Here is a 54,284-nt window from a genome sequence, read left to right as displayed (position 1 = left end):
GGCGCAAGAGAGGCGGCCTGCCGCAACATAGTCGGCATTTCTGACGACCAGCGCCTCGGCGCGCGCCAGGCGGGCGATCGGTGGCCATGCCGTGAGCGAAATGGCGATGATTGCCGTCGTCAGCCCGGCCCCGAGTGCGGCGGCGAATGCCAGCGCCAGGATCAGCGAGGGAAAGGACAGGACGATATCCGTTGCCCGCATCAAGAGCGCGTCCGTGCGACCACCGAAGAAGCCGGCGACGACACCGATCAGCAGGCCAATCGGACCGACGATCAGGGAGATCGAAAGGACAGTCTGGACGGTGATCCGCGTTCCGTAGATCAAGCGGCTCAGAATATCCCGGCCGAACTCATCGGTGCCCGCCCAATGCGCGGCACTCGGCGGCTGCAGCGCATCGGACAGGACCTGGATGTTGGGATCATAGGGCGCGAGCAAAGGCGCAAGGATCGCGACGACGCAGAGGATAGCCAGGATAACAAAACCGGCCATGCCGAGCGGTTCCTGCCCCAGCCTTGAGACGATCCGCATCATCGAGCCTGAGATCCGTGCAGGCAGGCTCGGTGGGCGCACAGTGAGGTCGGTTTGGATTGCATCGCTCATTGCGCAGCCTCCCGCGTCCGCGGATCGAATATCGCATAGGCGATGTCCGCCAGGAAATTGAGGAACATGAAGATAAAGCCGATGATGATGGTGGCGGCAACGACGGCATTCATGTCGCCGATCATGAGTGCGTTCGTCATATATTGACCGATACCCGGCCAGGAAAAGACGATCTCTGTCACGACGGCGCCTTCCAGGAGGCCGCCATAGGAAATAGCCAGGATGGTGATCAACTGGACGGCGATATTCGGCAGGACGTGACCGATGACGGTACGGGCCGGGCCGACACCCTTTGCACGCGCGGCAATCACATAATCCTGGCTCAATTGCTCAAGAGTGAAGCTGCGGGTCATGCGGGTAATATAGGCCATGGCGGCATAGGCCAGGATGACAGCCGGCAGGATGATGTGACCAGCCGCATTCCAGAAGATCTCCGTCTCTCCCTGCAGCAGGCTGTCGACAAGCAGCAGTCCCGTTTGCGGTGTCACCATGCCCTCGTAGAAGACATCGACACGCCCGGGACCTCCTACCCAGTTCAGTCCGGCGTAGAAGATCACTAGGCCGACGATCCCGAACCAGAAGACCGGGATCGAATGACCGACAAGCGCCACGATCCGGGCGATCTTGTCGATAAAAGTGTCTCGAAAGAGCGCCGCCGTCAGCCCGAGCGGAACGCCGACGAAGGTCGAGATCAGGATCGCCAGGGTGGCGAGTTCGAAGGTTGCGGGAAATGCCTGGGCAAGATCCGAAGAGACCGGATTGCCAGTCAGCACCGCCGTTCCGAAATCGCCATGCGCCAGGCCATTCAGGTAGATCAGGAACTGCTGGTAGATCGGCAGGTCCAGACCAAGCTTCTGGCGCATGGCGGCATAGGCGGCCGGGTCTGCCAGCTCGCCGACGATCGCTCCGACAGGATCGGCAGGAAGAATACGGCCGATCACGAAAGTGACGCACAGCAGGATGAACAGGCTGACGGCCAGGTGTGCCACCCGACGCGCAAGTTCCTTGACGGAGAGTTCCTTCATGATCGGCGACCTTGCTTAATCGGTCTCGGCTTTCGTGACGCCCTCAAGGCGCGTCGTCTGGTTCGGATGGCCGACATAGCCATGGACGTCACTATTCAGCACGATGGGCTCGAAGCGCTCGAACATCGGCAGAACGGCCGGCTTCTGATCCACGAACATCTTCTGCATCTCGACGTAGAGTTCGCCGCGTTTCTTCGGGTCTGCCTCGAGCGAGGCTTTTGCCGTCAGAGCCGTCAGTTCGGGAATGTCCCATGCCGAGCGCCAAACGAAGTTACCTGCATTGTTTGCCTCGAGAGAATTGTCGGGATTGGAGGCGAACTGCTCCATCGCCCCGAGCACATTCGGCATGTAGGCGCCTGTCTGCGGAATGAGGAGATCGAAATTCCGGGCCCGGTGGGCCGCGATGATGTCGGATCCGTTGCCCTGCTGGATGTCGACCTTGATGCCGATCTGAGCGAGCGAAGCCTGGATTGCGGTGGCAAGATCGATGCGGGGCGTCTGTGCGATGGTTTTCAGACTGACCGAAAAGCCATCCTTGAAGCCGGCTTCGGCAAGAAGCTCCTTCGCCTTGGCGACATCGAGGTGCCAATCGGGGCTTGGGATTGCATATTCGAAGTTCTCGGGAACAGGCACGGTACGCGCACGCCCGTAAGGACCCATGATAGTCTTCTCGATCCCCTTGTAGTCGATACCGTAGGCGATCGCTTCGCGCACCTTCGGGTTCGACAGGTATTTGTTACCGGCATTCATCGACAGCACGTAGAAGCCACCTGTGGGCACACGCTGGATCTCGAAGCCCTTCTTGTTATCGAAGGTGGCGAGATCCGACGCGGTCATTGCACTTGCTATGTCGATATCGCCGCGTTCCAGCATCAGGCGTTCCACCTGGCTTTCGGGAACATGGCGGACGATGACGCGGCGCATCTTCGGAGCACCAGCAACATAGTTCTTGTTGGCGTCGAGAATGACGAGTTCATTGGGCGCCCAGCGGTTCAACGTGAACGGTCCTGAGCCGGCCGAATGCGTTCTCAGCCAAGCATTGCCATAGTCGTCGTTGGCGACATGCTTCTGGACCTCAACGCTGTCGACGACGCTCGCAATGACCATGGCCAGACGGTAAAGCAGAAGCTCCGATGTTACCTCGCCCGAAAGATCGATGCGCACCGTCTTGTCGTCGACGGCTTTGACCAGTTGATCGATATTGTCCTTCGTATAGCCGACACGCTTCAGGTTGGCGGCTGCGGCCTGATCAAGCTTCAGCAAACGGGCGAGCGAATAGACGACGTCCTTGGACGTCACCGGATTTCCGGAGGCGAAAGTCGCTTCGCGCAGCTTGAACGTGATCCCCTTGTCATCGACCTGCCAGCTTTCGGCAAGCTGCGGCACGATCTTGCCGTCAGGCGTCGAGGCAACCAAGCGATCGTAGAGGTTCGACATGATTTCGTTGGCCTTGGCCTCCGTCGCTTGCTGTGGGTCCAGCGAAAGAACCTGGGCAAGCGAGGTGCCGATCACCAGCTGATCGGCAGGCGTGGCCGCCTGAAGTGCCGGCGCCGCCAAGGTCAGCGCGCAGAATGCGACACCAACAAACAAGCTTCTGGAAAAATGCTTCATTGCAACTCCTCCCTGAGTTACTATACAAGACATAATATGTCGTCCGTATGTCGTATTATGATTTTTCAACGCGCTTTGCAAGCGTCATGCGGACAGAGGCGAATAAAATGGGGAACGACGAAATGGTGGCGGGCACGCGTGGCAGGCAGCGCTTGGCGCAGCAGGTGATCGACCAGTTGCGCATGCAGATCGAGACGGGAAAGCTTCGCGAGGGAGATCAGCTTCCAACCGAACCCCAGCTTGAGGCGGCCTTCGGTGTCAGCCGCACGGTCGTGCGGGAGGCGATCGCCGACCTGCGCGCGGCCGGATTCGTCCGGCCCGTTCAAGGCAAGGGCGTCTTCGTGTCCGATCCCAAGGCACATGGCGGGCTGATTCTGACGCCGGTCGAGGTAAAGAGCATTCCGGAAACACTGGAATTGCTGGAATTTCGTATGGCGGTCGAAGGAGAAGCTGCCGCTATTGCGGCCTATCGCAGAACAGCCGAACAGGAGGCGGCAATTCGGCTCGCCAACCGGAAAATGGCCCAACTCATCGAGAGCGGCGAGCCTACGGTGGAGGCCGATTATGAATTCCATACTGCCATAGCCAACGCCTCGAACAACAGATTCTACATCGACGCCCTGCGTCATTTCGGGCCGCGCGCGATCCCGCGCGGTCAATTCCCGACCTTGCCGGAAGCCAACGACCGCGCCTATCTCGAAAAAGTTCATGCAGAGCATGGTGAGATCCTGGCGGCTATCGCCGAGCAGGACCCTGACCGTGCGAGACAGGCCATGCGCGCGCATATGATGGCGAGCCAGCGACGATACCGGATGCTTGCAGAGCAGCAATGAGGCTCGACAACTTCCGAAATTCATATTATGTCATATGACATTGTTTGAATGATCGGGAGGTTAATCGTGTATTTGGGAACCCAGGTCGCCGCGCGGGACGACGATGATTTTCGCGTTTTTGCCCAGCTGGGCGTAAAGCATATTTCCGCTGACCCGCCGGGTGCGCCGTCGAGCTGGACGCTGGAGGATCTCGAGCGTCATCGCGATCACGTGGAGAGCTTCGGTCTCGTTCTGGACATGATCCAGCTTCCCCTGCCCTCCAAGCCGATCGAAAACGCATCCTATCCCGACATCCTGCTGGCTGGTCCGGAACGCGACCGGCAGATCGATGCTGTCTGCCGGATGATCGAGAATTGCGCGAAGGCTGGCATTCCTGCGACGAAATACAATCTCAACCTCATCGGCATTCCCCGGACGGAGCTTGAAAAAGGTCGTGGCGGTTCTCTGAACGAGGCCTTTCGCTGGGACCAGGCCGATCAGCGGGCTGCGCCCGGTCTTGCCGGCGTCCTCTCGGAAGATGAGAACTGGGAGCGTATCGACTATTTCCTGGAGCGCGTGGTTCCCGTTGCAGAGAGCAACAGGGTGCGCCTCGCCTGCCATCCGCATGATCCCTATACGCCGCCGGGCTATCGTGGCGTCACCCGGGTCCTCGGCACTGTCGATGGACTGAAGAAATTCGTGCAGATGCGCGAAAGCCCCTATCATGGCCTGAATTTCTGCCAGGGTTCGATCGGCGAGATGCTCGACAATCCGCGCGAGGAGATCGACGACATCATCCGCTGGTTCGGCGCGCGCGGAAAGATCTTCAACCTGCACTTCCGCAACATCAGCGGCGGCAAGCTCTCCTTCATGGAAACCTTTCCCGATGAAGGCGACATGGACATGGTGCGGTCGCTGAAGGTCTACCGCGAGGTCGGCTACAAATATATGGTCATGCCAGACCATGTGCCGCGCATCAGCGGTCGCGACGCGACGGGCGTCGCCTTCAGCTTCTGCTACGGTTACATCGCCGCGGTGCTCGAAGCGATGGAAGCCGGTCATATGTGAGCGACGCGCTCACCTTCAATCAGCAATTATTCAAGGAATTCAACATGGATCCCAACGCCATCAAGAAAGCCGTGGGCGACGGCCTCCTCTCCTTCCCGGTCACGCATTTCGACAGCGAGAACAAGTTCAACGAAGCCGCATACCGCGACCATGTGAACTGGCTTGCCGGTTTTGATGCCAGCGCACTTTTTGCCGCTGGGGGCACGGGTGAATTTTTCTCCCTCAATCCGGCCGAAATCCCCGCCGTCATTCGCGCCGCCAAGGCTGCGGCAGGCAAAACGCCGATCATCTCCGGCACTGGCTATGGCACGTCACTTGCCATCGATATTGCGCGCGCTGCGGAAAAGGCCGGTGCCGATGGCCTGCTCCTTCTTCCGCCCTATCTGATGTTTGCCGAGCAGGCCGGGCTTGTCGCCCATGTGAAGGCTGTCTGCCAGTCGGTCGGGATCGGCGTGATCGTCTATAACAGGGACAACGCGATCCTGTCGGCCGACAGCATCGCTCAGCTTTGCGATGAGTGCCCCAATCTCGTCGGGTTCAAGGACGGTGTCGGCGATGTCGATCGGGTCATCGAGATCACCACCAAGATTGGCGACCGGCTCGTCTATGTCGGCGGCATGCCGACCCACGAAGTCTACGCTCAGGCCTATTTCGCCGCCGGCGTTACCACCTACTCCTCGGCGGTCTTCAACTTCGTGCCGGCTCTTTCGCAACGCTTCTACAAGGCGCTCAGGGCAGGCGACCAGAAGACCGTCGACCAGATCTTGAAGGATTTCTTCTTCCCCTTCGTCGCGCTGCGCAACCGCAAGAAGGGCTATGCAGTCTCCATCATCAAGGCCGGGCTGAAAGTCATCGGCCGCGATCCGGGCGCCGTGCGCGCGCCGCTCACGGATCTGACGGCAGAGGAACTCTCCGTCCTGCAGTCGATTGTCGAGGCCAATGACCAGGCGAAACTGGCCGCGGAGTAAGACCGCGGCGATCGGCGCTGAAATTTATCGTCGCGCTGCAGCGACGATCGGCTTGACCGCCGCTCTCATGCTCTCCGGCGTTGTGCCGGTCACGATAACGCCAAGCAGAGGGGCCGCGATGCCCGCGTCCCTCAGCTTCGGCACATCATCAGGCACAAACTTCTTCTGGCTTGGCGCGATGACCGGAATACCCGCCTTGCTCGCGATGGTCCGGTAGCGATCAAGATCGGTCTCGTCGAGCGGCTTTCCATAGTCGGCAAAGGAAGCAACCGAGGCTTCCATCATCGCGCCGGGAATGTCGAGAATCCTCATCAAGTCCTCGTCCGTACTCGCCTCGCCAAGCGCAGGAATGGGCCGCAACTTCGATTGCAGCAGATGCGGCTGCATGTCGCTGACATAGATGTTGAAGCCCTCGAAGCCTAGATCGGCGAGCGCGTCCATCTCTTGTGGGCTAGGAACCCTTTCCTGCCCGGCCATGACAAGAAGCGGCACGCCGAGCGTTGCAAGATCCTCGAAAAACGGTCGCTCTTCGGCAAAGCTGCCGAAGGTCGTGCCGGTGGCGCGATGATAGGCGTTGAGATGGACCTTGATCGCAAAGGCACCAGCCTCGATGGCAGCCTTGGCGAAGTCGAGATCGTGACGCGCGAGCGAGACGATGACCGGGAAATCACCGTCGCGTAGTGCTTTTGTGAGCCTGGTTTCCGGATAGGTCGGCATGGGAACGGCCTCAGTTCAGACGCTGGCCGCCATCGGCCGCGAAGAGGTGGATATTGGAAAGCTCCGGCCGGACGCGGATCGTCACGCCCGGAGACATTAATACGCGCTCACGAAAGACGCCGGTGACCTGCGTCTCGCCGAGCTTCATCGTCACCTGGGTTTCCGAACCCATCGGCTCGACCAGGATGATCTCGGCCGGCACGCCAGCGTCGTTGAGCGAGAAATGTTCGGGCCGGATGCCGTAAACAGCCTCGCGGTCGCTCAATTCAGGTGCAGTTTGTGGCAGTGGCAAGACAATGCCGGGTGCTGCAAACCCCTTATCGGTGATTGTGCCGTTCAGGAAATTCATGGATGGCGATCCGATGAAACCGGCCACGAACTGGTTGGCCGGGCGGTCATAGAGGTCGAGCGGCGCGCCAATCTGCTCCACTCTGCCAGCGTTCAGCACGACGATCTTGTCGGCCATGGTCATGGCTTCCACCTGGTCATGGGTGACATAAATGGTCGTGGTCTTGAGCCTCTGGTGCAGGCTCTTGATTTCGCCACGCATGACAACGCGCAGCTTGGCGTCGAGGTTCGACAACGGCTCGTCGAACAGAAAGACCTGTGGATTGCGAACGATCGCCCGCCCCATGGCGACGCGCTGGCGCTGGCCGCCGGAGAGCTGGCGCGGATAACGATCGAGCAGGTGAGACAGGCCGAGGATATCGGCTGCCCATGTCACCCGCTCAGCGATCTGCACCTTGCTGCTACCGCGATGCTCCAACGAGAAGCCCATATTGGTCGCGACCGTCATATGCGGATAGAGCGCGTAGTTTTGGAAGACCATGGCGATGTCGCGATCCTTTGGGTCGAGATCGTTGACCACTCGTCCGCCGATCCTGATATCGCCGCCGGTAATCGTCTCAAGCCCGGCGATCATCCTGAGCAAAGTGGACTTGCCGCAGCCCGAAGGCCCGACCAGCACGACGAATTCGCCGTCTCGGATGCCGAGGTCAGCGCCATGAATGATGTCGAGAGCGCCATAGCTCTTGCGGACACGGGAAAGGGTAACGTCAGCCATGAGGAAAATCCGGTTCTTCAGCCCTTGAGGCCGGTATGCGCGAGGCCTTCGACGAATTGCTTCTGCGCGATGATGAAGACGATGAGGACGGGCAGCGCCGTGAGTGTTGCTGCGGCGAGCTGGATATTCCACATCGGCCCGCCATAGGCGTCGGTATATTGGGTGAGCGCCTGGGGCAGAGTGAATTTATCCGCGCTCGACAGGAACACGATCGGTTCGAGATAGAGATTCCAGGAGTGCAGGAAGGTGAAGATCGCAACGGAAGCCAGTGCCGGCCTGGCAAGCGGCAGGGCGATCTTGCGGAAGATCTTGAAACGCCCGAGACCATCGACGCGAGCTGCCTCTTCAAGCTCGACCGGCAGCGTCACGAAAAACTGCCGCATGACGAAGGTGGCAAAAACACTCGGCGCTCCGAAGATCGGCACAAGGATCAGCGGCCAATGGGTGTTGACCATGCCCGCCTTCAAAAACATCTGGAAGAGCGGCACGATCGTGACTTCCGACGGGATCAAAAGGCCGAGCAGCACGACCATGAAGATCGTATTGGCGAAGGGAAACCTGATACGTGCGAAAGCGTAGCCGGCCATCGACGAAACGACCATCGTGCCGATTGTCACCAGGGCGGCGATATAGGCCGAGTTCCAGTATTGTTTCACGAAAGGCTGCAGCTCGAAGACCTTGCCATAGGTCGTCCAGTCATAGCTCTGCGGGAGAAGTTGCGGCGGAAAGGCGAAGATATCGCTGATCGGCTTCACCGAAGAGGTGACCATCCACCAGGTCGGGAAGACGAAGGGGATGAGCAGCACGCACATCAGCCCGTAGAGAATAACCCTCATCCGCGGCGAGATCTCAGCTTTCATAGAATACGATCCTCTTGCGCAATTGCCACTGGGCGAAGGTCAGTATGGCGACGATTAGGAAGAGCAGGATCGACAGCGTGGAGCCGTAGCCGAAGAAATGGAACTGGAAGGCCTGCTGGTAGAGGTAGTAGACGAGCACCGTCGTCGAGAGGCCCGGCCCACCCTGTGTGAGCACCGCGATCTGCGCGAAGACCTGCAGCGATCCGACGATTGTAATGATCGAGGTGAGCAGGATAGTCGGGCTGATCAGCGGCAGGGTAATGCGGTGGAACTGCTTGAACCGCGGGGCGCCATCGATGCGGGCCGCCTCATAGAGCTCGTTCGGCACGCCGTGAAGGGCTGCAAGAAACAGGATCATATTGAGGCCGACATTCTTGAACACCTGCACGACGATGACCGAGATCATCGCGGTGGTTTCACCCCGCAGCCAGTTAGGACCCTCGATGCCAAACAGCAGCAGCATGCCGTTGATGCCGCCGTTCTTCTGCAACAGAAACCCCCAGACGATCGTCCAGGCCACCAGCGACACGACAACAGGCGAAAAGAACAACGTCCGGAAGATCGTGATGCCCGCGAGTTTCTGGTTCAACAGCACCGCCAGCAGCAAGGCCAGCGACAGGTTGAGAACCACAAGCCCGGCGGAGAAGATGGCGGTCGAACCGAGCACCTGCAGCAGGTTCGGATCCTCAATCAGCATCTGGTAGTTCTGCGTGCCCGTATAGGTGAAGGTATTAGCAAGCACGTTCCATTCGTGCAGCGAATACCAGAAGACCAGACCGAGCGGGATCAGCACGAAGATGGTGATGCCGATCAGCTGCGGAGCGATGAACAGAAAACCGGCGAGGCTGTCGCGCCGCGCAACCGTCCAGAACGGCGACGAGGAGCGGCCTTCCAGTGTTGCGTTATCCTGTGCGACAGCCATTTTAAATTCCTCAGCGCTTGAGCAGCGGGCCGATCTGGCCGCAGATCGTCTGGAGCGTGCCGGCGACATCCGCATCCGGACGCCAGACAGCGTCGAGGCCGGAGCGCACGGTCTGCTGGATCTGGGCAAAGCCCGTATGGCCGGGAATGACCTTGCCAGTCGCGATGCCGGCGATGACGACCTTGTCGATCTGTTCCTGGCTGAGCAGCGGATTGGTCTTCTTCAGCACCTCGGCGTTGAGCAGCGACTTGCGGGCCGAGGGGAAGAACTGGCTGAGCTTGGCCGAGTTTTCCGCGTTCGTCATATAGGCGATGAATTCGGCGGCCGTCTTGGCGTTCTTGCCCGACTGCATGACGCCGATGCCGGCCTGGCCGATCAGCGCGTAGTCTCCAGCCGGCCCCTTCGGCAGCGGCACGAGATCCCAGGAGAAGGGCTTGTCTTTCGGCAGCAGCGAGGCGCGGCTGATCTGGGTGATGGTCATCGCCGCATTGCCGGCGAAGAAGTCGACGTTTTCGCCGGGACCGGGGATCGCCTTCTGCTTGAAGATCGCGTCATGGACGAAGGTGAGCGCATCGACCATCGGCTTCTCGGCCATCGTGCAGGTCTTGCCATCGGCGCTCCAGGGGGCAGCACCAAAGCCGTTCCAGATCGAAGTGAGATTCTGCCAGATCTGATAGTTGAAATCGCGCACGATGAGGCCGCCCTTGCCCTTCTGGCCGACGGCCGAAGCCGTCGCGATCGCGTTCTCCCAGGTCCATTCGCCCGCGGCAATCAGCTCGGCAGGTGTCTTTGCCCCGGCCGCCTTGATCAGGTCGTTGTTGACGAATACTGCAAAGGGTGAGGTGGAGAAGGGATAGGCATAAAGCGTGCCGTCCTTCTGCCAGCGCTCGGTCGCCGTCGCGCTCACTTCGTCGAGATTGTAGCCCGGTGTTGCCTTCAGCGTATCGGTGAGCGGATAAAGCGCGCCGGAATTGACGAAGTCGTAAGCCGTCGTCTCGAAAATCCAAGCCATATCAGGCGCATTACCACCGGCGATCTGGGTGGTGAGCGCTGTCGTATAGCTGTCGAATGGCAGCGACTCGAAGGTCACGGTGACGTTGGGGTGATCTTTCTTGAAGCCGGCGGCGATCTCGTTGAAGAGCTTCAGATGCGCTTCTGCCGCGCTCCAAATGGTCATGCGCAGGTTGATGGCATCCTGCGCATTGGCGATGCCGCTCCAGGCAAGCGGCACGGTAAGTGCAAGCGCCGCTATTGCCGATTTCAGTGTCCTATTCTTGTTCATTCCCGTTCCTCCTCCAAAGATGGGTTGTCCGAATGGCTGCTCAGTAGGCCGCGATGACCGGCCAGCGAATTTCGATGCCCTCCCGGACGATTTCCCTCTGGAAGTCGCGGAGATGTGCGTCGTTTTCCTGGACCTGGTGAGGCTTCAGCCTCTTATCGAGGCAGTGGGCCGCGAGCATGCCGGCCGCTTCGCCGATATTCCATTCGACCGGGTGTAGGCGGTAGCAGCCATTGGTGATGTGGGTGGTGCCGATATTCTTGCCGGCTGCAATGAGGTTCGTCATGCGCTGCGGCAGAAGAGCGCCGAGCGGAATCTCGAAGGGGCAGGACGGCACGTCGATATAGTTGTCGCCGCCGGTCGAGGGGTGCAGGTCGATACGATACATGCCGATGCCGATGCTGTCGCGATAGGTGACCGCGCCCTTGTCGCCGCGCACCGCATAGGAGAGATCCTGCTCGGTAATGCGGGTGACCGGCTTGATGCGGCGGCTTTCACGGATATAGGGCGCCATGGCGAGGCCATGTTCGGTGCCGGTGATGTCGCCGCGAAGCCTCAAGCCCCGGTAACCCTGGCCGCCATCGATGCGTGGCGCCTCTGTCTGCAGCCAATAGAAGACCGAATAGGAGAGATCAGCGGCGGCCTTCAGATGTCGGGCCTTGTCCTCCTCGGACACGTCGATGATCGTTCCGTCCATGTAGTCGATCATCGGCCAGTTTACGAAGCAAATGTCCGACTGGTAGAAGCCGGGCTCAAAATTGCGCCGTGCCGCAATGCGGCGGAAGAGCCAGAGATTCTCGTCACCGCCACCCTTGCGCTGATCGGCATCGACGAGCAGAGGGTTGTCGTCGACATTGGGCGTGAAGGAGCGCGTGGTTGATTCCAGTGTACGCGGGTGCGGCGCGGTGAAGCCGAGCAGTGGGCCACCCCAGAAATGCGGCTGGTATTTGCGCCAGTAATCGTAACTGTCGGGCTTGTCGATCGTCTGATCGCCGTCGACGCAATCGACCGCAAAGCAGATCGAGACTGCCTGAACATTGTCGGGCTGCGCTTCGGAGGGCGCGCTCGGCTCTCCGGTATCGGACCGCGCCTCGAAGCCCTTCACATAATCCGTGCCGGTCATCGGCAGCAGATCGCCGAGTTCTGTAGCATCAAGGATGTAATCGGCCGAGATGACGACCTCACGGTTAGTATCGCGATGGCGGACTGTAATGGAGCGCACGGTGTCGCCGTCGACATCAGCAGCGACGGGACGATAGGGCTGCAGCACCCTAAGCCGGCCGGCGCCTCGATAGGGCATCAGCATTGCTTCCATGACCGCCAGGCTGACGCGCGGCTCGGCGCAGATGCGGCTCACCCAGCCGCCGCCGGGATTGAGATCGCCCCAGGCACGGGCGCCCTGGGTCAGCGGATAGTTGTCGCGATAATATTGCCGCACGCCATTGCGCAGCCTGCGATAGGAGCGTGTGATGCCAAACTGCTCGACCCAGCTATGTTCGTCGGAAGGCACACCCTGGCTGGTCGACTGGCCACCGATCCATTCGAATTCCTCGGTCATGATGACGCTCTTGCCGGCCCGGCAGGCGCCAAGCGCCGCCGCGACGCCGCCAAGGCCGCCGCCCACCACCAGAATATCCGCTCGCATCTCTTTTGCCGCCATGTCTGTCACGTTCTTAGGTCCGTTTCTTTGCTGGTCCGAGGGTTTGGCCCTCGACGGGTTCGCAGGTCAGAAGAATTTGTTCGACGGGCGCGGCATCCTCGATGCGGCGCACCAGCATCGCGGTCGCCTGCCGCCCCATTTCCTCGCGAGGAATATTGAAGGAGGTGAATTGCACATGGCTGCGCTCGGCCCGCACATGGCTGCCGAGCACCACGGCCGAAAAGTCGCCCGGAATGGACAGGCCGCGCTCGCGCGCGGCTGCTTCGACACGCACCGCATCGGCCAGTTCGACGAAGAAAACCGCCGTCGCGCTGCTTGCGACAATCGCATCGAGCGTATCGGCGGCGCTTCGCCCGACCTCATCCACATGCAAAACGAGTTCAGCACTTCCAATGATCGCGCCTGAAAATCCGCGCCAGCGGTCGACGACGGATTCAGCCGAGCCGCTTGGACCGATGAAGGCCAGCCGGTCATGACCGAGTGCCCGCGCCTTTTCGACAAGAGCGCGCGTGCCACTCGTGTAGTCACCACCAACGTAAGGGACGGGTCCGCCAGCGTCCTCACGTCGACCGATCGCCACGAACGGATAATCGCCGGTAACCAGCCGCTTGAGTTCGGCCCGATCGAATTCGCGGCCGAGGACGAGACAGCCATCGGCGATCCGCAGCCGGTTGCCGTCGGCAAAAATCTTGCGCTCCCGGCCGACGCCGGCGCCAGTCAGAAGCAAGAGGTCATAATTCTGCGCCTGCGCTTCCTCCTCGATGCCGAGCAGGAAGGGCGCAAAGAAATCCGCCTGCTCGCTTGGGAAAGCCGGCTCGTAGGTGAAAACGCCGAGAATGCGGTTGAGACCCTTGGCCATCCGTCGGGCGATCGGATCGGCCACATATCCCGTCGTGCGGATGACCTGTTGGACGCGCTCGCGGGTTTCCCGGGGAATACGCGCCAAGGCCGTCGGTGCACCGTTCAGCACAAGCGAGACGGTTGCCTGGCTGACGCCAGCCAGTTTCGCAATATCGTGCTGAGTCAAGCGCTTAGTGCCTGCCACGTCGCATCCTCCAGGCCTCCCCTTGACTGCTAATGCGTATTAGCAGCTAATACGTATAAACAAAATTTACCTGACTGCTGTCAAGCGCGAAAATGTGAGACGATCGATGATATTCGCAGAGCATTTGAAATCGCTGGGGATTTCCGGAATCCGCGTGTTCGGCGACAGCATCACCGCCGGGTTCAACGCCAGCCGGCCCCATCTGGCCTGGCCGGCGCTGTTTGCGGCAGAGGTCGGCGGATTGCCGATCCACAATCACGCAATCCCAGGGACGGTGCTGCAGGCCTCATTGCTTGCCGACGGCAAAGCGCGAGCGAACAACGGCGTCAGTCGGTTTGCCGGGGCGCTGCTCGACGCCCCGCATCGCGACGCGATCCTCATCCTCTACGGCTACAACGACGCCCGCTATACGGCCGCGCCGGACAGCATGAACGCGAAGAGCTTCCGTCGTGACTATGCGAATATGCTGGAGAAACTGATCGAGGCAGGCCATGCGGAAAGGCTTGCGATTGGCGGTCCGCCCTATATTCTCGATCGAGGTTTTTCAGTTGGAAGCACCGGCTTCACCGGGCAGACACGCCAGGGCTTTGAAGTCTATGTCCAAGCCGTACGAGAACTGGCGCAACATTTTCGCATCTTCTACGCGCCTGTCTACGAGCGGATGAAAGCATATGACGACGGCGCACTGGCTTCGCCTGATTTCACGCACCCCAATGATGCCGGTCATCGTGTCATCTCCGAGGCGTTTAGAGATGCCGTCGTTCACGAGAAATTGGCCTAGGACGGATTGTGAAATGACCGCGCAGTGATCGCACCCCATCGCCTGAAGCTCACAGGTTGATGGTGATGACGACGCTCGTGCGCTTGCAGCGGCCGGCGGACAGCCGGCCGCTTGCGTGACGCTCTCAACGCGCGCTGTATTTTGCGTCGAGCTCATCGATCGCGGAGACATTACCGGCCGAACGGCCGTTTTCGTCGAATGTCTGAGCGAGGAATGCGTCGGCGATCGACTTCGCAAGCTCAGTTCCGATGACGCGAGCGCCCATCGTGATGATCTGCGCGTTATTGGAAAGAGCGGCACGCTCGGCCGAATAGGTGTCATGCGTCAGGGCCGCGCGAATGCCGGGCACTTTATTGGCCGAGATGCAGACGCCGATGCCGGTGCCGCAGACCAGGATTGCCTTGTCATAGGTGCCATCGATCACGCCCGAGGCAACGCGATCCGAAAGGTTGGCATAGAACGGGTCGAGCCCGTCGTTGATGCGTGACACCTCATGAACGTCGAACCGATCCTTGAGGTGTTCGGCAAGCACCTTGGCGAGACCTTCGCCGGCGCTGTCTCCAGCAATTGCAAGCTTCATCATCTTTCTCCTTGGAGTTTGGCGGCGCATTTCGAAAGGATGTCGAGATAGCCCTCGACGTTCCAGGCGGAACGGCCGATGAAGAGCCCGTCGATATGCGGGCTCGAAATCAGTTCCTCGCAGTTCTGCGGATTGACCGACCCGCCGTAAAGGCAGGGGATTTTCCGCCCGAGCGCCGCTTCGGCGACCGCAATGATCTCGGCCTGGCGTGCATCCGCATAATCCGCCGTCGCCGGGATGCCTTTTTCGCCGATCGCCCATACGGGCTCATAGGCAAGGAGGATTTCCGCCGATTTCTGCTCGTCGGAAAGCTTCGAAAGCGCCCCATGCACCTGGACTGCAAGGATTTCAGCGGCTTTTCCGCTCTCGCGGTCAGCAAGGGTTTCGCCGATACAGATGAGCGGGATCAGGCCATGGCGAACCGCCGCCTCCGTCTTCAGCCCGACAGTCTCGTCCGTTTCGCCGAAAAACTCGCGCCGCTCGGAGTGACCGAGTTCGACGATGTCGAGATCGCAATCCTTCAGCATCAGGGGGGAGACCTCGCCTGTCCAGGCGCCCTGATCCGCCCAATGCATGTTCTGCGCTCCGACCTTGACGGAGGTCTTTGCAAGCATGCGCTTGACCTCCCGCACGGCGGTAAACGGCGGGATCACGAAGCGCTGGATGATGGGATCGCGCGCAGCGTCAGCCGCCTCGAGGCCGCGGGCGAATTGCTCGGCCTCCGCGAGCGTCTTGTTCATCTTCCAGCTGGTGCCAATCCAGAAGCGCGGTTTCTCCGTCATGCCTGATCCTGTGCTGGAGCGATGGTGAGCTTGATGCCCACCCGATCGAATTCGTTGAGAACAGCGGCCGTTGGCGCGCTATCGGTGATAATAGTGTCGAAATCAGCCAGATCCGCCATGACATGCAACGCCGTGTGGCCGATGCGCTGGTGGTTGACCAGGAGGCAGCTTCTGGCCGAAGACGAGATCATCGCCCGCTTGGCGCGCACGACATTGTCGTCCATGTGATAGGCGAGCCTGCCGCTGACCGCCGGCGTCGAAATGAACGCGATATCCGCCCTCAGGCGTGACAGCGCTTCTTCTGTCACGACGCCGAGATAAGCGTTGAATTTCGCGGAATAGATGCCTCCGAGCGCAATCAGGGTTATGCCATTCTCCCCCTTCAACCGCTCCATGATCGCTGCGTTGTTGGTAATCACCGTCAGCGGTCGCTTACGCAGCAGCATCTCGCCGAGTACCGCGGCCATCGAGCCGTCATTGACCATGACCGTCATGCCAGGTTCGACCAGGGCCAGCGCTTCCTGCGCCATCGCAACCTTGGCTTCGCCGCCCTGACGTTCACGAATGCGAAAATCGCTCTCGAATTGCGTTCCGGCATCGATCGTCGCGCCACCGCGTACCTTGCGCAAGACACCTGCCTGTTCGAGGTCATCGAGATCGCGGTGAATAGTCATCTTGGAGACGGAAAACCGTTCGGCAAGATCGTCCACTTCGACCGTCTTGTCCTCAACGAGCAGATTGACGATCAGCTGCTGGCGCTCTTCTCGCTTCATACGTTTCAATCCCGGTTCGATAACAATATAACATCTAAAATGTGAATTTCAACATTAACCGGTGTGATTATGCGCCAAAACATGGGGCAGAAATCATCAATCCAGGAGCGCACGCGCGGTCCGTTCATCAGTAATGAGCCCGTGAAGACGGCGGCTGCGCAGGATGGCCCTTATCGCGGCCACCTTGGCCTGTCCGCCCGCCAGGGCCACGAGGCGCTCCTTCTTCGTCGTCGGAAAGGACGCCGAAAGCGTGCGGCCGGTCAGAGCTGTATCGAGGATCTGGCCATCCGCATTGAAAAAGTGGCCGAGGATTTCGCCGACGCCACCAGCGGCGGCGATGTCCTCGATCTCGCCCGGCTCGACCAGGCCGGAGAGCACCAGCTGGGCCTCGGCGTCCACCGTCCCCAAGCCAACGAGCTTCAGGTCGGCGTCATTGGCGAGATCGAACACTTCCTTGACGCCGCGTTGCGCCCTGAGCACCTCCCGATCCTCGGCAGTGTTGGCGAAGAAGGGAACCGGCATGACATAGGCATGTGTGCCGGTCTTTTCCGCGATACGGTGCATGACGTCATAGGGATTGGCGCCGTAGTTTCGCGTGAGGCCGCCAAGCAGGGAAACGAAGCGCATATCCTTGGCATTCGTCCGCGGCATATATTGAACGGCAGCCGAAAGCGTGCGGCCGTGACCAAGACCAATGACTGCGTGCTCACCGTGTTCGATCTCGCGCTTCAGATAACCAGCTCCCGCATGACCGAGCGCGCGCAGCGGCAGTCCCTCTTCGCCAAGATCGGGCGCGACCTCGCAATATTGCAATCCGAAACGCTCGGCGAGCCGCGTCTCCAGTTCGACGCATTCGACGATATCGCCGTCGATCGTGACCTTGACGACGCCATCGGCGACGGCCCGCGCGATGAGCCGATGCGCCTTGACCGAGGGGATGCCGAGGCGCCGGGCAACGTCGGACTGTGTCAGCCCACCGGCGTAGTGAAGCCAGGCGGCCCGCACGGCAAGCGTATCATCGGCATCCGTCATCGCCGCACCCTTCCCATTTCTTCGACGGCTATACCGCCTGACAACAAGCCTTTGTAAATCGCCGGCTCATATCTTCAAGTCCGCGGCGCCGGTGTCGATATGCGGCGCCCAGAAGGCGACGCTCTCGGCAATCTGCGCGATAACCTCGCGATCATTCGGCTCGCGTTCCTTGAAGGAAAGTTCGAGGCAGATCTCATTGTCATCGGCGCCGCCTGCCGCGAAAGCTTCCAGCAGCGGCGCGGGTTGGATCCGGCCCTTGGCATTGAATTCCGCCGTGAACGGCCGGTGGCCGCCCTTGTCCATCAGGCTCTGCTTGATATGGATGATTGGCGACAGCTTCGGTACGGCCCGCGCCCAGGCATAGGGATCGTAGTCGTCGGGATTGTCGGAGGTGACGTCGCCATGGTCGATATCGGCCATCATCCACATCGGCACCGCCATATGGGCGGTAGTCAGTCGTGCCTGCAACGCAAGGCAGGATTCGATCGTGTCGCCGAATTCGCGGCCGATGCTCATCGGCTCCCAGAAGACATAGGAAAGACCGGCGGCCCTGGCATGCTCTGCGACTTCGCACCAGCAGTCGATAGCGATCTTGATCAGTTCCTCGCGGCGGCTTGCATCGTCGAAGTCCTTGTAGGTGAAGATCGCAAATTGCGTGCCTACGGAATGTCCGCCGAGGTCGGCGGTAATGTCTGCGAAGGTCTTGAACCAATCCACGTAATAGCGGCGGACCTCCGCATCCGGATGCCCAAAGTGGTTCAGCCGTCCATAAGGCCCGGTCATGCCCGAGGTAACGCGAACGCCGGTACGCTCCAACGCTGTTTTCATCTGGCGGGTCAGGCGGCGGATAACCGGAGCCTGCCAGCTCGGATTGATGAATTCATGCGTCAGCTGAAGATCGCGGATGCGCAGGTCCCGCGCCACCGTCTCGATCAGGTCGCCCGGGTCGGCAAAACGGTTCACCAGCGGATTGGTATTCAGCGAAAGCGAAAGCGGCATCAAGACCTCCTCAGGCAGCGGCAAGATGGGATGAAGCAAACCAGTCGGCAAAGGCTGCCCGCTCGGCCTCGCTCAGATGCAGGTAGTGCTTGGTGCGGCGATAGAGGATGTCCTCGGCCGTCTCCGCCCATTCGCTGGCGGCGAGATAACGGGCTTCCGCCTCGTAAAGCTGCCCGCCGAAATAGCGCCCGAGACCTTGCAGGTCCGTTGCCCCGGCAACCAGGTTCTTCGTGCGTGTGCCATAGAGACGGCCATAGTGATGGACGAGTTTTCGCGGCATCCAGGGATAGGTGTCACGCAGGCTGTTGGCGAAGGTCTCGTAGTCGGCATTGGGCATCTCTCCACCCGGCAGCGGCGCTTTTTCCGTCCAGTCGCCGCCCATATTCGGGAAGACGTGTTTGAGGCGCTGCATGCCACGTTCGGCAAGCTCTCTGAATGTCGTGATCTTGCCGCCGAAGACATTGAGAAGCGGCGCTCCGCCGGTCTCGTCAAGATCGAACACGTAGTCGCGGGTCACCGCCGAAGGATTGCCCTTGCCGTCGTCAAACAGCGGGCGCACGCCGGAGAAGCTGTGCAGCACATCCTGACGGCGCAGCTTCTCCTTGAAATAGCGGTTCACCGCCTTCAGCAGATAGTCGATTTCCGCCTCATCGGCCGCCACGTCTTCGGCCCGGCCCTCATAGGCGATGTCGGTCGTGCCGATCAGCGCCTTGTCGCCCTCATAAGGGTTGATGAAGATGACGCGTTTGTCGTGGTTTTGAACCAGGTAAGCGTTGGAGCCGGCCCAGAATTTCGGCACGATGATGTGGCTGCCCTTGACGAGACGCACATTGCGGCTGGAATTAGAGCCGGCGACGCGGTTGATGATGTCGGTGACCCACGGGCCGGCGCAATTGACGAGACATTTGGCACGGAAGGTCCGCGTCTCGCCGCTCGTGCTGCTTTTCGTCGTGATCGTCCATTGGCCGTTTTCCCGGCGCGCCGACACCGCCGGCGAGCGGGTGAGCACCAGGGCACCCTTCTCAGCCGCGCTCACCGCATTCAAGGTGACGAGGCGGGCATCATCCACCCAGCAATCCGAATATTCGAAACCGCGGGTATATTGATCGAGTATGGGCGTACCTTCGGGATCACGCAGCAGATTGAGCGTGCGGGTGCCAGGCAACTTCTTGCGACCTCCGAGATGATCGTAAAGGAAGAGGCCGAGCCGGACGAGCCAGGCGGGGCGATCCTCGGGACTGTGCGGCAGCACGAAACGCATCGGCCAGATGATATGCGGGGCCGCGTTGAGCAGCACCTCGCGTTCGATCAGCGCCTCCCGCACCAGGCGGAATTCGTAATACTCCAGATAGCGAAGGCCGCCATGCACGAGCTTGCCCGAGCGGGAGGAGGTGCCCTGCGCCAGGTCGTCCTTTTCGCATAAGGCGACTTTCAAGCCGCGCCCGGCGGCGTCGCGCGCAATTCCCGCGCCGTTGATGCCACCGCCGATGACGAAAAGATCCAGGATTTCGGGTTCGGTCATGTCATGCTCCCTCGGATGCCTGTTGCATCAGCGATTCATTTTGCGGGCGGCGTCGCCGCAGCTCTGGCCAGTGTTTCCCAGGTGGGGGGCATGGCCCTCCGGATATCGGCATAAGCGGAAAAAAGCAGATTGAAGCGGGCGGCTTCCTCGCCGATCGGCTCCTCGGCTTCGCCGAGCAGCGGCGTGACCCAGTCGGCGATGCACTCGTCCATTGTCCTATAGGCACCGATCGCCACAGCAGCCATCATCGCGGCGCCAGCCGCTCCGGTTTCTTCACGGCGGGACAGGCGGATCGGCGCCTTGAGGGAGGCGGTCAGGGAGCGGCGCAACGCACTCGAGCGCACGGCGCCGCCGGTGACGCGCAGCTCCTCCGGCATATCACCCATGGCGGCGTAACAATCGCGTGTTGCGAGCGCCAGACCTTCGACAACCGCGCGCACGAGATCCGGAAACCCGTGGCGGACCGAAAGACCGGAAAAGCCCGCCCGGGCCTGGGCATTGACGAAGGGTCCACGCTCTCCGGCCTCGGAAATATAGGGATGATAGACGACCGACCCCGGCTGGCTTTCGAAAAACCAGCGGTCGATCCTGGCGACGAGCTCGGCGTGGGTGACAGGCTTTCCCGCCTCCGCCATCAGATAGGCGGCCATCTCCAGCAGCCAGTCGATGTTGATCGTCGCACCCATATTTGTCTGCACCTGGGTAACAGTACCCGGGATCGGCAGGGCAATGACGTAGCCCGTGCCCTCACGGTTGAGATGGACGTCGGCCACTGACTTTGCACGCAGATGCACGCCGGTCGAACCGATCGTCGAACAGGCCGCGTTGCGCCCACCGCTGCGAACACCGGCGCCGAGCGCCGTCATCACCATGTCGACATAACCGAGACTGACCGGCGTGCCGGCCAGCAGGCCGCAGGCCTGCGCCGCTTCCGCCGTCAGCGGATGGCTGATTTCTGTTCCATCGACAATATCGGGCAGAAGCGCGCGGCGATGCGTCAACCCGAGCGCGTCGATGGCAACAGGCGAATATCGCCGCGTCCTGAAATCACCAAAGGTGAAGCTTGCCTCCGAAGGGTCGGTCGCCCGCACACCGGTAAAATTGAGGTAGAGCCAGTCCTTGCAGTGCAGCGCCGTTTCCGCCCGGTCCAGAAGCTCCGGCGCCACCCGATCCATGTGAGCGAGCTGCGCGCCCTGCTGGCAGGTATTCAGTCCCGTGCCCGTCTGCTCGAAACGTGCCCTGTCTGTTTCCTGGCCCGCAAGTGACACCACGGTCGGCGCGGCACGCGCGTCGAGCCAGAGCCAGGCATCGGCGACAGGCTGATTTCCGGAACCCACCAACCATGTTCCGTCCCCCTGCCCCGTCACCGCGATCGCTGCGGTGCGCGATGCAAGATCCGCGACCTTCCCGCCAAGGCCGCGAAGCGCACCGACACAATCCTCCCAGGTCTGCGCGAGCGATTGCGTGGCCGAACCATCGCTGCCGCTTGAATATTTGTTGCGAACGGATGCGGCCGCGATCTGACGGCCGGAAAGGTCGAAGGCAACCGCCTTGATGACCGATGTTCCCGCATCGATACCGATAATGACCTGTTGGCTGACATCCATCGCGGATTATCCGGCAATCACGTCGAGCGTCACGAGGGGCAAAACGCGCGTCGATTTCATGTCTCATATCCTCCCGGTCGGCACCGCCAGCAAAGGGCGCAGGCGACCACACTTCGAATTCACGGGCAAGTCAGCTGGTGCACAGATCGCGCTCCGAGAGCTTGAGACCCGATCTTTTCAAAACCTCCCATAAGCCTCATCAAAAAGATAACACAAAGATATCATTGTTCCAGTAAGATTTTTCTCGCAATGAAATTTTTTTCAGATAAAATAGAGCCAACCAACGCGACGAGCATTGGCGACAGCCTCAGCGATTTGCGGCGGCGGCTGCATGCCATGAGAGCTTGCTCCTGGTTAATTTACCCTTTTAAATCAATTATATATTTCCGTGCACCCCGGCGAATGGACACCTTCCCAACCGGCGCGCACGTTTAAGACCAGGCCTCTTCTCGTCGCGTCATGCACACTTAGAATGTTATGTTTTGAGCGAAAATTAACAAAACGCCTGTTGACAGACGGACTATTTGATAACATGATTTTTGGCATAAACACCATTTATCTATCACGCAGGCATCGCTGCTGAGAGGAATTGCGGTCCAGGCGGTTGGAGGAGACAAGCGCCGGTCCGACATGGAGGAGGTTCAGATGTGCATTTTTCCCGCTCATCATCACGCTGCCAGGCTAGGCAGGTTTCCGCATCTCAATGCGGTTTTCGAAGCGCCCCGTCTTCGATGACGCAGCCGCAAGGCTTTCGCCAGATTCATCCTCTTCCGACATAGATCCGACCAGCCGCAAAGGTCGTCAGCAATGAATACTCAGCCCGCTCATGCAGCATCCGCGCCAGGCAAAGGCAACTTGAAGATCATCGTCAGTGCCATTGCGGCAATCGTGGTCATCGGCGCAATCGCGCTCGACACCAAGGTCGTCAAGATCGGCTCGGAGAGCGATGTGCGGCAGCAGGCCTTTTCTCCGGAAACCTTCGGCGCCGAGCAGTTTCCGAAGATCCAGGCGGATGTCGAAAAGAGGGCCGTGGCTGCGTCTGAGCTGGCGACGGCGATCGTGGCGGACAAGAAGGCTGCCGGCGAGAAATACGGCGTTGCTACGAGCACCGGTCCGGTCATCCCGGTGACGCTGAACGGCACCTTCGGCGCGCGCAAATCCAATACCAATGAAATGAAGATCGACGGCTTACCTCCCGAGACGGTGGTCCGTGTCCAGACCGGCCCTGCGGTCAATGGCACGGACCTCCGCGATGCCACAGGCACGATCGAATTCGGTCAGTTCACCAATCAGATCCAGTATCAGGATGCCGGCTCGGCCATCAATAACGAGATGAAGAAAGCCGTATTCGCCGGCCTTGATCCGGACCAGATCGATGGCAAGACGGCAACCGTCGTCGGCGTCTTCAAACTCATCAACCCGAAAAGCTGGCTCGTAACCCCGGTCAAGGTCGACGTCAAATGAGCGAGCCGATTTCCACACCCGAAGTCCTTGGCGAGGTCGTCCTGGCTGCCCGCAATATCGCCAAATCCTATGGCAGCGTGCATGCCCTCAAGGGCGTCAATTTCGATATCCATCGCGGCCAGATCACCACGTTGTTCGGTGAGAATGGGGCGGGCAAATCGACGCTGATGAAGATCCTTTCGGGCGTCGTCCAGCCGACGTCGGGCGAAATCATTCTCGACGGCGCGCCGATCAGCTTCAGCTCTTCGACCCATGCCCGCGAATGCGGCATCTCGATCATTCACCAGGAGCTCAGCCTCGCGCCTAATCTCAGCGTGCGGGACAATATCTTCATGGGCCGCGAGATCATCAAGGGCGGCGTGGTCGATTTCGCGGAAGAAGAGCGCCAGACGCGCATTTTGATGGAAGAACTGGAAGAGGAGATCGATCCACTGACCAAGGTGGAAGATCTGCGTCTCGGCCAGCAACAGATTGTCGAAATTGCCCGGGCGCTATCCGTCAATTCGCGTATCCTGATCATGGATGAGCCGACCTCGGCGCTCAGCGCCGCCGAAGTCGAAGTGCTTTTCAAGGTCATCCACGATCTGACGAATCGCGGCGTGTCGATCGTCTACATCTCACATCACCTTGAGGAAGCGCTGCAGATTACCAATCACGCCGTCGTCTTGCGTGATGGCACCATGACGGCCTATGCGCAACGCAAGGACATCGATCTCGAATGGATCGTCCGCAACATGGTGGGCGACAATTTCGATCTCGGCAATCCGCCCGAAGGCTATGAATTCGGCAAGGCTGCGCTGTCGATCGATAATCTGACGGTTCCAGGCCCCTCCGGATCGGCCTTCAATTCCGTCGACCGTCTCTCGCTGGACGTGCGCGCCGGGGAGGTCGTCTGCATCTACGGCCTGATGGGCGCCGGACGCACCGAGCTTCTGGAATGCGTGGCCGGACGGTTGCGCGCAAGCAGCGGCGCCATTCGGCTTGAGGGCCACGATGTCGGGCATTTGAGCATCGCCGGACGCATCGCAAGCGGCCTCGTGCTGGTGCCCGAGGATCGCCAGCGCGACGGCCTCGTCCAGACGATGACGGTCGGTTCCAACCTGTCGCTTGCCAGCATCGGCGCCTTTACCAGGGGACTGTTCACATCCAGCCGTCGCGAGCGCGAGCTTGTCGATGCCTCCATTCGCAAAGTCCGCGTCAAGACCGATGGAGGAGAGGCCGCCATCGGCTCGCTGTCGGGCGGCAACCAGCAGAAGGTGGTTATCGGCAAGATGCTGGCGACCGACCCGAAGGTCATTCTTCTCGACGAGCCGAGCCGCGGCATCGACATCGGCGCCAAGGCGGAAGTCTTCAAGCTGCTGGCCGAACGTGCCCGGCAGGGTCTCGCTGTCATCTACTCGACTTCCGAGGTCAACGAATGCCTGAGCATCGCGCACCGCATCATCGTCATGCATCGCGGCCGGATCTCGGCTGAATTCGGCGCTGACGTCACCAAGGAAAAGATCATGGCCGCCTCAGGCGAAGCTGTGGTCGCGCACTAGCCCGGAATTATGGAGCACTGATTATGTCAGTCACTGATATCACCGAAAAGAAAACAGTTTCCAACGGGCAGAAGCGCAACACCAATCTCGTGCGGCTGATTCTGGAAGGCCGCGCGTTCTTCGCGCTCATCGTCATCATCGCGGTCTTCTCGTTCCTGTCACCCTATTACTTCAGCCTCAGTAACTTCCTGACCATGGCCTCGCATGTTGCCATCTTCGGCATCCTGGCGATCGGCATGCTGCTGGTGATCCTGAATGGTGGCATCGATCTTTCGGTCGGCTCGACGCTCGGGCTTGCCGGCTGCATTGCCGGCTTCCTCATGCAGGGCGTGACGCTGAGTTCGTTTGGCGTCATTCTTTATCCGCCGGTCTGGGCCGTGGTAGTCATTACCTGCGCCCTCGGCGCTGTCGTCGGCGCGGTCAATGGCGTGCTGGTCGCCTACTTGAAGGTTCCGGCCTTCGTCGCCTCGCTTGGCGTACTCTACGTCGCCCGTGGTATCGCGCTGCTGATGACCAATGGCCTGACCTACAACAATCTCGGCGGCCGTCCGGAGCTTGGCAATACCGGCTTCGACTGGCTCGGCTTCAACCGTCTCGCGGGCATTCCGATCGGCGTCATCGTGCTCGCCGTGCTCGCGATCATCTGCGGCATCGTCCTTAGCCGCACGGCCTTTGGTCGCTGGCTTTATGCCTCCGGCGGCAACGAGCGTGCGGCCGATCTCTCGGGCGTGCCGGTCAAGCGCGTCAAGATTATCGTCTATGTCCTCTCGGGCGTCTGCGCGGCAATTGCTGGCCTGGTCCTGTCGTCGCAGCTGACCTCCGCCGGCCCAACGGCCGGCACGACCTACGAATTGACGGCAATCGCGGCAGTCGTCATCGGCGGTGCGGCGCTGACGGGCGGTCGCGGCACGGTGCGCGGCACGATGCTCGGCGCCTTTGTGATCGGCTTCCTGTCGGATGGCCTCGTCATCATCGGCGTCTCGGCCTACTGGCAGACCGTCTTCACCGGCGCAGTCATCGTCCTCGCTGTCCTCATGAACAGCATCCAATACGGGCGCCGGGCAAAATCGTCCTGACGTCCGCAGCAGAACTTATCCGCGAAGGCAACTGGATTTCCAGAAAGCCGATCGCGGAAAGCACCGCCGGTTTCCGGCAGCACCTGAACTCACAAATGGGAGAGAGACTATGTTTAAGAAAGGCATGCGCATTCTTCTGGCAGCCGCGGCTGTCGCCCCGATCCTCGTCAGCTCCGCCTGGGCGGCAGGCCAGATGACGATCATCGTCAATGATCCGTCCAACCCCTACTGGCTGACGGAGGGCAACGTCGCCAAGGCGACAGCCGAAAAGCTCGGCTATACCGCCTCGGTCAGTGCGCATAAGGGCGACACCAACACCGAAAGCAACATGATCGATACCGCCATCACCAACAAGTCGGTCGCGATCATTCTTGACCCGGCAAATGCCGACGGTTCCATCGGCGCGGTCAAGAAGGCAGTTGCCGCAGGTATCCCGGTCATCCTCGTCAATGCCGAGATCAACCAGGAAGGCCTCGCCAAGGCTCAGCTCGTTTCGAACAACGCCCAGGGTGCCGCAATCGGTGCGCAACAGTGGGTCGAAGCGGTCGGTGACAAGGGCAAGTATGCCGAGCTCCTCGGTGCCCCGTCGGACAACAATGCCGCCACGCGCTCGAACGGCTATGAGACCGTTCTGACCCAGTACCCCGATCTCCAGAAGGTCGCCAAGGAAGTTGCCAACTGGGACCGCACCCAGGGTCACAACAAGATGCAGTCCATGCTGCAGGCCAATCCCGACATTATCGGCGTAATCTCCGGCAACGACGAAATGGCGCTCGGCGCCATCGCGGCACTGAAGGAAGCCGGCAAGCTCGCCAACATCAAGGTCGGCGGCTTCGACGGTTCGCCGGATGCGGTCGCCGCGATCAAGGCGGGCGAACTGCAATATACCGTCCTGCAGCCCGTCGCCGTCTTCTCCGAGGAAGCCGTCAAACAGGCTGATAACGTCATCAAGACGGGCAGCACCGGCGCCAAGAGCGAAAAGCAGCTGTTTGATTGCCTCCTGATCACCAAGGACAATATCGACAAGTATACCGGCCCGTTCGTTCTGTCACATTAATCAGAAAGAGGGCGCTCGACCAGGCGCCCTCCTTGACCTTTTCGACCGCATCAAGCCGCTTTCGCCTTCTTTGCCTTGGCATGGCAATCACTATACGAAGCTGGGATATGGAATTCAGCGACAAGGGTGACCCGTGACACAGAAGACCAATCAGGGCGATGAGCTGTTGGATCAGCTGACCAGCGACAGCCGTCAGACACGCCAGGTCGCGCGCCGGCGGATGATTGCGGAGGCCGTCATGAGCGAAGGTTCGATGCGGATCGAGGATCTGACCGATCGTTTCGGCATCAGCCTCATGACGGCGCATCGCGATGTGGATGAGCTCGTGAGCCGCGGGATCTTCCGGAAGACACGCGGCATCGTTACGGCGGCTGCCACCAACCTTATCGAATCCAGCGATGTCTACCGCTCGAGCCGGCAGTCAGCGGAAAAGAAAGTGATCGCCGAGGCTGCCATGCAGTTCGTCGAACCGGGACAGGCCATCTTTTTCGACGATTCCACGACCGTCCTGCAGATGGCATCGCATCTCTCCTCGAAAGTGCCGATCACTGCCATCACCAATTCGCTGACGCTGATGAACGCGTTGACCGGCATGCACGACGTCACCCTGCTCGCGCTCGGCGGCCAGTATTACAACTGGTGCAATGCTTTCATGGGACGCATGACGATCAACGAGATCAGGGGATTGCGGGCGGATATCGCGTTTATTTCTATGTCGGCCATTAACGACGGCATCGTGCTGCATCAGTCGCCCGAGACTGTCGATACGAAGCGCGCCATGTTCGACTGTTCCGTCAAACGCATCCTGCTTGCCGACCACACCAAATTCGAACGGCGCGCGCTTCACAGCTTCGCGGCGCTCGATGAATTCGACGTCGTCATCGTCGACGACAAGACCCTGCCCGTGCACATCGACCGGATGCGCTCCAGGGATATCAACGTCGTCGTTGCCAGGACCGGCAACGGGCGCATGTGAGCGGCCCGTTCGGTCGCGATAGAAAGGTGATTGCGCATGCCGAGTCTGCTCGGGATTGATAGTGGCCTGACTGTCACGAAGGCCGTCATTTTCGACATCGACGGCACGCCGATCGCCGTCGCCCGGCGGCGCGTTAGCCAGCTCATCCCGAGGCCGCGTTTCGTGGAACGGGACATGCGCGAATTATGGACCGCGACGGCTGAGGCGATCCGCGAGGCGGTCGTCCTCAGTGGCCGGCCGGCAAGCGATATCCAGGCCGTGGCGGCAACGGCGCATGGCGATGGCATTTATGTGCTGGATCAGGCGCAGGAGCCGCTTGGCAATGGTATCGTATCCCTGGACAGCCGGGCGGGTGATATCGTCGATCAATGGACTGACAACAAGGTCGCCGACGAGGCGATCGCGCTCACAGGTCAGGTGCCCCATGTCTCCGCCCCGTCGGCGCTGCTGGCCTGGATCCGGGATCATGAGCCGGAACGGTTTAAACGTATCGGCCACATCATGAGCTGCAAGGACTGGCTGCGATTTTGCCTGACCGGCACCGTCGGTACCGATCGCACCGAAGCGAGCACCTCCTTCACCGATGTCAGAACACAAGACTATAGTGAGGACGCCCTGCGCCTGTTCGGCTTGCAGGCGCTTGCCAGAGCTCTGCCGCCGGCCTCGCGCTCGGACGAGATCGTTGGACGAATAACGGCCGATGCAGCGCGGTTGACGGGCCTCCTTGAGGGCACGCCCGTGGCTGCCGGATTGCATGACGTGACCGCTTCGGCGCTCGGCGCGGGTGGTTATGCCGACGGCATCGTCGCCGTCATCGCTGGAACTTATTCGATCAATGAGACGCTGTCTTTCGAACCGCGCGTCGATCGACGCTGGTTCTGCCGCAATGGAATTGCGCCAGGCGTCTGGAACAGCATGTCGATTTCGCCCGCATCGAGCGCGAACTACGAATGGTTCATCGAAAAACTATGTGGCCGCGAGTCGACGGACTGCGAAGCCAAGGGCACGTCCATTCACACTTTGCTGGCATCGGAGATCCACGCAGCTTTTGACCGCCCGTCATCGGTGCTTTTCCACCCCTATCTCTTCGGCTCTCCCTACGGCGCATCGGCAAGTGCAAGCTTCTTCGGGCTCGGAGGCTGGCATGACCGCGGCGACATGCTGAGGGCTGTCATGGAAGGCATCGCGTTCAACCATCGCATCCATGTCGATGCCCTGCGCGACGGCTTTGCCGTCAAGGAGGCGCGACTTGCCGGCGGCGTGTCACGCAATCCCGCAGTCGCGCAGCTATTTGCCGATGTGCTTGCAATGCCGGTGACGGTCACCGGTACCGATGAGGCGGCGGCTTGGGGGGCTGCCATTTGCGCTGGCGCAGGCGCTGGTCTTTACCCGGACCCGCAAAGCACTCCAACAAAGGACAAGCAGGGCAAGACCTGCAAGCCGGACGCTGCCCGTAGCGCCGATTACGAAAAGCGCTACCGGCTTTTCCTCGAAATTGCAGAAACAATGACGCCGCTTTGGCCGAAGATCGCCGGCCTTGCGCAGGACAGCGCGGCAGAGGCCGCAGTTTAGGACAACAGCACCATGACCCCCGACACGCTTGGGCGCAGCCCGGATATCCGCGAGCACGATGTCGACGTCGTGATCCTTGGAGCAGGCATCAATGGCGCCGGACTGTTTCGCGACCTCGCGGCTCAGGGCGTCAGCTGCATGATCGTCGACAAATCGGACTTTGGTTCCGGGACAAGTGCTGCGCCGTCTCGCCTCATTCACGGTGGATTGAAATATCTGGAAACCGGAGAATTCGGCCTGGTTGCCCAATCCACGCTGGAGCGTAATCTGCTCTTGAAAAACGCGCCGCATTGCGTCGAAGCGTTGCCGACATTCATTCCGATCTTTTCGTGGACACGCGGCATCTGGGCGGCACTGCAGACATTGTTCGGCTCCAAGACGGCGCCTCGCAGTCGCGGCGCCGTTCTCATCAAGATCGGTCTTTCCCTTTACGACTTCTTCGGTTCGCGCGACCGCGTAATGCCGCGCCACCGGCTGATCCTGAAAAAGAAGGCCAGGCGGGAAATGCCGCATGTGACTCAGGCGATTGTCGCCGGGGGCATCTACTACGACGCAAAAATCAGCCGGCCGGAACGCCTCGTCTATGAACTCGTCAAGGATGGGCTGGAGGCGAACCCGCATTGTGCCGCGGCAAATTTCGTCACGCTGACCGCCTGCTCGGAAGGCCGTCTGAACTTCCGACGGGAGGATGGCGGCGAATTCTCGGTGCGCCCGAGGCTCGTCGTGAACGCGGCAGGCCCGTGGATCGATCATGTCAACGAAGCGCTCGGCGCACCCTCGCACCTGATCGGCGGCACGAAGGGTTCGCATATCCTGATCGATCATCCCGAATTGGTGCGCAGCCTCAACGGCCACATGATCTATTTCGAAGCCGATGACGGCCGCATCTGTCTAGTCTACGGCTATCTCGGGCTTGCGCTCGTCGGCTCGACGGATATCCCGAGCCGGGATCCCGACACTGTGCGCTGCGAGGAACCCGAAATTGATTACTTCCTGCAGAGCCTCAGATCGCTGCTGCCGACATTGCGCTTCGATCACGACCAGATCGTCTACACCTATAGCGGCATCCGGCCGCTTCCCGCCTCCGACGGAACAGCGCCCGGCCTGATCAGTCGCGACCATTCAGCTCCGGTCACCGAAGCGGATGGCAAGCGGCCTTTTGCCATCATGTCGCTGGTCGGCGGCAAGTGGACGACGTTTCGCGGTTTTGCCGAGGAGGTTGCCGACAGTGTTCTTTCCCGGCTGGAGCGTTCGCGCAAGCAGTCGACCCGCTACCTTGCGATCGGTGGCGGAAAGGCATTTCCGACCGACGCGCAGGCAAGACGGGTCTTCGTTGACAGGATCGCGAAAGCTGCAGGTATGACGGCCGCCCGCGCAGAACAGCTTCTGAACCGCTACGGAACGACGGTCGAGGCGGTGGCGACATTCTCCTCCGAACATTCCGACGAGCAGCGCCTGTCTGGAGCCGCACATTACAGCTTTCGGGAAATAGACTGGATCGCGCGCAGTGAGCTTGTGGCCCATCTCTCGGATATCGTTTTGCGGCGTACGACGATCGCGATCGAGGGCCAGCTGACCTATGAAGGTTTGGTCGATATTGCAGGCATCGCTGCGAAAGCGCTCGGCTGGGATGCTCCGCGCGTCGAACACGAGATCAATGACGTCGTCTCCCTGCTCAAGGCGTTTCACGGCCAGACACTGGCAGCCGGTAAGCCGGATATCGAGCCGGGAAAGAGTGCACGTCCTGCCAGCAGATGAGATCTAGGAAAAGACCGGATCGAGCGCACCGGACGCATAGCGCTTTGCCATCGCCGAAACAGGAAGGGGCGTAATCCGCTCCGCCATGCCGGCAGTGCCGAACTGCTCGAAGCGCTCCTTGCAAAGCTTGGTGAGCGCGGCCATCGCCGGCTTCAGATATTTGCGGGGATCGAATTCGCTCGGATCTTCCTGCAGTATCCGGCGGATCTGCCCGGTCATCGCCATCCGGCCGTCGGTGTCGATATTCACCTTGCGCACGCCATTCTTGATGCCGCGCTGGATTTCTTCGACGGGCACGCCCCATGTCGGCTCCATCCGACCGCCATATTTGTTGATGATCTCCTGAAGCTCGATCGGAACCGACGACGAGCCGTGCATGACCAGATGCGTATTCGGCAGCTTACGGTGGATCTCTTCGATGACACTCATCGCCAGCACCGAACCATCAGGCTTGCGCGTGAATTTGTAGGCGCCGTGCGAGGTGCCCATGGCGATCGCCAGAGCATCGACCCGCGTCTCGCGCACGAATTTCACCGCCTCGTCCGGGTTCGTCAGCAGTTGATCGTGAGACAGTTTGCCTTCGGCGCCGTGCCCGTCTTCGGCCTCTCCCATGCCCGTCTCCAGAGAGCCAAGCACACCGAGCTCGCCTTCAACCGAAATACCGCCGAAATGCGCCATCTCGGTCACTCTTTTGGTCACGCCGACATTGTAGTCCCAGTCGGCGGGTGTCTTCGCATCCGCTTTCAGCGAGCCATCCATCATCACGGAGGTAAAGCCCGCCTGGATGGCCGTCATACAGCTGGCCGGATCGTTGCCGTGGTCGAGATGCACGCAAACCGGGATATGCGGGTAGATTTCGACGACCGCGTCCATCATGTGCTTGAGCATGATGTCATGAGCATAGGCGCGCGCGCCGCGCGATGCCTGCATGATGACGGGCGCATGGGCCGCATCCGCGGCTTCCATGATGGCGAGCGCCTGTTCCATGTTATTGATATTGAAGGCGGGAACGCCGTACCCCTCCTCCGCCGCGTGATCCAGCAACTGCCTGAGCGTGATGCGCGCCATTGAACACTCTCCCCTCACACGTGAGACACGTCGAAATCGTTGGCTTCGGTGCCAGAAAGGATCGCACAATCACAAAATTGGAACAAGTATAAATCACAATATCACAAATTTGGTGATGCTTTTCTTGTCACCTGAATGTTCAGCCGTGATGGGCGGAAAATCGGTCTTACGAGTTGGCGTCCTTGGAGACTTCAATCCATCCAGTCGCTGTAACCGGTTTCTAGCGCCCCTCGGGCAAGCGACAGAACCGGTTCGTAGTCGGCATCCGTAAGCATCGCAACATCGACGAGGCCGAGAATATCGCGCACGTGGGAAAGCGATGGTGCGGAGATCGCTGCGACCAGTGCCTCGCGCATCAATGCCACTTCCGCATCCGAAACCTCTCCTCCGGTAATGAAGGGCAGACCCGGCGTTGCGGGTGTCTCTGCAAGGATGCGGACGCCTTCCATGCGGGCGGGCGTGAAACGCAGGAGATTGGCAAAGGTGATGCAATCGATTGCGGCGCAATCCGCCTGCCCATTCGACACCGCATCGATGCTGCCGCCATGGCTGCCCGTCCTTACGATGCCACCGAAGAAGCGTCCGTTGCGGGCAAGCAGAGCGACCGTTGCTCGAAGCAGATTTGCCCCGGAATTGCTGTCGGGACTATTGATGGCAGCTGTCGCGCCGCGCAGGTCCTGCAGCGAAGCGAAGGTGGAAGCGCGGCGCACGACGATGAAGCTGCGCATCAGCGGTCCGTTGCAGCCAGGATGACCGTAGACAGGCGTGGCAACGAGGCGCACCTTGCCACGCAATCGCTTCACATAGGGATAGCCGCAGGTCTGAGAAAAGAGCAGGTCCTCACGTAGCCAGGCCTCGTCATAAGGGATCGTGGTGTCGAGGCTCTCCGGCAGATCCGAAAGCCCGGCCTGTGCAAGATAGTGCCGAAGGAACGACCAGAGTTCGGTGGTGGCGTCTGCAAGCGGTTGCGGCGTGACATACATTGCAAGACTGGCAAGATGCATGCTCTTCACTCGCCGTACTGTTCATCGAGCAGGCGCGAGGCAAGGACGGCCACGTCTTCACCGAGCGAACGATCCTCCGTCATGACCGGCGCAAGGCCTCGAACGAAGGCATGGGTCTTTCTCGTCGCCTGTCCGCATCGGTGTCCGGGACGCTGATCGACGGCCTGGGCAGCCGCCAGCATTTCGCAGGCGATGAGCACGCGCCACAGCTCCAGCATCTCGCCGAGCTTGCGCACGGCAAGGGACGATTGCGTTGCATGATCCTCGACACCTTCCGACACGGCAAGGAAGTCGAGCATGACAGGATTGGCCTTGTGCCTGATATCGGCCATCAGCGCCGCAACTGTCTTCTGCATCGGCACGAACCCCGCCGATGGACCGCCGACCGGGGAGAGATAGCGCGGCAGGCCGTTGCGACCCGAGCCAGTCAGCTGGATGAAGCGTGCGGCGGATGCCGCAGCTGCCTGAGCGGCCGCGAGCCCCAATGTCTCGAAGGCAAGCGAAAGCGCCGGCGTCTGGAAGTTGCCTGATGACAGCACCTGTTGCTCTTCCAGGAGAACAACGGGATTGTCGGCCGCGGCATTCAGTTCGATCTCGATGGCTTCGATCGCCTTCGACAGCGCATCGGCCAGTGCGCCATGGATGGGTGCAAGGCAGCGCAAGCTGAGCGGATCCTGGATAGCGGCGCTCGCGTCGAAAAGTGTCGAGCCCTCAAGCATCTGCAGCAGCCGGCTGGCTTCCTCTGCCTGGCCCGCGGCTGGCCGGGCGCGTTGGATCGCCGGCGAGAGGATGAGCGGATTGCCGGCAAGGCCTTCGAAGCTCAAGGCAGCCGCCCGGCGCTGGGCATCGAGCAGTCGTTTGGCGTCGTGCAATACGAGGGCGCCCCGACCTGCGGAGACGGCTGAAGCATTGAGAAGCGAAATCCCGTCCTTTGGCCGCAGGCCCGCCGGCGCAAGGCCCGCAAGCTCAAGGGCTTCATTCGCCGGATAGACGATGCCGCGATATTCGGCTTTTCCTTCGCCGACCAGGACGCGGGCCATGGCAGACAGCAGCACGAGGTCACCCGCACCGATCGAGCCGATTGACGGCATCACCGGATGAACGCCGGCGTTCAGCATGGCAAGCAGCGCCCCGAAGACGGACAGCGAAATGCCGGATCCGCCAACGGCCAGCATGCAGAGCCTGGCGGCGATGACCGCACGCGTCGCATCGCGCGGCAGCGCTTCACCCACCGCCATGCCACGGCCGCGGATCAGTTGCAGTTGAAAGGCTTCGAAATCGCCAGTCACCGCTGTCTTCAGATTGGCGCCGAGCCCGGTGTTCATGCCGTAGATCTGCTGACCAGCCGCTGCGGCACCTTCCAGGACACGCCGCGCGGCAATCAGCCGCTCACGGACCACATCGGAAGCCGCGACGGTGGCATCGCCACGGGCGATTGCCACGATGTCGGCAATGGTGATGCCGGAGCCGGTCAGCAGGATTTCCGTCATGCGAAGCGCAGCCTCTGGCCGATCCCGGCCGAGCGCGCCTTGGAAAGCAGCGCGTGGCCAAGCGCGATGTCGCTGAGCGACAAGCCACGGTGCCAGAGCAGGATGGTCTCGTCGTCACTCTCACGGCCGGGCCTCAGGCCGGCGACGACCTGTCCGAGTTCGGCATGCAGCGTCTCCTCGGAAAGCCTGCCGGTCTCGACATGGGCGCGCAGCGAGCCGAATTTGCCGGTCTTGCACTGACCCCAATCGTCGACGACGAGTTTGGCCATGATGTCGGTCAGCGACAGTTCGACGGCACTCATCGTGCCGTAGGGCACGACGAAGGCGCCCTTCTTGATCCACTCCGTCTTCAGAAGCGGCTCGGGTTGCGATAGCCGCGATGCCTCGACGACGATATCGGCGCCCTCCACGCAGTCGCGCCAGTTGTCGACCACGGTGATCTTCTTGCCGAGGTCGGCCTCGAGCCTGGCGCCGAAGGTATCACGGCTTTCCGGACGGCGCGAATGCACGCGAATCTCGTCGAAATCAAAGAGATGATCGAGCAGGCGGACGTTCCAATACGCCGTGCCGCGCGCGCCGATATGGCCGAGTACCTTCGAACCCTTGCGGGCGAGATGCCGAGCGCCAAGCGCGGTGACGGCGCCCGTGCGCATATCGGTGATAACGGTCGCATCAAGGATCGCCTTCGGCACGCCGGTGCGCGGATCGAAGAGGTTGAGCACGCCGAATTCGGAGGGATAGCCGAGCTTGTAGTTGTCGACATAGTCGCCGACGACCTTCACCCCGGCCAGGCCAAGCGGCGCCACATAACCGCGCAACACGTTGAAATGGCCATGAAAGCTCGCATCCGGCTCGAGATGAACACGCGGCTCGATCACGGTCTGGCCCCTGCCCTGGGCAGCTAGCGAGGTTTCAATCGCCGCCAGGATTTCATCGTTGCTCAGGTCGAGCGCCTCGATGTCGAAGGCATTCAGATAGTCGATATAGATCGGATCCATTGTCATCTCGTTTTATCTTTTGACGGGCGCACTGAGGCCGAGGTTCTGGCGAAGCGTGCGGCCCTCATAGTCTTGCCGGAAGAGGCCGCGGCGACGCAGTTCCGGCACGACATGGGTGACGAAATCCTCGAGCCCCGAGGGAAAGAGCGGCGCCATGACGTTAAAGCCGTCGGCAGCACCTTCGCTGAAGCGTTCTTCCATCGCATCGACGATCTGCGCCGGCGTGCCGGCAACCTGCCAGTGGCCGCGTGCGCCGGCAAAATGACGGGCAAGTTCGCGGATCGAAAGGTTCTCACGCTTGCCGAGATCGATGATCAGCTGCTGGCGGCTCTGGATGAGGTTGGTCTGCGGCATATCAGGCAGCGGCCCATCGAGCGGATAGGCCGAAAGGTCCTGGATGCTGAGATAGCTTGCAAGCAGAGCCACCCCGACGGCGTCGGGGATGAGTTCCTGCAGCGCCCGGTATTTCGCCTTCGCCTCGGCTTCCGTCGTGCCAACAATCGGCGACATGCCGGGCATGATCTTGATGTCGTCGGGCTTGCGCCCGTATTTGGTGAGGCGCGACTTCACATCGGCATAGTAGGACTGGGCTTCGGCAAGCGTCTGGGAGGCGGCAAAAACGACATCGGCCGTTCTAGCCGCAAGTTCTTTACCGACATCGGAGGCACCGGCCTGCACCATGATCGGCCGGCCCTGCGCTGAGCGTGGGCTTTCGAGCAGACCCTCGACTGTAAAATGCTTGCCGCGATGATGCACCGGATGGAGCCTGGTGCGATCGACAAATTGAGCCCCGCCCTCAGGAAGATGGGCCCCCTCCTCCACGCCGTCCCAGAGGGCGAGTGCTGCATCGGCAAATTCCTCGGCCCGTTCGTAGCGCTCGGAATGCGGGCGAAGGCCGCTGCTTGCGAAATTCTCCGCCTCGAGCTCGCTTGCCGACGTGACAAGGTTCCACCCTGCCCTGCCGCCGCTTAACTGATCGAGCGAGGCGAAGGTGCGGGCAAGGCCGTAGGGCTCGTTATAGGTCGTCGATGCGGTCGCCACGAGGCCGATATACGTAGTGTTGACGGCAAGGGCGGCAAGCAGGCTCAACGGTTCGAAAGCCGTCGAGCGCGCCGCCTGGCTTGCCATATCAGGATTGCGCTCGCGAATGGCGGCGGCGTCTTCCACGAAGAGCATGTCGAATTTGCCGCGCTCGGCGATACGGGCAAGCTCGATGAAATGGTCGATATCGACGCCGGCCGGGGCATGGGCATCCGGATGCCGCCAGGCCGCGATGTGATGCCCGCCCGCCATCAGGAAGGCGCCCAGTCTCATCTTGCGATCGCCGCTCATGATGCATGCTCCAACATTGCCGTCGGGTGAGCCGGACGGACAAGACCAAGACGATCGCGCAACGTTCTACCGGTATTCGCCTTGATCAATCCGAGGCGGCGCAATTCCGGAACCACCTCCGTCAAGAACAGGTCCCCGATCGCGACCGTCGGAGGTAGTATCGTGAAACCGTCGACATGGCCGAGGCCGAACCGTCGCTGCAGGGAATCGGCGATGTCAGCCGGCGTGCCGACGAGGCGTGACGCGGAAAGCGGTTGGCTCGCCCGGTCGGCCTCACCAAATCGGAGCGCATCGCTTGCCGCCTGCGCCGCTTCAGACGTCTCTGCGATGATTGGCACTATATTTGCCAGTATCCGCACGTCCTGCCGTCGGCGGCCAGCGGCTTCGAGCAGGCGCACGAAGTCGGCTGCCGTCTCGTTTGCACTTTCCGGTGTCCGATCTTGAAGCAGGACGACTTCAGCACGTTGCGCAGCCAACGCTTTGCTTTCACCGCTCATAAGCTGGGCGATGATCGGTTTGCCCTGCGGCGAGCGGTTGACGTTGAGCGGCCCGCGCACCGTAAAATGCGCGCCCCTGTGGTTGAGCACATGCATCTTGTCTGGCTCGAAGAAGCGGCCCTCAGTTTTGTCGTAGATGAAGGCATCGTCTTCCCAGCTATCCCAAAGCGCGCTCACAAGGCCGAGATATTCCTGGTCGCGTTCGAATTGGCCGGATGCGGGGATGGCTACCCAGCCTGTGCGGCCGCTGCTGATCTGATCCAGCGAGGCAAAGCGCCGGGCGAGATTATAGGGCTCGTGCTGACTGGTTGCAGCGGCTGCCAGGAAACCGATCCGGCGCGCCTTCGTCGCAAGAGCCGCGACCAGCGTCGTCGGCTCGAAGGGCGTAGCAATGGGCGAGAGATCATCGACCGGCCGGGCACCGAGCCGGTCCGAAAGCAGGACGAAATCGAAACCCGCCTCTTCCGCTTTCGCAACCTCGGAAAGCAGCGCTTCAAAACCGAGATGTTCAGGCCTTCCGGCGTCGCGCCAAGCAGATGGGTGATGGCCGAAAGGCGTGAGGGAAAAGCCGAGATGCATCAGAAACTCCTGCACTCAGATCGAGAAAATCGCGTCGCGCGTCAGCTGCCCGGTAACAATGCCACCGCCATCAACCACCGAAAGCACATCGCTGTTGGCGGCAACCATCAGCGACAGGGCATCGCGTAGATTGGCGTTTGCGGCGACGCTGGCGGCAGGTGACGAGGGGGCATCGGACCGCATCGCGTCGGCGACCGAAAACAGGCTGAGTCGCTTGATCGCCCGGTCTATGCCGACGAAGTTGGCGACGAAATCGTCGGCCGGATGGGAGAGGATCGCATCCGGCGCATCATATTGCACGATCTTGCCGGCGCGCATGATGGCGATCCGGTCGCCGAGGCGGATCGCCTCGTCGAGATCGTGGGTGACCAGCACCACCGTCTTGCGCACGCGTTTCAGAATCTGCTTGAACTCGTCCTGCAGCCGGGTTCTGGCGATCGGATCGATGGCGCCGAAGGGCTCGTCCATCAACAGCACCGAGGGATCGGCGGCAAGGGCGCGCGCCACACCGATGCGCTGGCGCTGGCCGCCGGAGAGCTGGCGCGGATAGCGCTTCAGCATTTCCTTGGGATCGAGGCCGACGAGATCGAGAAGTTCATCAGTGCGCTTTACGATCCGCGGCTGGTCCCAGCCGAGCAGGTTCGGCACGGCCGCGATGTTTTCGGCGATCGTCATGTGCGGAAAGAGACCGACATTCTGGATGACGTAACCGATATGGCGGCGAAGCTTGACCGGATCGGCTTTTGTCACGTCCTCGCCATTGACGAAGATGCGCCCCTCTGTCGGCTCTATCAACCGATTGATCATGCGCATCGTCGTCGTCTTGCCGCAGCCAGACGGGCCAATCAGCGCGACCGTCGAGCCCTCGGGCACATCAAGCGTCAGATTGTCCACCGAAGGCGCAACGCTTTCGCCGTAGCGCTTGGTGACGTTCTCCATGCGGATCATGCGGCGGTTCTTTCTGCAAACAGATGCTTCTCGGCGCGGCCGAGGATGAATTCGGTGGCGAGCGCCAGGATCGCGATCGGCACGGCGCCGACGATGAGCCGCGACATGTCCATCATGCCGATGCCCGTGGCGATGAAGTCGCCGAGCCCGCCGCCGCCGATAAAGGGCGCAAGCGTCGCTCCGGCCAGTACCTGGACGGCCGCCGTGCGGGCGCCGGCAAACATGGCGGGGGCCGCCAGCGGAATACGGACCTTGCGCAGGACCTGGCTTCTGCTCATGCCCATGCCGATCGCCGCCTCCACCGCATCGGCATCGACATCGCGCAATCCGACATAGGCATTGAGCAGGATCGGCGGCAGGGCAAGCACCGTCAGCGCCACGATCGACGGCAGGATGCCGATGCCGAGAAGCGGCAGCATGATCGCCAGGATCGCAAGGCTCGGAATGGTCCTGAGGCCATTGACGATGTTGATGACGCCAAAGGCGAAGCGACCGTGATTGACGATCAGGATCGCCAATGGCAGCGCAATGACGAGTGCGATCGCCAGTGACACGCCGGACATCAGGAGATGGCGGCCGAGGGCGCGGAAGAATTCGTCCTGGTGATCGACGATCCAGAAAAAGGCAGTGCTCAGCATACGCGTACCCTCACTGCCAGCGCACCAGAGCCTGCTCGGCCCGGGTGAGAATGAAATCGAAGATGATGGCCAGCAGTGCCGTCAGAATGCCGCCGACCAGGATCTTCTCGGCATATTCCTGATCGATGCCGATCAGGATGATCGTGCCGAGCCCCCCGCCATCGATAAAGGCAGCGACCGTGGCAATACCGATGACTGTGACGAGCGCAATGCGGGCGCCGGAGACGATCAGCGGCAGGGCGAGCGGCAGTTCGATGCGGAAGAGCCGCTGCCACGGGCCATAACCCATGCCGTTGGCAGCGTCGAGCACATCGACCGGAACGCCGCGGATACCGGTAACGACGTTGCGCAGCAGGATCAGTAGGCAATAGGAGGAAAGCCCGATCAGCGCCGGCTTCATACCGAGGCCGACGAAGGGGATCAGCAGCGCAAAGAGCGCAAGGCTCGGAATGACGAAGATGATATTCGTCACCGTCAGCGCGAAGGCATAGAGCCTCGGCCGGCGGGCGCAGACGATGCCGAGCACGAGCGCGATCGCAAGGCCGATGAGCACGGATGAAATCGACAGCACCAGATGCTGCCAGACGGCAAGCGTGATTTCCGGAATATGCTTGGGTGCCCAGTTCAAACGCGAGAAATCCTGTCTGCACGATCACGACAAAGCGGCGAAGCTGCAAGCTTCGCCGCATTTTTTCTTCATGGAAAGCGAAACTTGCGCGTCGCTGTCGATCAGATGCCCTTGGCCTTCAGGAATTCCGCGGCGACGTCTGCCGGCTCTTCCTTGTCGCGATCGACCTTAGCGTTCAGCTCGCGCATGGTCTCGTTGTTGAGAAGAGGGCTCACCTTGTTCAGAACCTCGGCGATCTTCGGGTTCTTGGCGAGCGCATCCTGGCGCACGACCGGTACAAGGTAATAGGGCGGGAAGAGATGCTTGTCGTCGTCGAGCACGACCAGCTTGTTGTCAGAGATCTGCCAGTCGGTCGCAAAACCGTAGGAGACGTCGAGATCCTTGCTCGTCAGCGCACTGTAGCGGATGCCGAGCTTGGCGAAGATCTTGAATTCCTTGAACTCGATGCCGTAGGTCTGCTTCAACCCCGGCAAGCCATCCTTGCGCTCGCCAAAGCCGCCCTCAGCGCCAAAGGTCAAGTTCTTGGAGACCGGGCCAAGGTCACTCAGCGTCTTCAGCTTGTACTTCTCGGCGGTTTCCGGAAGTGTGATGATTGCATAGCCGTTATTGATCTGCGTCGGCTGCAGAAGTGTCAGCGTGAGGTTCTTTTCGTAGTAATCCTTGACGTCGGAATAGATCTTGTCGGCAGAGCCCGACAGATCACCCTTGACAACGGCAGCCAGCGCCGTGCCGGTATATTCCGGGTAGAGATCGATATCGCCGTTCGTCAGCGCGGTATGGGCAACGAGCGTGGCACCGAGATTGAGATGGCGCTCGACCTCGACGCCGGCCTTTTCAAGCGCCTGAGCGTAGATCTCGGCGACGACGAACTGTTCGGTGAAATTCTTGCTGCCGATTTTCACCGCATCGGCCTGTGCCGGTGCGCCGACGAAGGCTGCCAGGATCGCGCCGGCAAGGAGGCCGGCGAAGGATTTCGAAAGCATTGCGTTCCCTCATTTGACATTCGAGTTGTTCAGGAGAGGTGATAGCGGTTTGCGATGGGGCAGGCGCGGAATGGAATACCAATTTTCTACCGATTTAGATGAAAATTAATCTCCATAAGAACACCCGACCATCGCATTCCAGGATGCGTGGCAAAACCGGATTAGACAAAAAGCAGAGCCGATCAAGATCGGCCTTCAGATGATATCAAAAACAAATCGTAGAAAAGCGGCGCGATGCCGTCTACAAGTCAATGGACTGAAATGCGAAAGAGACAGAAGGTAGGCCATGAACGTCAAGACACCGAACGCGATTGATACCTATGTCGGCATGCGTATGCGCAGGCGCAGGCAGCTTCTCGGCATGAGCCAGGAGCGGCTTGCCGAACAGATCGGCGTTACCTTCCAGCAAGTGCAGAAATACGAAAAGGGCATCAACCGCATCGGCGCAAGCCGCCTGCAGAAGATCGCCGAAGTGCTGCGCACCTCGCCGGCCTTCTTTTTCGAGCAGGACGATTCGGAAGCGCCGAGCCTCGCCGGCCTCGATTTGTCCGCCCCCGCCGATCCGGTCACGGAATTTCTGCGGTCGAAGGAAGGTCTCGTCCTCAACAAGGCCTTCGTGAAGATCGAGGACCGGCGCATTCGCGAGACGATCATCTCGCTCGTCAAGGCGATGGCGCAGGCCGAAAGCAGCGACATTCCGCTGAACGCGCTGAGAATGGACGAGCCGGAATCCCGCACAGAGTAAAAGCGGACGATACCGTCCCATGTCCCTCAGGCTCGAGTCATTCGGTGCATTGCGGCTGCTGAACGCGGCGGGAGAGCCTGTATCCTTCCCTGAAAAGGGTTTGTTGACGCTTTGCTATCTGCTCGACAGACCTGACAGCGAATATTCGCGCGGCACACTCGCCCGCTTCCTGTGGGACAGCGCTGGCAATCCCGATGTCATGGCGAATCTGCGCAAGATGATCTCGCGTGTCCAGGCGCGGCAGGCAGAACTCGGCGTGGAGTTGCTGGTCTTTACTGCGACGGGTGTACGGATCAGACGGGAGGCCTTCGTCGCTGACCGCTCCGAACTTGATATCCTGTCCTCGGGCGATCCTCTCGATGTGCTGCGAAGGCTCGTATCCCTGTTGCAACCGGATTTCCTCGCCGAACTCGCAGATCAAAGCGTCAGCATACGAGAATGGGTATCCAGCGAGCGCAACCGGCATATGGCAATCCTCGTCGACGCGCTGAAGCGAGCGCTGCCGGAAGCGCACTCGCGGGCCGATATCGGCCTCATCAAGGAGGCCGCGCTCAGGATCTTCCGCGATGCCCCCGATGACGAAAACATCCGCCATATTCTGCTGCAAGCCTATGAGGCCGAAGGGCATCTGGAAACCGCCAGGCAGCTTTTCGAGAGCCGCAGCCGCGACCTCCAGCACTCGCTGGAGATCGGCCTAGATCTGCAGGCCCTGAAGGAAGTGCGCAAGATTTTCGATGCCAGCAGGGTGCCAGCCTTGGCCGCCGCGCCGGCGATGGAAAGCGGTATCATTCTGAAAGCTGCGCCTTTGCCCCGCCTCGCCCTGTTGCCGCCTGTCGAAGCCAACGAGGCCGGTCTCGCGCCGATACTTTCGGGGGCGCTGATCGAGGACGTGACCATCGGCCTTTGCGCCCTGAATAGCGTTTCGGTCGTTGCACCCCATACCGCCGCACGGATCGCCCGCCATGCCGACCGGTCGGGCATGATCCTGCGCCATTCGATCTCCTACGTGCTCGACACGCGATTGACAGCCGGTGGCGCCACTCCGTCGCTGTTCGTTCAGCTCGTCTATGCCGCCAATGACGAGGTCATCTGGGCCGAGCGCTTCAGCCTCGAAAAATACGACCTGATCACCGACCGGCGGGAGATCGCGCGGCGCATTGCCAAGGAGCTCTCCAGTCACATCCGCCAGAACGAGAGCGTGCGCGGAGCTTTCGAAAACAATCCGGCCGCCTATCACAGCTATCTCCTGGGCTTCCGGGACATGAAGCGGCTTTCCCTGCCCGACATCCGGCGCGCCCGGAAGGCTTTCCGCGACGCCGTCCAGCACAGCGCGCATTTCTCACCGGCGCTCGCCGGCCTTGCGCACACCTTCCTGATGGAATGGCTGCTGACGGCTCGCGGCGACGGAGAGCTGATCCGCCTTTCGGAAGACTATGCAAACCGGGCGATCGTCGCCGATCCGTCGCTGGCTTCCGGCTTCCGCCAGCTCGGCGTCGCCAAGCTCTATCTGAACGAACTCGATGAAAGCGTAGTGGCGCTGAAGGTCGCCGAGGAACTGAGCCCCCATTATGCCGATGGCATCGCAAGCTATGCGGATACACTGGTGCATGCCTCGCGCCCGGCCGACGGGCTTGCCAAGATCGAGCGGGCGATCTCGCTCAATCCGCTGAGCCCCGCCGATTATCTCTGGACCGAGGCCGGCGCGAATTTTGCCCTTTTCCGCTATAGGGAAGCGCTGGATGCAATCGGCAGAATGGATGATCGCACGCCGGCCGACCGGCTTGCATCCGCCTGCTGGGCGATGCTCGGCGACGTGAAAAAGGCCCGCTTCTACATGCGCAAGGCACGCGAAACCAATCCCGATTTCGACGTCGATAGATGGTTGACGCTCGTGCCCTTCAAGGAGGCGTGGCAGAAGGAACAGTATCGCGAGGCTCTGCGAAAGGCAGGCTTCTAGCTCCGTTGGCCTGGCTCAACGGAGTTGCCGCCTCCCGATACGCCATCCAAACTGGTGTCACGCCAGTGTCACGCGCTTTCCTCGACCGCATCCGCTAGAACTCCTTCCAACACGTCTGGGGAGCTCAGTGAGAATGGCAACGGAAGACATCATCGAACTCGGGACCGCTGAGGAGGATCAACGACTGCGCGATATCGCCTCGCTCGCGCGGCTCGTTTCCTACGCCCGTCAGAACGCCCGGGAACTCAATGCCGAGTTCTCCGTCTATTGCCTCGATCTCGCGCTTGGAGCGCTGCTGCAGGATCTCGCCGAGAGCGGCATAAACCTGCCCGTCGAGGGAACAATCGAAGATGCATCGGCAGGCCTGGTGCACTGAAGGTCGGGGCTTATCCCGCCTGCATCAGCAGATTGGATGTCGCGAAATTGCAGGCAGTAAACTGGTTCAGTGAGACTTCCGGCAAACCAGCCGATCGACCTTGCAGATTTCCCTTGCGATCGGACAGCGCATATGGAGGATGCGGCCGGCGGAACGCGCGAGGGGCTTGCCGGGCGAGCGGCTCAAATGTGAAGAGCATTCCCCAGGGCTTTCAGCGCCGCTTCCATGACCGCCTCGCTGCGCGTCGGATGAGCATGGATCGTGCCGGCGATATCTTCCAGCCGCGCCCCCATTTCGATGGCAAGCGCGAAGGCGGCCGAGAGTTCGGAGACCCCAGCGCCCACCGCCTGCAGGCCGAGGACCAGATTGGTGTCGGCCCGGGCCACCACCCGTACGAATCCCTCCTCCGAGAGCATGGTCATCGCCCGCCCATTGGCGCTGAAGGGAAACTGGCCGGTCCTGATATCATAACCCTGGGCGCTTGCTTCTGACGGGGACAGACCGGCGCTGACGATTTCCGGATCGGTAAAGCAGATCGCCGGAATGCAGCGCTTGTCCCAGGCGCGTTTCTTTCCGGCAACGATCTCCGCCACCATTTCCCCCTGCGCCATGGCCCGATGCGCCAGCATAGGCTCGCCGGTAACATCACCAATGGCATAAATGCCGCGCATGGACGTGCGGCAGCGATCGTCGATCCTGAGAAAAGGACCGGCGCGGTCGAGATCAAGCTCTTCGAGGCCTGAGCCCGCCGTTCTCGGACGGCGGCCGACGGTCACCAGAATACGGTCTGCAGCAAGCGTCTGCTGCCGGCCGTCAGTCGTTTCGACAACAAGCCCGTCGCCAGAATCGGAAAGGCCGATCGCCTTCGCGCCGGTCAAGACGCGGATGCCGCGCTCGGTCATCTTGCGCATGACGGGCCGCACGAGATCGGCATCATATTGTGGCAGCACCTGCTGCGTCGCCTCGACCACCGTCACCTGTGACCCCATCTTCGCAAAAGCTATTCCAAGTTCCAGCCCGATATAACCGCCGCCGACCACGACGAGATTTTTCGGCAATTCGCCCAACGACAGCGCCTCTGTCGAAGAAATAACGCGGCCGCCGAAAGGCAAATTTGGGAGCTCCACGGGATCGGAGCCGGTGGCAATGACGACAGTCTCGGCACGAATGATCTGCTGGCCGGTCTCCGTCTCTACCTCGACCGTCTTGCCATCGCGGAAATGAGCGCGGCCGTGGACGATCTTCACACGCGCCTTCTGCAACAGGCCGGAGACGCCACTCGTCAGCCGGCCGACGATACCGTCCTTCCAGCCGATCATTTTTGCCAGATCTATCGAGGCGCCTTCGACGCGGATGCCCATCGGATTCTTGCCCGTCAGCATTTTCTGCGTGGCGTCGAATTCCTCTGCGGCATGAATCAGCGCCTTGGAGGGAATGCAGCCGACCGTCAGGCAGGTGCCGCCAGGCTTGCCGGCCTCGACGATGACAGTGTCGATACCGAGCTGGCCGGCACGGATGGCGCAGACATAACCGCCGGGGCCAGCACCGATGACGAGGAGCTTGCAGACAATCTCTTTCATGGCTCAGCCTTCGATGAAAATGAGCGCCGGCGTTTCGAGCAGCGTGCGGATGCGCTGCACGAATGTTGCCGCGTCCCAGCCGTCGATGATGCGGTGATCGAAGCTGGAGGAGAGGTTCATCATCTTGCGCGGCACGAATTGCGCACCGTCCCAGACCGGCCGTGTCGCGATCTTGTTGACGCCGATGATCGCCACTTCCGGGTGATTGATGACGGGCGTGGAAACGATACCCCCGAGCGCGCCGAGCGAACTGATGGTGATGGTCGAGCCTGACAGTTCGTCACGCGTCGCGGTACCCGAACGCGCCGCTTCGGCCAGCCGGCTCATTTCGACGGCGCAATCGAAGATGCCGCGCGCTTCGGCATGCCGCACGACCGGCACGGTCAAGCCCGCCGGCGTCTGCGTGGCAATGCCAATATGCACGGCGCTGTGGCGCGTGATGATGCCGGCGTCGTCGTCGAAGGTGGCGTTTACATCGGGCTGATCGGAAATCGCCTTGACAAGCGCCCGCATGAGGAAGGGCAAAACCGTGAGCTTGGGATGCTCAGCCTTGCGGTCGGCATTCATCGTGGCGCGCAGCTCTTCGAGGGCAGTCATATCCACCTCTTCCACATAGGTGATGTGGGGAATGCGCGAGGTGGAAAGTACCATCTTTTCCGCAATACGGCGGCGAAGCCCGGTCAATTTGACCTCCTCGGTCGCCGTTTTCTTCGCGAGGCCAGCGCGCGCCGGAGCGGGCGCTGCACCCTGATTCAGGAACTGCTCCACATCCTCGCGCAGGATGCGCCCGGCCGGGCCGGTACCCTGCACCTGCCGGAGATCCACGCCGCTTTCTCGGGCGAAGAGCCTGACCGACGGAGCCGCGAGCGGCTTTTCGGCCGGCGGGGCTGCCGGCATTGGTGCTTTTGGCACAGGCTTCGGAGTTTCAACCTTACCCGGCTCGGCCGCTTTTGGCTGAGCAACGACTGTCGGTACTGCGTCTGCGGTCGCGGCTGCCGTCTCGATCCTAACGAGCGGCGCCTTCACCGCGATACGGTCGCCCACTTCGCCGGCAAGCCAGGTCACGGTGCCACTGACAGGCGAGGGAATTTCGACGGTCGCCTTGTCTGTCATGACGGCGGCGATCACCATATCCTCGCGCACAGGATCGCCGGTCTTCACATGCCATTCGACAAGTTCCGCCTCGGCGACACCTTCGCCGACATCGGGCATCTTGATGATGAATTCGCCCATGGTTCAGGCCTCCATCACTTCGGCAAGCGCGCGTCCGACGCGGCCGGGTCCGGGAAAATAGTCCCATTCCTGCGCATGCGGATAGGGCGTGTCCCACCCGGCGACGCGCACGACGGGGGCTTCGAGCTGATAGAAGCAATATTCCTGCACCAAAGACACGATTTCGGCGCCGAAGCCCGAGGTCAATGTGGCCTCATGCACGACGACGCAGCGCCCGGTCTTGGTGACGGATTTGACGATCGTATCGAGGTCGAGCGGCAAAAGGCTCCGGAGATCGATCACCTCCGCATCGATGCCGGCATCTTCCGCGGCGGCGAGCGCCACATGCACCATCGTGCCGTAAGCAACGACTGTCACGGCCGAGCCCGCGCGCCGCACCTCGGCCTTGCCGATCGGGATCGTAAAATGTCCCTCCGGCACCTCGCCGAGATCATGCTTCGACCATGGCGTCACCGGCCGCTCGTGATGGCCATCGAAAGGTCCGTTATAGAGCCGCTTCGGCTCAAGGAACATGACAGGATCTGGATCCTCGATAGCGGCAATCAGCAGGCCCTTGGCGTCATAGGGGTTGGACGGCACCACCACCTTCAGGCCGCAAACATGGGTGAAGAGCGCTTCCGGGCTCTGGCTGTGGGTCTGGCCGCCAAAAATGCCGCCGCCGGTCGGCATGCGCACGACGATCGGGCAGGTGAAATCGCCGTTTGAGCGGTAGCGTATACGCGCCGCCTCCTGCGTCAGCTGGTCATAAGCCGGATACATATAATCCGCGAACTGGATTTCGACGCAGGGCTTCAGCCCATAGGCCGCCATGCCGATCGCCGTACCGACAATGCCGGATTCGCTGATCGGCGTGTCGAAGCAGCGCGTCTTGCCGTATTTAGCCTGCAGGCCCTGCGTGCAGCGGAAGACGCCGCCGAAGTAACCGACGTCCTCGCCGAAGACCACGACATTGTCGTCGCGCGCCATCGAGACGTCCATGGCGCTGCGTACGGCCTCGATCATCGTCATCCGGGCCATGTCAGTACCCCGCCTTCTGCCGCTGGCGGCGGATATGCGGCGGCATCTCGGCGTAGACGCCTTCGAAAATGTCGCGCACCGAGGGCTTACCGCCGTCATGCAGCGTGCCGTGCCCCTCGGCCTGACGTTGGGCCTCGATCACCTCATCAAGGATCTCCGCTTCGGCCTGAATATGGCGCTCCTCCGACCAGACGCCCCTGACGATCAGGTGTTTCTTCAGCCGCAGGACGGGATCGCCGAGCGGCCAGGCTTCCGATTCCGTCTTCGGGCGATAGGCGCTCGGATCGTCGGACGTCGAATGGGCGCCGACGCGATAGGTGACATATTCGATCAGCGTCGGGCCGAGATTGCGCCGGGCGCGCTCAGCCGCCCAGCGGGCGACCGCATGGACGGCGAGATAGTCGTTGCCATCGACGCGCAACGCCGGAATGCCGAAACCCAGGCCTCGGGCGGCAAAAGTGCCGGAACCGCCACGCGCAATGCCCTGGAAGGTGGAGATCGCCCACTGATTGTTGACGATGTTGAGAATGACGGGCGCCTTGTAGGTGGAGGCAAAGACCAGCGCCGAGTGGAAATCCGACTCCGCCGTCGAGCCGTCGCCGATCCAGGCAGCAGCGATGCGGCTGTCGTTCCTGATCGCCGATGCCATGGCCCAGCCGACCGCCTGCACATATTGCGTGGCGAGATTGCCCGAGATCGTGAAGAAGCCGTGCTCCTTGGAGGAATACATGATGGGGAGCTGACGCCCGCGCAGCGGGTCGCTCTCGTTCGAGTAGATCTGGTTCATCATCTCGACCATCGGGTAGTCGTCGGCGATCAAGAGGCCTGCCTGGCGATAGGTCGGGAAATTCATGTCTCCCTTCTGCAGCGCCTTGCGGAAGGCGCAACTCACCGCCTCTTCACCGAGATGCTGCATGTAGAAGGAGGTCTTGCCCTGCCGCTGCGCCATCAGCATGCGGGCATCGAAAGCGCGCAGCTTCATCATGTTTCGAAGCCCGGTCAGCAATTCCTCGTCCGTCAAAGACCCTGCCCAGGGACCGACCGCCTCGCCGTCGCGGTTCAGCACGCGGATGATCGAATAGGCAAGCTCGCGGATGTCTTCAGACGCGACATCGACCTCCGGCCGCGGCACTGACCCGGCCTTGGCAATCTTGACATTGGAAAAATCGGGATAGCCGCCCGGGCGGACGGCGGGTTCGGGGACATGCAGGCTCAAACGAGCAGATTCCACCATGTGGTCTTTTTCCTCCCTCTATCGGCCCCGCTCCTCTCCTCCAGAAGCCGGGCCTTATCGTTATAGGTTGCGGGCAATCACCATGCGCTGCACGTCGCTTGTTCCTTCATAGATCTGGCAGATGCGCACATCGCGATAGATCCGCTCCACCGGATAGTCGGCTATGTAACCATAGCCGCCATGGATCTGGATCGCATCGGAGCAGACACGCTCGGCCATCTCGGAGGCAAAGAGCTTGGCCATCGAAGCCTCCGACAGGCATGGCTGTCCCGCCTCCCTTAGCGAGGCCGCATGGAAGACGAGCTGGCGCGCCGCCTCGATCCGCGTCGCCATGTCGGCGAGCCGGAAGGCAACGGCTTGGTGTTCGACGATCGGCTTGCCGAAGGCAGTCCGCTCACGAGCATACTCGCGCGCCGCCTCGAAGGACGCCTGCGCCATGCCGACGGCCTGCGCCGCAATTCCGATCCGCCCACCCTCGAGATTGGCAAGGGCGATACGATAGCCCTCACCCTCCTCGCCGAGCCGAAGCTCAGCCGGAATGCGCATGCTGGTGAAGGCGATCTGGCAGGTGTCGGAAGAATGCAGACCGAGCTTTTCCTCAACACGGATAACCTCATAACCAGGCGTATCGGTCGGCACGATGAAGGCGGTGATGCCCTTTTTGCCGGCATCCGGATCAGTGACGGCAAAGACAATGATGACCTGTCCGTTCTTGCCCGAGGTGATGAACTGCTTGGCGCCGTCGAGCACATAGTGGTCGCCGTTGCGCCGCGCCCGCGTTTTCAGGTTCGAGGCATCCGAGCCCGCCTGCGGCTCCGTCAGCGCAAAGCCGCCGATCCACTCGCCGCTGGCGAGCTTTGGCAGGAAACGTTGCTGCTGCTCTTCATTGCCGAATTTCAGGATCGGCACGCAGCCGACCGAACTGTGCACACTCATGATGGTCGAGCAGGGTCCGTCGCCGGCGGCGATCTCTTCCAGTGCCGCAGCGTAGGCGATGACGCCGGTATCCGATCCGCCATAGGTCTCAGGCACGAGCATGCCAAGCAGACCGAGTTCGCCCATCTCCTTCAACTCTTCGCGCGGAAAGAGATGTTCCCGGTCGCGCTTGGCCGCACCCGGCGCCAGCCGCTCGCGGGCGAAGTCGCGAGCGAGATCGCGGATCTGCTGCTGAAGTTCGGAAAGGATCATCGGCCCTCCTCCTTCCCTAGTGCCGCTCGATGGCGACGGCGGTTGCCTCACCACCGCCGATGCAAAGTGCGGCCATGCCGCGCTTCAGGTCGTAACGCTCCAGCGCCGACAGAAGCGTCACCAGAATACGGGCTCCGGACGCACCGATCGGATGGCCAAGCGCGCAAGCGCCACCATGTACATTGACCTTGTCATGCGGCAGGTCGAGGTCGCGCATCGCCGCCATGGCAACGACGGCAAAGGCCTCGTTGATTTCGAAGAGATCGACCTCGGAGAGCGGCAGGCCGGTGCGATCCGAAAGCTTTTGCAAAGCACCGATCGGCGCGGTGGCGAAGAGATTGGGGGCCTGCGAATGCGTGGCATGGCCGAGGATGGTGGCAAGCGGTCTCAGGCCGCGGCGATCCGCCTCCGAGCGGCGCATCAGAACGAGCGCTGCCGCACCATCGGAAATCGAACTGGAATTGGCGGCCGTCACCGTGCCGCCGTCACGAAAGGCCGGCTTCAGGGTCGGGATCTTGTCAGGCCTCGCCTTGCCCGGCTGTTCGTCACAGTCTGCCACGTGCTCGGCCTTGCCGGACTTCACCGTCACGGGCACGATTTCGCTGTCAAAATAACCTTCGGCAATCGCGTTCTGCGCCCGCGTCAGCGACGTGACCGCATAGGCGTCCTGCGCCTCGCGTGTGAACTGATAGGCTTCGGCGCAATCCTCCGCGAAGCTGCCCATCAAGCGCCCCTTGTCATACGCATCCTCCAGCCCGTCGAGGAACATATGGTCCACGACCCGCCCATGACCGAGCCTGTAACCCGCACGGGCACGATCAAGGAGATAGGGCGCATTGGTCATGCTTTCCATGCCGCCCGCGACCGCCACCGAAGCGCTTCCCACCGCAATGAGGTCATGGGCCATCATGACCGCCTTCATGCCGGAGCCGCACATCTTGTTGACGGTGCTCGCCCCTGTCGCAAAGGGCAGCCCGGCATGGATCGCCGCCTGGCGGGCTGGCGCCTGACCCTGACCGGCCGGCAGTACGCAACCGAAAACGACCTCCTCGATTGCATCCGCCTCGACGCCACTGCGCTGCAGGGCCGCACGGATTGCGGTTGCGCCGAGCTCCGGCGCCGCGGCATCCTTGAGTTCACCCTGAAAACTGCCGATCGGCGTGCGGGCTGCGCCTACGATGACGATGGGATCCTGCAGAGCCATGTTTCCTCCTTCGGGCTAGGCGCTTAGCGCGCGCCCATACGCAATGCGCCGTCGAGGCGGATGACCTCGCCGTTCAGCATGCTGTTTTCCAGGATATGACGTACCAGCGCGGCAAATTCCGCCGGATGCCCAAGACGCGGCGGGAAAGGCACACTCTTGCCAAGTGCTTCCCGCACTTCCGCCGGCATGCCGGCCATCATCGGCGTTTCGAAAATGCCAGGCGCGATCGACACGGTGCGGATGCCGTGACGCGCGAGCTCGCGGGCGATCGGCAGCGTCATCGCCGCGACACCGCCCTTGGAGGCGGCGTAGGCTGCCTGACCGATCTGCCCGTCGAAGGCGGCGGCCGAGGCCGTATTGACGATCACGCCCCGCTCGCCCTCCGCATCCGGTTGCACAGCCTGGATAGCAGCGGCGGCAAGCCGGATCATGTTGAAAGTGCCAATGAGATTGATGCCGATCGTGCGGGCAAAGCTCTCCAGCCGGTGCGGTCCCTCGCGGCCGACGACCTTTTCGGCCGGCGCTACGCCGGCGCAGTTGATAAGCCCGCGAAGCGGGCCGAAAGCATTCACGGCCGCAGCAATCACCGCCGCACCGTCCTCTTCATCGGTCACGTCGGCCCTGATGAAGCGCGCATCCTGTCCCAGTTCGCGAGCGATCGCCTCGCCTGCATCGAGATTGAGATCGGCGATCGTCACGCGCCCGCCGGCTTCGACGAGCATGCGTGCCGTTGCCGCCCCGAGCCCTGAGCCGCCACCTGTAACGATGAAACTTGCGCCGCGGATTTGCACGGATCGCTCCTCCCTGCCCGGCAGACATCTCCTCCAGAGTCCGCCTGAACAAGGATTCTATTCCCTCACCCTATTGCAAGCGATGACAGAATTGCCCCATTATTTCGGCCATTTTTGCCATATTAGTTTACTGGAGTGAAACAGCGATGGCCGAAATCGAGCGACGCATGATCGCACCGGGCTTCGTCGAGGAAGCGCTCGATAGCCTGCGCCGCCTTGGGAAGCCGACGGCGTCTCTTCTGAACAAGCTCGGCCTGCCGCAACGGATCGATCAACCGGTTTCAGCTGAGGCCTATGGCGCATTGTGGCTAGCGATCGCCGCTGAACTCGACGACGAATTCTTCGGCATGGGCGCCCGACCAATGCGTAGCGGCAGCTTTACCCTGCTCTGCCATTGCGTGCTGCACGCGCCCACGCTCGGCCACGCCCTGCGGCGGGCCTTGCGTTTCCTCGACGTGGTGCTGGACGATCCGCGTGGTACGCTCGTTATCCGCGACGGGCTGGCTCAGATTGAGCTTCGCGACGCAGGCGAGCCGCGCTCGGCCTTCGCCTATCGTACCTACTGGATCATCCTGCATGGCATCATCTGCTGGCTTGTCGGCCGGCGTATCCCGATCCGCCTTGTCGATTTCCGATGCGAAGAGCCAAACCAGGGCGCCGATTACCGGCTCTTTTTCGGTGCGCCGGTACGTTTCTCGCAACCGATTAGCCGGCTCGGTTTCGACAGCACTTTGCTCGATCTGCCGATTTCGCGCAGCGAACAGGCATTGAAGCAATTCCTGCGAGGCGCGCCCGCCAATATCCTCGTGCGCTATCGCTATGATGCAGGCATCGCTGCTGCAGTACGCCGTCGTCTCTCGCAGATCTCTCCCGCCGCCTGGTCGAGCTTCCAGACGCTCGCTGCCGAGATGCGCCTGCCATCCTCGACGCTCCGCCATCGCCTGCATGACGAGGGCCAGAGCTATGCCGGCATCAAAGACGATATCCGCCGAGAGCTCGCCATCGACATGCTATTGAACACGTCGAAGACCATCGGCGAAATCGCCGTGCAGCTCGGCTATTCCGAACCCAGCGCCTTCTTTCGCGCCTTCCGGAAATGGATGGGCAAGAGCCCCGACGCCTTCCGCCGCGAGGAGGCGAAATCGGCGCAGTGGGAATAGGCTTCGTTCGAGGGTGCTTTGAAGCGGCGGCAACCCGCGCTACATATTGTAGCGGGAGGAATGCCATGTTTGATTTTTCGCTCGGCGAAACCGCGGACGCGATCCGCGACGCGACGGCGCGATTTGCCGCCGATACGATTGCTCCGCTCGCTACGGAGATCGACGAAAGCAATACGTTTCCACGTCAGCTCTGGCCGCAGATGGGTGCGCTTGGTCTGCACGGCATCACCGTGGAGGAAGAATTCGGCGGTGCCGGTCTCGGCTATCTCGAACATGTCGTTGCCATGGAGGAAGTCTCGCGTGCCTCGGCTTCCGTGGGCTTGAGCTACGGCGCCCATTCCAATCTCTGCGTCAACCAGATCCGCCGCTGGGCCACAGCGGAACAGAAGCAACGCTATTTGCCAAAGCTGATTTCCGGCGAACATGTCGGCTCGCTTGCCATGTCCGAAGCCGGCTCCGGCTCGGATGTCGTTTCCATGCGGCT

49 protein-coding genes and 1 pseudogene (1 of these 50 only partly in view) are annotated in these 54,284 nt (G+C 61.2%); 16 read left to right on the top strand and 34 right to left on the bottom strand.

The features are described 5' to 3' along the window. The 3 genes from PMI11_RS11935 to PMI11_RS11925 form a co-directional block, all read right to left on the bottom strand. The coding region (locus PMI11_RS11935) for an ABC transporter permease (protein ID WP_007817105.1) at nt 1-600 on the bottom strand (600 nt) is incomplete at its 3' end. Further along, nucleotides 597-1,625, bottom strand: a complete 1,029-nt coding sequence (locus PMI11_RS11930) for an ABC transporter permease (RefSeq protein ID WP_007817103.1) — start codon at nt 1,623-1,625, stop codon at nt 597-599. The genes PMI11_RS11935 and PMI11_RS11930, both read right to left, overlap by 4 nt. A 15-nt stretch (nt 1,626-1,640) precedes the next feature. Next, entirely contained in the window at nt 1,641-3,236 is a 1,596-nt protein-coding gene (locus tag PMI11_RS11925) for an ABC transporter substrate-binding protein (RefSeq protein ID WP_007817100.1), read from the bottom strand. A 122-nt stretch (nt 3,237-3,358) separates the two neighbouring features. Between PMI11_RS11925 and PMI11_RS11920 the strand changes: the two genes are divergently transcribed. From PMI11_RS11920 to kdgD, 3 genes are all read left to right on the top strand, one after another. Then, the gene (locus tag PMI11_RS11920) at nt 3,359-4,069 is read left to right on the top strand and encodes a FadR/GntR family transcriptional regulator (RefSeq protein WP_037071184.1); all 711 of its coding nucleotides are present in this window, start codon (nt 3,359-3,361) and stop codon (nt 4,067-4,069) included. Between the two features lie 66 nt (nt 4,070-4,135). Further along, complete coding sequence (locus PMI11_RS11915; protein ID WP_007817095.1) at nt 4,136-5,116, top strand: mannonate dehydratase; 981 nt, start codon at nt 4,136-4,138, stop codon at nt 5,114-5,116. Between the two features lie 44 nt (nt 5,117-5,160). Then, nucleotides 5,161-6,084: a 5-dehydro-4-deoxyglucarate dehydratase gene (gene kdgD / locus PMI11_RS11910; RefSeq protein ID WP_007817093.1), complete on the top strand. Its 924-nt coding sequence runs from the start codon at nt 5,161-5,163 to the stop codon at nt 6,082-6,084. Nucleotides 6,085-6,108: 24 nt separating this feature from the next. Here the strand turns inward: kdgD and PMI11_RS11905 are convergent, their stop codons facing one another. From PMI11_RS11905 to PMI11_RS11875, 7 genes are read right to left on the bottom strand one after another with little or no spacing between them, the layout of a single operon-like run. Beyond that, entirely contained in the window at nt 6,109-6,801 is a 693-nt protein-coding gene (locus PMI11_RS11905) for a hypothetical protein (RefSeq protein ID WP_007817091.1), read from the bottom strand. A gap of 10 nt (nt 6,802-6,811) precedes the next feature. After that, complete coding sequence (gene ugpC, locus PMI11_RS11900; RefSeq protein WP_007817089.1) at nt 6,812-7,864, bottom strand: ABC transporter ATP-binding protein; 1,053 nt, start codon at nt 7,862-7,864, stop codon at nt 6,812-6,814. Nucleotides 7,865-7,881: 17 nt separating this feature from the next. After that, a complete protein-coding gene (locus tag PMI11_RS11895) occupies nt 7,882-8,724 on the bottom strand; it encodes a carbohydrate ABC transporter permease (RefSeq protein WP_007817087.1) in 843 nt (280 codons plus the stop codon). Further along, on the bottom strand, nt 8,714-9,646 hold the full coding sequence (locus tag PMI11_RS11890) for a carbohydrate ABC transporter permease (protein ID WP_007817084.1): 933 nt from the start codon (nt 9,644-9,646) through the stop codon (nt 8,714-8,716). The genes PMI11_RS11895 and PMI11_RS11890 overlap by 11 nt, the downstream gene beginning before the upstream one ends. 10 nt (nt 9,647-9,656) lie before the next feature. Further along, nucleotides 9,657-10,928: an ABC transporter substrate-binding protein gene (locus tag PMI11_RS11885; protein ID WP_007817082.1), complete on the bottom strand. Its 1,272-nt coding sequence runs from the start codon at nt 10,926-10,928 to the stop codon at nt 9,657-9,659. 40 nt (nt 10,929-10,968) lie between these two features. Further along, nucleotides 10,969-12,570 carry an FAD-dependent oxidoreductase gene (locus tag PMI11_RS11880; protein ID WP_037071181.1) on the bottom strand — a complete coding sequence of 534 codons (1,602 nt, stop codon included), beginning with the start codon at nt 12,568-12,570 and terminating at the stop codon, nt 10,969-10,971. Between the two features lie 28 nt (nt 12,571-12,598). Further along, nucleotides 12,599-13,630 carry a LacI family DNA-binding transcriptional regulator gene (locus tag PMI11_RS11875; protein WP_007817077.1) on the bottom strand — a complete coding sequence of 344 codons (1,032 nt, stop codon included), beginning with the start codon at nt 13,628-13,630 and terminating at the stop codon, nt 12,599-12,601. A gap of 106 nt (nt 13,631-13,736) precedes the next feature. Here PMI11_RS11875 and PMI11_RS11870 point away from each other — a divergent pair, with 106 nt between their 5' ends. Next, nucleotides 13,737-14,411 carry an SGNH/GDSL hydrolase family protein gene (locus tag PMI11_RS11870; protein ID WP_007817075.1) on the top strand — a complete coding sequence of 225 codons (675 nt, stop codon included), beginning with the start codon at nt 13,737-13,739 and terminating at the stop codon, nt 14,409-14,411. A gap of 124 nt (nt 14,412-14,535) precedes the next feature. Here PMI11_RS11870 and PMI11_RS11865 read toward each other — a convergent pair whose 3' ends face one another. From PMI11_RS11865 to PMI11_RS11835, 7 genes are all read right to left on the bottom strand, one after another. After that, nucleotides 14,536-14,991: a D-erythrulose-4-phosphate isomerase gene (locus tag PMI11_RS11865; RefSeq protein WP_007817073.1), complete on the bottom strand. Its 456-nt coding sequence runs from the start codon at nt 14,989-14,991 to the stop codon at nt 14,536-14,538. Next, nucleotides 14,991-15,773 carry a triose-phosphate isomerase gene (locus PMI11_RS11860; RefSeq protein ID WP_007817072.1) on the bottom strand — a complete coding sequence of 261 codons (783 nt, stop codon included), beginning with the start codon at nt 15,771-15,773 and terminating at the stop codon, nt 14,991-14,993. Before PMI11_RS11860 ends, PMI11_RS11865 begins: the two co-directional genes overlap by 1 nt. Then, complete coding sequence (locus tag PMI11_RS11855; RefSeq protein WP_007817070.1) at nt 15,770-16,546, bottom strand: DeoR/GlpR family DNA-binding transcription regulator; 777 nt, start codon at nt 16,544-16,546, stop codon at nt 15,770-15,772. The genes PMI11_RS11860 and PMI11_RS11855 overlap by 4 nt, the downstream gene beginning before the upstream one ends. A 96-nt stretch (nt 16,547-16,642) precedes the next feature. Next, a complete protein-coding gene (locus PMI11_RS11850) occupies nt 16,643-17,578 on the bottom strand; it encodes a sugar-binding transcriptional regulator (protein ID WP_007817068.1) in 936 nt (311 codons plus the stop codon). 66 nt (nt 17,579-17,644) lie between these two features. Continuing rightward, entirely contained in the window at nt 17,645-18,577 is a 933-nt protein-coding gene (locus PMI11_RS11845; protein WP_007817066.1) for a sugar phosphate isomerase/epimerase family protein, read from the bottom strand. Between the two features lie 10 nt (nt 18,578-18,587). Further along, on the bottom strand, nt 18,588-20,099 hold the full coding sequence (locus PMI11_RS11840; RefSeq protein WP_007817064.1) for a glycerol-3-phosphate dehydrogenase: 1,512 nt from the start codon (nt 20,097-20,099) through the stop codon (nt 18,588-18,590). A gap of 35 nt (nt 20,100-20,134) precedes the next feature. Next, entirely contained in the window at nt 20,135-21,706 is a 1,572-nt protein-coding gene (locus PMI11_RS11835; RefSeq protein ID WP_007817061.1) for an FGGY-family carbohydrate kinase, read from the bottom strand. A gap of 807 nt (nt 21,707-22,513) precedes the next feature. On the opposite strand from PMI11_RS11835, the gene PMI11_RS11830 reads away from it, so the two are divergent. The 7 genes from PMI11_RS11830 (at nt 22,514) to PMI11_RS11800 (ending at nt 31,150) form a co-directional block, all read left to right on the top strand. Further along, nucleotides 22,514-23,170 (top strand): DUF2291 family protein, encoded by a 657-nt coding sequence (locus PMI11_RS11830; RefSeq protein ID WP_007817059.1) that lies wholly within the window; start codon nt 22,514-22,516, stop codon nt 23,168-23,170. Beyond that, nucleotides 23,167-24,711, top strand: coding sequence for a sugar ABC transporter ATP-binding protein (locus tag PMI11_RS11825; protein ID WP_007817056.1), 1,545 nt, complete (start codon nt 23,167-23,169; stop codon nt 24,709-24,711). The genes PMI11_RS11830 and PMI11_RS11825 overlap by 4 nt, the downstream gene beginning before the upstream one ends. Before the next feature lie 23 nt (nt 24,712-24,734). Then, nucleotides 24,735-25,787 carry an ABC transporter permease gene (locus PMI11_RS11820; RefSeq protein ID WP_007817054.1) on the top strand — a complete coding sequence of 351 codons (1,053 nt, stop codon included), beginning with the start codon at nt 24,735-24,737 and terminating at the stop codon, nt 25,785-25,787. Nucleotides 25,788-25,896: 109 nt separating this feature from the next. Continuing rightward, nucleotides 25,897-26,844, top strand: a complete 948-nt coding sequence (locus PMI11_RS11815; RefSeq protein ID WP_007817052.1) for a D-ribose ABC transporter substrate-binding protein — start codon at nt 25,897-25,899, stop codon at nt 26,842-26,844. Nucleotides 26,845-26,977: 133 nt separating this feature from the next. Beyond that, the gene (locus PMI11_RS11810; RefSeq protein ID WP_007817050.1) at nt 26,978-27,820 is read left to right on the top strand and encodes a DeoR/GlpR family DNA-binding transcription regulator; all 843 of its coding nucleotides are present in this window, start codon (nt 26,978-26,980) and stop codon (nt 27,818-27,820) included. A gap of 36 nt (nt 27,821-27,856) precedes the next feature. Then, nucleotides 27,857-29,392, top strand: coding sequence for an FGGY-family carbohydrate kinase (locus PMI11_RS11805; protein WP_007817047.1), 1,536 nt, complete (start codon nt 27,857-27,859; stop codon nt 29,390-29,392). Between the two features lie 12 nt (nt 29,393-29,404). Then, on the top strand, nt 29,405-31,150 hold the full coding sequence (locus PMI11_RS11800; protein ID WP_007817044.1) for a glycerol-3-phosphate dehydrogenase/oxidase: 1,746 nt from the start codon (nt 29,405-29,407) through the stop codon (nt 31,148-31,150). A 3-nt stretch (nt 31,151-31,153) separates the two neighbouring features. On the opposite strand, the gene fba is transcribed toward PMI11_RS11800, so the two are convergent. From fba to PMI11_RS11750, 10 genes are all read right to left on the bottom strand, one after another. After that, complete coding sequence (gene fba / locus PMI11_RS11795; protein ID WP_007817042.1) at nt 31,154-32,218, bottom strand: class II fructose-bisphosphate aldolase; 1,065 nt, start codon at nt 32,216-32,218, stop codon at nt 31,154-31,156. Between the two features lie 191 nt (nt 32,219-32,409). Further along, on the bottom strand, nt 32,410-33,222 hold the full coding sequence (locus PMI11_RS11790; protein WP_007817039.1) for a phosphate/phosphite/phosphonate ABC transporter substrate-binding protein: 813 nt from the start codon (nt 33,220-33,222) through the stop codon (nt 32,410-32,412). Between the two features lie 5 nt (nt 33,223-33,227). After that, nucleotides 33,228-34,712, bottom strand: coding sequence for an HAL/PAL/TAL family ammonia-lyase (hutH, locus tag PMI11_RS11785; protein ID WP_007817037.1), 1,485 nt, complete (start codon nt 34,710-34,712; stop codon nt 33,228-33,230). Beyond that, nucleotides 34,709-35,710: an ornithine cyclodeaminase family protein gene (locus PMI11_RS11780; protein WP_007817035.1), complete on the bottom strand. Its 1,002-nt coding sequence runs from the start codon at nt 35,708-35,710 to the stop codon at nt 34,709-34,711. The genes hutH and PMI11_RS11780 overlap by 4 nt, the downstream gene beginning before the upstream one ends. Nucleotides 35,711-35,722: 12 nt before the next feature. Then, a complete protein-coding gene (locus PMI11_RS11775; protein WP_007817033.1) occupies nt 35,723-37,042 on the bottom strand; it encodes an LLM class flavin-dependent oxidoreductase in 1,320 nt (439 codons plus the stop codon). Next, entirely contained in the window at nt 37,039-38,118 is a 1,080-nt protein-coding gene (locus PMI11_RS11770; protein WP_007817031.1) for an LLM class flavin-dependent oxidoreductase, read from the bottom strand. Before PMI11_RS11770 ends, PMI11_RS11775 begins: the two co-directional genes overlap by 4 nt. Before the next feature lie 15 nt (nt 38,119-38,133). Continuing rightward, complete coding sequence (locus PMI11_RS11765) at nt 38,134-39,066, bottom strand: ABC transporter ATP-binding protein (RefSeq protein WP_007817029.1); 933 nt, start codon at nt 39,064-39,066, stop codon at nt 38,134-38,136. After that, nucleotides 39,063-39,704, bottom strand: a complete 642-nt coding sequence (locus PMI11_RS11760) for an ABC transporter permease (RefSeq protein WP_007817026.1) — start codon at nt 39,702-39,704, stop codon at nt 39,063-39,065. Before PMI11_RS11760 ends, PMI11_RS11765 begins: the two co-directional genes overlap by 4 nt. Nucleotides 39,705-39,714: 10 nt before the next feature. Further along, a complete protein-coding gene (locus tag PMI11_RS11755; RefSeq protein ID WP_007817024.1) occupies nt 39,715-40,332 on the bottom strand; it encodes an ABC transporter permease in 618 nt (205 codons plus the stop codon). A gap of 101 nt (nt 40,333-40,433) precedes the next feature. Then, nucleotides 40,434-41,315 (bottom strand): glycine betaine ABC transporter substrate-binding protein, encoded by an 882-nt coding sequence (locus tag PMI11_RS11750; RefSeq protein ID WP_007817022.1) that lies wholly within the window; start codon nt 41,313-41,315, stop codon nt 40,434-40,436. A 286-nt stretch (nt 41,316-41,601) separates the two neighbouring features. On the opposite strand from PMI11_RS11750, the gene PMI11_RS11745 reads away from it, so the two are divergent. The 3 genes from PMI11_RS11745 (at nt 41,602) to PMI11_RS11735 (ending at nt 44,393) form a co-directional block, all read left to right on the top strand. After that, complete coding sequence (locus PMI11_RS11745) at nt 41,602-42,060, top strand: helix-turn-helix domain-containing protein (RefSeq protein ID WP_007817020.1); 459 nt, start codon at nt 41,602-41,604, stop codon at nt 42,058-42,060. A gap of 19 nt (nt 42,061-42,079) precedes the next feature. Continuing rightward, the gene (locus tag PMI11_RS11740) at nt 42,080-44,017 is read left to right on the top strand and encodes a hypothetical protein (protein WP_007817018.1); all 1,938 of its coding nucleotides are present in this window, start codon (nt 42,080-42,082) and stop codon (nt 44,015-44,017) included. A 133-nt stretch (nt 44,018-44,150) separates the two neighbouring features. Next, complete coding sequence (locus tag PMI11_RS11735) at nt 44,151-44,393, top strand: hypothetical protein (protein ID WP_007817015.1); 243 nt, start codon at nt 44,151-44,153, stop codon at nt 44,391-44,393. Between the two features lie 182 nt (nt 44,394-44,575). Here the strand turns inward: PMI11_RS11735 and lpdA are convergent, their stop codons facing one another. Genes lpdA through PMI11_RS11700 form a run of 7 tightly spaced genes read right to left on the bottom strand, consistent with a single transcriptional unit; the run spans nt 44,576 to nt 52,640 of the window. Next, nucleotides 44,576-45,973 (bottom strand): dihydrolipoyl dehydrogenase, encoded by a 1,398-nt coding sequence (lpdA, locus tag PMI11_RS11730; protein WP_007817013.1) that lies wholly within the window; start codon nt 45,971-45,973, stop codon nt 44,576-44,578. 3 nt (nt 45,974-45,976) lie between these two features. Further along, nucleotides 45,977-47,206 carry a dihydrolipoamide acetyltransferase family protein gene (locus tag PMI11_RS11725; protein WP_007817010.1) on the bottom strand — a complete coding sequence of 410 codons (1,230 nt, stop codon included), beginning with the start codon at nt 47,204-47,206 and terminating at the stop codon, nt 45,977-45,979. Nucleotides 47,207-47,209: 3 nt separating this feature from the next. After that, on the bottom strand, nt 47,210-48,223 hold the full coding sequence (locus PMI11_RS11720) for an alpha-ketoacid dehydrogenase subunit beta (RefSeq protein WP_007817008.1): 1,014 nt from the start codon (nt 48,221-48,223) through the stop codon (nt 47,210-47,212). Nucleotide 48,224: 1 nt separating this feature from the next. After that, nucleotides 48,225-49,457, bottom strand: coding sequence for a thiamine pyrophosphate-dependent enzyme (locus tag PMI11_RS11715; RefSeq protein WP_007817005.1), 1,233 nt, complete (start codon nt 49,455-49,457; stop codon nt 48,225-48,227). 60 nt (nt 49,458-49,517) lie between these two features. Then, a complete protein-coding gene (locus PMI11_RS11710) occupies nt 49,518-50,645 on the bottom strand; it encodes an acyl-CoA dehydrogenase family protein (RefSeq protein WP_007817004.1) in 1,128 nt (375 codons plus the stop codon). Nucleotides 50,646-50,661: 16 nt separating this feature from the next. After that, nucleotides 50,662-51,849: an acetyl-CoA C-acyltransferase gene (locus PMI11_RS11705; RefSeq protein WP_007817001.1), complete on the bottom strand. Its 1,188-nt coding sequence runs from the start codon at nt 51,847-51,849 to the stop codon at nt 50,662-50,664. A 23-nt stretch (nt 51,850-51,872) separates the two neighbouring features. Further along, nucleotides 51,873-52,640, bottom strand: a complete 768-nt coding sequence (locus tag PMI11_RS11700) for a 3-hydroxyacyl-CoA dehydrogenase (protein WP_007816999.1) — start codon at nt 52,638-52,640, stop codon at nt 51,873-51,875. An 82-nt stretch (nt 52,641-52,722) separates the two neighbouring features. Between PMI11_RS11700 and PMI11_RS11695 the strand changes: the two are divergent. Together PMI11_RS11695 and PMI11_RS11690 are read left to right on the top strand one after the other, a co-directional pair. Then, a pseudogene (locus PMI11_RS11695) lies at nt 52,723-53,800 on the top strand (AraC family transcriptional regulator). Nucleotides 53,801-53,865: 65 nt separating this feature from the next. Beyond that, nucleotides 53,866-54,284, top strand: the 5' end (the start) of a protein-coding gene (locus PMI11_RS11690; protein WP_007816993.1) for an isovaleryl-CoA dehydrogenase. The gene runs 727 nt beyond the window's last position; the window shows 419 of its 1,146 coding nt (coding positions 1-419); it begins with the start codon at nt 53,866-53,868; the stop codon falls past the right edge of the window.

The organism is Rhizobium sp. CF142, from assembly GCF_000281145.1.
Taxonomy (GTDB): domain Bacteria; phylum Pseudomonadota; class Alphaproteobacteria; order Rhizobiales; family Rhizobiaceae; genus Rhizobium.
The sequence above is the reverse complement of the archived record's forward strand: the minus strand, read 5'-3'. Positions and strand labels throughout refer to the sequence as shown.

Excerpts from the sequence above, each read along its gene's own strand:
- kdgD (WP_007817093.1), top strand. The coding sequence starts at position 5,161 with ATGGATCCCAACGCCATCAAGAAAGCCGTGGGCGACGGCCTCCTCTCC.
- fba (WP_007817042.1), bottom strand. The coding sequence starts at position 32,218 with ATGGCGCGCATCACGCTCAGGCAGTTGCTGGATCACGCGGCGGAGGAG.
- PMI11_RS11790 (WP_007817039.1), bottom strand. The coding sequence starts at position 33,222 with ATGCATCTTGCCAGTCTTGCAATGTATGTCACGCCGCAACCGCTTGCA.
- PMI11_RS11820 (WP_007817054.1), top strand. The coding sequence starts at position 24,735 with ATGTCAGTCACTGATATCACCGAAAAGAAAACAGTTTCCAACGGGCAG.
- PMI11_RS11710 (WP_007817004.1), bottom strand. The coding sequence starts at position 50,645 with ATGATCCTTTCCGAACTTCAGCAGCAGATCCGCGATCTCGCTCGCGAC.
- PMI11_RS11845 (WP_007817066.1), bottom strand. The coding sequence starts at position 18,577 with ATGCCGCTTTCGCTTTCGCTGAATACCAATCCGCTGGTGAACCGTTTT.
- PMI11_RS11775 (WP_007817033.1), bottom strand. The coding sequence starts at position 37,042 with ATGAGCGGCGATCGCAAGATGAGACTGGGCGCCTTCCTGATGGCGGGC.
- PMI11_RS11745 (WP_007817020.1), top strand. The coding sequence starts at position 41,602 with ATGAACGTCAAGACACCGAACGCGATTGATACCTATGTCGGCATGCGT.
- PMI11_RS11740 (WP_007817018.1), top strand. The coding sequence starts at position 42,080 with ATGTCCCTCAGGCTCGAGTCATTCGGTGCATTGCGGCTGCTGAACGCG.
- PMI11_RS11815 (WP_007817052.1), top strand. The coding sequence starts at position 25,897 with ATGTTTAAGAAAGGCATGCGCATTCTTCTGGCAGCCGCGGCTGTCGCC.
- PMI11_RS11735 (WP_007817015.1), top strand. The coding sequence starts at position 44,151 with ATGGCAACGGAAGACATCATCGAACTCGGGACCGCTGAGGAGGATCAA.
- PMI11_RS11825 (WP_007817056.1), top strand. The coding sequence starts at position 23,167 with ATGAGCGAGCCGATTTCCACACCCGAAGTCCTTGGCGAGGTCGTCCTG.
- PMI11_RS11770 (WP_007817031.1), bottom strand. The coding sequence starts at position 38,118 with ATGCATCTCGGCTTTTCCCTCACGCCTTTCGGCCATCACCCATCTGCT.
- PMI11_RS11925 (WP_007817100.1), bottom strand. The coding sequence starts at position 3,236 with ATGAAGCATTTTTCCAGAAGCTTGTTTGTTGGTGTCGCATTCTGCGCG.
- PMI11_RS11830 (WP_007817059.1), top strand. The coding sequence starts at position 22,514 with ATGAATACTCAGCCCGCTCATGCAGCATCCGCGCCAGGCAAAGGCAAC.
- PMI11_RS11855 (WP_007817070.1), bottom strand. The coding sequence starts at position 16,546 with ATGAAGCGAGAAGAGCGCCAGCAGCTGATCGTCAATCTGCTCGTTGAG.
- PMI11_RS11920 (WP_037071184.1), top strand. The coding sequence starts at position 3,359 with ATGGTGGCGGGCACGCGTGGCAGGCAGCGCTTGGCGCAGCAGGTGATC.
- PMI11_RS11715 (WP_007817005.1), bottom strand. The coding sequence starts at position 49,457 with ATGGTGGAATCTGCTCGTTTGAGCCTGCATGTCCCCGAACCCGCCGTC.
- PMI11_RS11860 (WP_007817072.1), bottom strand. The coding sequence starts at position 15,773 with ATGACGGAGAAACCGCGCTTCTGGATTGGCACCAGCTGGAAGATGAAC.
- PMI11_RS11885 (WP_007817082.1), bottom strand. The coding sequence starts at position 10,928 with ATGAACAAGAATAGGACACTGAAATCGGCAATAGCGGCGCTTGCACTT.
- PMI11_RS11805 (WP_007817047.1), top strand. The coding sequence starts at position 27,857 with ATGCCGAGTCTGCTCGGGATTGATAGTGGCCTGACTGTCACGAAGGCC.
- hutH (WP_007817037.1), bottom strand. The coding sequence starts at position 34,712 with ATGACGGAAATCCTGCTGACCGGCTCCGGCATCACCATTGCCGACATC.
- PMI11_RS11760 (WP_007817026.1), bottom strand. The coding sequence starts at position 39,704 with ATGCTGAGCACTGCCTTTTTCTGGATCGTCGATCACCAGGACGAATTC.
- PMI11_RS11850 (WP_007817068.1), bottom strand. The coding sequence starts at position 17,578 with ATGACGGATGCCGATGATACGCTTGCCGTGCGGGCCGCCTGGCTTCAC.
- PMI11_RS11720 (WP_007817008.1), bottom strand. The coding sequence starts at position 48,223 with ATGGCCCGGATGACGATGATCGAGGCCGTACGCAGCGCCATGGACGTC.
- PMI11_RS11895 (WP_007817087.1), bottom strand. The coding sequence starts at position 8,724 with ATGAAAGCTGAGATCTCGCCGCGGATGAGGGTTATTCTCTACGGGCTG.
- PMI11_RS11905 (WP_007817091.1), bottom strand. The coding sequence starts at position 6,801 with ATGCCGACCTATCCGGAAACCAGGCTCACAAAAGCACTACGCGACGGT.
- lpdA (WP_007817013.1), bottom strand. The coding sequence starts at position 45,973 with ATGAAAGAGATTGTCTGCAAGCTCCTCGTCATCGGTGCTGGCCCCGGC.
- PMI11_RS11890 (WP_007817084.1), bottom strand. The coding sequence starts at position 9,646 with ATGGCTGTCGCACAGGATAACGCAACACTGGAAGGCCGCTCCTCGTCG.
- PMI11_RS11930 (WP_007817103.1), bottom strand. The coding sequence starts at position 1,625 with ATGAAGGAACTCTCCGTCAAGGAACTTGCGCGTCGGGTGGCACACCTG.
- PMI11_RS11840 (WP_007817064.1), bottom strand. The coding sequence starts at position 20,099 with ATGACCGAACCCGAAATCCTGGATCTTTTCGTCATCGGCGGTGGCATC.
- PMI11_RS11725 (WP_007817010.1), bottom strand. The coding sequence starts at position 47,206 with ATGGGCGAATTCATCATCAAGATGCCCGATGTCGGCGAAGGTGTCGCC.
- PMI11_RS11870 (WP_007817075.1), top strand. The coding sequence starts at position 13,737 with ATGATATTCGCAGAGCATTTGAAATCGCTGGGGATTTCCGGAATCCGC.
- PMI11_RS11800 (WP_007817044.1), top strand. The coding sequence starts at position 29,405 with ATGACCCCCGACACGCTTGGGCGCAGCCCGGATATCCGCGAGCACGAT.
- PMI11_RS11780 (WP_007817035.1), bottom strand. The coding sequence starts at position 35,710 with ATGGATCCGATCTATATCGACTATCTGAATGCCTTCGACATCGAGGCG.
- PMI11_RS11865 (WP_007817073.1), bottom strand. The coding sequence starts at position 14,991 with ATGAAGCTTGCAATTGCTGGAGACAGCGCCGGCGAAGGTCTCGCCAAG.
- ugpC (WP_007817089.1), bottom strand. The coding sequence starts at position 7,864 with ATGGCTGACGTTACCCTTTCCCGTGTCCGCAAGAGCTATGGCGCTCTC.
- PMI11_RS11880 (WP_037071181.1), bottom strand. The coding sequence starts at position 12,570 with ATGCGAGCGGATATTCTGGTGGTGGGCGGCGGCCTTGGCGGCGTCGCG.
- PMI11_RS11750 (WP_007817022.1), bottom strand. The coding sequence starts at position 41,315 with ATGCTTTCGAAATCCTTCGCCGGCCTCCTTGCCGGCGCGATCCTGGCA.
- PMI11_RS11835 (WP_007817061.1), bottom strand. The coding sequence starts at position 21,706 with ATGGATGTCAGCCAACAGGTCATTATCGGTATCGATGCGGGAACATCG.
- PMI11_RS11765 (WP_007817029.1), bottom strand. The coding sequence starts at position 39,066 with ATGATCCGCATGGAGAACGTCACCAAGCGCTACGGCGAAAGCGTTGCG.
- PMI11_RS11705 (WP_007817001.1), bottom strand. The coding sequence starts at position 51,849 with ATGGCTCTGCAGGATCCCATCGTCATCGTAGGCGCAGCCCGCACGCCG.